Source organism: Collinsella aerofaciens, from assembly GCF_039752775.1.
In the GTDB taxonomy this organism is placed as follows: domain Bacteria; phylum Actinomycetota; class Coriobacteriia; order Coriobacteriales; family Coriobacteriaceae; genus Collinsella; species Collinsella aerofaciens_R.
This window is the reverse complement of sequence record NZ_JBDMGT010000003.1, coordinates 57672-104532: the sequence shown is the minus strand read 5'-3', so window position 1 is coordinate 104532 and position 46861 is coordinate 57672. Positions and strand designations below refer to the sequence as shown.

Sequence of the window (46861 nt, the reverse complement as noted above, 5' to 3'; positions counted from 1 at the left end):
TGCTCTCCTGTTCGTGCGGAACTCGCGACAACCTTAATATGTCTCAGGCCCGCCCCCTCCGCCGCACACTGGGAACGCCACGTTGATGTCTGCTAAACCTTGCTCGCTCAGGCTAATGACTTTGTTGGGGGTCCACTATTTGCTGGAGGGTGAACTTGCATTGGGACGGTTCGCCTTCTGCTTGTGGCTTTGCCTCATCGAAATCGAAGATCATGATGGCGCAGTTGGGGAGTTTTGCTGGGAGCTCGAAGCCCTCTGGGGCTGCAGCCTTGATGAATTGGCGGCTGGCGCTGCCGTGGCTTACTGCTAGGAGGGTTTCGATGCCCTCGGAGCCCATGAGATTGGTGAGGGTGCCTAACATGCGTTCTTGCAGCGCTTGGCTTCCTTCTCCTCCGAAGGGGACCAGGTCCTCGCCCGGATCCCAGACGTCGGTGGGTAGCGCGTCGTGCGGGCCTTCTTCGAAGGTGCCGTAGCAGCGCTCGATGATGCCTTCGCAGGGCTCGACTGCTGCGTCCGGACCGAGGAGTTCGCATGCGACAAGACTTGCCGTGTCCATGGCTCGGCCTAAGGGTGATGAGACCACTTTGTCGGGGACGACGCTGTGGGCTTTGAGCCATGCGGCCGCTGCCCGTGCCTGCTGACGGCCCAGATCGGTGAGCGGTGAATCACAGCGACCCTGGACCAGCTTTTTGACGTTGAACTCCGTCTGACCGTGGCGGAGTAGATACAGCTTCTTCATGCTCTCCCCTTCTGCATAACCTGCTTTGCCGGCACAGCCTTACTCGTGGGTATGTCCTACGTAGTCTTCGTCGATCGTAATCTTGGCAATCGACCTGGGGTATTCCGATTCGACCCGTTGTGCCAGCGCGTGCTTTAAGTCTTCGGCACTCATCTGCAGATCCGAGGGACGCACGCAGTCGAAGATCACGTTGGTGTGCGTAGGGCCCGGCACGCAACGCAAATCGTGAATCGAAAGGCGGCTATCGATTTGTTGAGCCATGGCGTTAATGCGCAAACGCATGCTTGCCACCTTGGGATCGTCGGTCACGATGGGGTCGTAGTGAAGTGTGACAATCATGCCGTCTTCGTTCCTAAACGACTGCTCGATGTTATCGAGCGTGTCGTGACTTTCCAGCGGGCTGGCCTCGGCCGCCATCTCGGCATGCGCACTTGCAAACTTCCTGCCCGGACCGTAGTCGTGAACCATCAAATCGTGAACGCCCAAAACGCCGGGATAGCTCATGATCTTGTCTCGAATGTGCTTGACCAGCTTAGGATCGGGCGACTGACCCAAAAGCGGGCTCACCGTATCTTGAATAAGTTCAAGGCCGCTCCAGCCAATATAGGCGCCAACGGCAAGGCCAACCCATGCGTCAAGATTGATGTGCGTCACCTGCGAAACAATCGCACATGCCAGCACGGCGCCTGTGGCAAGGACATCGTTCTTGGAATCCTGCGCGGTCGCATGCAGCGTCTCGGACTCAATGCGATCGCCGAGCTTTTGGTTGAGGGCCGCCATCCAGAGCTTTACGACCATCGAAAGCACTAGAACTGCCACCAGGGCAAGCGAGAACTCGACAGGTTCGGGGTGGATGATGCGCTCAACCGAGGACTTCACCAGCTCAACGCCGATCAGCAGCACGAGCGCCGCCACGACCAGACCCGAGAGATACTCGTAGCGGCCATGTCCGTAAGGATGCTCGGGGTCCGCCGGCTTGCTCGCCAGCTTAAAGCCCAGCACGCTCACGATATTCGAGCTGGCATCGGACAGGTTGTTCATGGCATCCGCCACAATCGAAACCGATCCCGACAGCACACCAATTGCGCCCTTCGCAGCACAAAGCGCAACATTAGCGAGAATACACACCATGCCCGTCAACGTGCCCACGCGCGCACGGTCGCCCTGCGCACGACGAACGATCCACTCGACCATCTTCATCAGCCCCCACGGTACTGCCTATATATATCTATTGCTCAAACGGATTGTAGTGTAGCCACTTTGTCCTTCAGATACAAAAAGGCCGCGACCCACACGGGCCACGGCCTTGGAGCATGGCAAAGGAATCGTCCTTGTGTCGCACAGGTTTACGCGCTTACTTCGGCCACGCTCTTCGAGGTTTCGGGTGAATCGGCTCCGTCCCCCATCGTCTGTCCCTTCGCCGGCACCACGCCAAAGCAGTAGCTCAGCGCCGCAGACACCGCAAATGCCACACCGCCGGCAGCGCAGCACCACAGCAGGTTCGAGATGCCGCCCGTGGCAAAGCCAATGACCATGAGGACATTCGTCATGCCGATGGTATAGGCCGTAACGTGGCCCACGGCTGCAACAAGGCCTCCGACGGCGCCGCCAATGGCCATGCACGTCAGGCACCTGCCATATTTAAAGCCGCAACCGTACAGCGCCGGCTCGCTTACGCCGCCAAGAACACCCGAGATTGAGTAGCCCAGCATGAGCGCCTTCTCGTCCTTATCCGCAACGCGGAGCGACGCGCCAAAAGGCATGCCCCAAACGGCGAACGTCGCCATCGTCGCGGCAATCAGGATGCACGAATCCGTTCCCACACTCATAAACTGCGCGTACGCAAGCGATAGAACGACGTTGCTGACGCCCGCTATCTTTAGGAACTCCCAGCCCGCGGCAAGCCCCATGAGCGTGAGCAGCGACACGATGCCACCGGAATTGCCAAGCATAAACATAAGCTGGCCCAACAGCATGCCCAGATAGCTGCCCGCCGGCGCCGTAATACACAGCGAAACCGGAACCATGACAAGCATGGTCGCAAACGGAACGAACGAAAACGCCACGGCCTTAGGGATAACGCGCTGAAAGAAACACTCCACCCGCCATAGCACGGGTACCGAGATAAGAACCGGAATAACAGTCGTCGTGTAATCGTTGACCGGCGCGGGAAGCAGACCATATACGGAAGTCATCGATGCCCCCGTCGTCGATGCGGCATCGACAAGCTTGAGTAGATCGGGCGCAATCAATACGCCGCCCAGCATCATGCCCAGCTGCTCCGAGCAACCGAGCTGGCGGGCGGCCGCCCAACCAAGATAGATGGGCAAAAAGTAGTAGCCGGCGTTATAGAGCCAACTGTAGAACAGGCGATAGATTTCAGAATCGGCAGACCACAGGCCAAGCATGCCCTCGCCCATAATGACGGCGACGGTGCGGAACAACGCCGCGCAGACAATAAAGGGCAGTGCCGACATCATGCTTTTGGACAGATAGTCCACCACGGCCATGGCGTTTGATGAAACCGTCGTTGTAAACGAGGTGTTAGAAACTTGTGGCATGGAACGCCTTTCCCAATGCGACATGCGGGCTGTCCCTTTGTCACATCGTGCGGTACTGACCGATTGCGCGGTACTTTTCGTAGCGAAGGTTTGTGAGGGTCGCGTCGTCGAGCCGCCCAAGCGCATCGAAGGCATCGAATGCCGAGGACATGACGGCACCGGCGATCTCCTCATGCGACAGGCCCCTATCGTCAACAATGCCGTCGATGATGCCGAGTGTCAGCAGATCGGGGGACGTGAGCTTAAGCGCCTCGGCGGCCTCATTCGCGCGCTCGGTATCCTTCCACAGGATCGACGCACAGGCCTCGGGGCTCACGACCGAATAGGCGGAGCTCAAGAGCATCAGGATGCGGTCGGCCACGGACAGCGCCAGCGCGCCACCAGAGCCGCCCTCGCCTGTCACCACCGAGACAATCGGTGTCTTAAGGCCGCTCATCTCCATGAGATTCTGGGCAATCGCCTCGCCCTGGCCGCGCTCCTCGGCACCGATGCCGCAAAACGCGCCCGAAGTATCGACCAGGCACAGAACCGGTCGACCAAACTTTTCGGCCTGGCGCATAAGGCGACGCGCTTTGCGGTAGCCCTCGGGATGTGCCATACCAAAGTTGCGACGCATGCGCTCTTTGGTCGTGGTGCCGCGCTCGATGGCGATGACCGTTACGGGGCGTCCGTCTTTCCAGCCAATGCCAGCCACCACAGCAGCGTCGTCGCCAAAGTAGCGGTCGCCGTGCAGCTCCACAAATCCATCCAGGCCCAGCGAGATCATCTCGCCCGCCGTGGCGCGATCTGCCGAGCGGGTCTGCTTGACAATCTCGAGCGCGGTTTTTGGTGCGGCCGAGCGCTTAAACAAGTGCCCCAGCTTTTTGCCGCGGCGACCCGTATGCACAATCTCGTGCGGTGCCCCCAGGCCGGGCGCGTGCCCTTCGTGCAGCGCCAGCAACTCGCCTACCGTGAGCGCAATCTCGCCACGCGGAACAACGGCATCGCAAAAGCCGTGCTCCAGCAAAAACTCGGAGCGCTGGAATCCCTTGGGCAGGCGCTTGTGCATGTTCTGCTCGATCACGCGCGGGCCGGCAAACGCCGTCAGGGCATCGGGCTCGGCCAGGATAATGTCGCCCTCCATGGCAAAGCTCGCGGTTACGCCTCCGGTCGTGGGGTCGGTGAGCACCGTGATATACAGGCCGCCCGCCTCGCTGTGGCGCCTAACCGCCGCAGAAATCTTGGCCATCTGCATAAGCGATGTCACGCCCTCTTGCATGCGCGCGCCGCCCGAAACGGTAAAGCCGACAACCGGCAATCCCAGCTCGGTCGCACGCTCAAATGCGCGACAGATCTTCTCGCCCACCACGGAGCCCATCGAGCCCATCATAAAGTTGGCATCCATAAAGAAGAGTGCCGTATCGCAACCGCAGATTTTGCCCCTGCCGCACACAACGGCATCGCGCTCGCCCGAACGCTCACTCACGCTCTTGAGCTTGTCGGCATAGCCGGGAAACGAGAGGAAGTCCTCCGGCGCCAGATTGGCATCCCATTCCTCAAACGTGCCCTCGTCAACCGTCATGCGCATGCGCGCGCGACCGCTCACGCGAAAGTGTTTGCCGCAACGAGGGCAGACCTCGAGGTTGTCGTGCAGGCGCGCCTCATCGATCACACGGCGGCACTCCGGGCACTTGATAAACACGTGGCGCGCGGGAAACTCGGCGCACGACTCGGTCATCGGCCCCTCGAGGACGTTGACCGTCTTCGCTTTTCTATTCATCAGCATAGAGATGCCCCATCAGATCGGTGTGGTACATGCCCGACAAGAACTCATCGTTTGCCAGCACGTCGAGTTGAAGCTCGCTGTTTTCGCTCACGCCCTCAATCACGAGCTCGCCCAGGGCCGAGCGCATCTTGCGAATGGCGCCGTCACGCGTGGGCGCGCACACGATGAGCTTGCCGAGCATGGAGTCGTAGTACGGCGGAACTTTCGCACCGGTAAACATGGCGGAATCCCAGCGCACGCGCGGACCACCCGGCACACGCAACGCGGTAACCGTTCCGCATGACGGCAGAAAGTCCGGCGTTTCGGCATTGATGCGGCACTCCATGGCGTGATTGCGGATCGGCATGTCTTCCTGCTCAAAAGGCAGAGGCTGGCCGGCCGCCACACGCAGCTGCCACTTGACCAAGTCGGTATCGGTCACAAACTCCGTAACCGGATGCTCCACCTGCAAGCGCGTGTTCATTTCCATAAAGTAGAAATTGCCGTCGTCCGAATACAGGAACTCGATGGTACCGGCTCCTTCGTAGCCGACGGCACGAGCCAGGTCACGCGCTGCCTTGTGCATGCGAGCACGAATGTCGTCGTGTCCGTCGAGGCACGGTGCGGGGCTCTCCTCGATTAGCTTTTGGTTGCGACGCTGCACCGAGCACTCGCGCTCGCCGAGCGAAAACACATGGCCCTGCTTATCGGCCATAATCTGCACCTCGACATGGTGCGCCGGCGCGACGAACTTCTCCATGTAGCACTCGCCGTCGCCAAAAACGGCCTCGCCCTCGGCACGCGCCTCGATGAACGCCTTTGCCGCATCTTCCACGCGCTCGACCTTACGAATGCCGCGACCACCACCGCCTGCACGCGCCTTAATAAGCACGGGGCAGCCAATGCGCTCGGCCTCGGCCGTTGCCTCCTCGGGGCTTTTGAGCAAATCGCAGCCCGGCACGATGGGCACGCCCGCCGCGGCAGCCGTTCGACGCGCGGCGTCCTTGTCGCCCATGCTATCGATCACCTCGGCCGAAGGACCGACAAACGCCAGGCCATACTTGTCGCAGTCGCGCACGAAGCTCGCCTTCTCGGAGAAAAAGCCATAGCCGGGATGAATTGCCTTGGCGCCCGACTTTACGGCACAGGTGAGCACGGCATCGTCGTTGAGGTAGCTCTCGGCAAGGCGCGGACCGCCGATGCAATACGCCTCGTCGGCAAGCTGCACGTGCAGCGCGTCCGCATCGGCCGTGGAATAGACGGCGACGGTTTTGATGCCCATATCGCGGCACGCGCGGATAACACGGACCGCGACCTCGCCGCGGTTGGCGATGAGCACTTTGTCGAACATGAAGCCTTCCTTAACTTTCGTGCATGAGTGCAAAAGACATATCGGCGCGGCAGCAAACCTCACCGTTGACGCTCGCAGTACCCGTCGCAAAGCGGAACGGCCCGCGCGCACGCGTGATGGAGCACACTAGATCCACCGTGTCGCCCGGGCGCACCGGACGCTTAAAGCGCACTTTATCGAGGCTCGTATAGAACGGCGTCGCGCCGCGCGCCTCCTCATCGCCCATCAGCAGCACGCAGCAGTTCTGGGCGAGCATCTCGCATTGGATCACGCCGGGGACCACCGGGTTTCCCGGAAAATGCCCCTGCAAAAAGTACTCGTCGCCCGTAATCGTGATCTTGCCGTGGGCCTCGTCGCCCACCAGCTCGGCTTCGTCGAGCAAAAGCATCGGCTCTCGATGCGGTAACAGTTCTTTAAGCTCTTCTTTGTTCATGGATATCACCTATCCGATCCTCATGAGGCAGCTGCCAAACTCCACGAGGTCGCCGTCGGCCACGCAGATCTCGAGAACCTCGCCATCCGCCTCTGCCGTCACCTCGTTGAGAACCTTCATGGCCTCGATGATGCAGAGGGTCTCGCCGGCCTTGACCTTAGAGCCCACGTGCACAAACGGCTCGTCGCCCGGCGCCGGGACAGCATAGAAAACGCCGACCATGGGAGCGGTCACCTCGGTGCCCTTGGGCTCCGGTGCGGCGGCAGGTGTCTGCGCGGCGGGCTCCGGTGCGGCAGGCGCGACTGTGGGAGCTGCAACTGGAGCGGCCATAGCGCTCGGCATGGGCATGGGTACGGCAACCGGCTGTGCGGCGCTCGCGCGCTCGAGTTCGACCGCGGTGCCATCGGGCTCCTCAACGCGTACGCGCGTGAGGCCGCGGTCCTCCATAACATCGGCTATCTCGGCAAGTCTTTTGGAATCCATGCTCTAGCTCCTCGTATATCTACGCAGCGCGATGGCGGCGTTGTGTCCGCCAAAGCCCAGGTTGGTCGAAAGCGCCCAGGTAAGGTCAGCGCGAACCGCGCGATTGGGCGTGTAGTCAAGATCGCAGGCGGGATCGGGCGTGTGGTAGTTAATGGTCGGCGGCACCACGCCCTGCTCGAGCGCCATGGCGCAGGCCATGACCTCGATGGCGCCCGTGGCACCGATCATGTGGCCGGTCATCGACTTAGTCGACGAGACGTGCGCGGCGCGCGCCGCGTCCTCGCCGAGCGCACGCTTAATGCCCGCCGTCTCGGACGAATCGTTGAGCTTGGTCGATGTGCCGTGGGCATTGATGTAGAGGCCCTCGGAAGGCCTGACGTCGCCCTCGGTCACCGCCAGCGATATCGCGCGGGCAATGCCGGCAGCCTCGGGATCAGGGCTCGTGATGTGATAGGCATCATCGGTGTTGCCGTAGCCCACGACCTCGGTATAAATGTGCGCACCGCGGGCCTGCGCATGCTCCATGCTCTCGAGCACGAGCACGCAGGCACCCTCGCCCATCACAAAGCCGTCGCGGTCTGCATCGAACGGGCGGCAAGACGTCGCGGGATCGGGGTTGGTGGTCAATGCGCGGCAGGACGTAAAGCCCGCAACGGCATCGGGGATAATGGCCGCCTCGGCGCCGCCCGCGAGGATCGCGTCGGCATAGCCGTGCTTGATGGCGCGGAACGCCTCGCCCACCGCATGGGCCGAGGTTGCGCACGCGGTCACCACGGGCAGGGTCGGGCCCTTTGCCTTGTGGCGGATTGCGATATTGCCCGATGCCATGTTGGGGATCATCATCGCGATCATATAGGGCGATGCGCGGCGGGGCCCACGTTCGGCAATCGTATGGACGTTGTCGACGAGCGTCGTCATGCCGCCCACGCCCGAGCCCACGTAGACGCCCAGGCGCTCGCGATCGATGGCGCCTTCGACATCAAAGCCCGCATCGTGCATGGCTTCGTCCGAAGCCGCCATCGCAAACTGAACGCAAGGGTCCAGATGCTTGGCGTTACGCTTGCCAAAGTACTCGTTGCCGTCAAAGCCCTTGACCTCGGCCGCCACCTTGACGGTAAACGCATCGGTATCGAAGTGCGTGATCGGTCCGATGCCGCACGTACCGGCGCACATGGCCGCCCAGGTGGCAAGCGCGGTGTTGCCGAGCGGCGATACGGCACCGATGCCGGTGATTGCAACTCTCTGTTCCATCATGGTCTCCTCATCCAAGCCGTTCTTCGGCCCTGGTTTCTACATCGCCATTCCGCCGTCGACGCGTACGACCTCGCCCGTAATGTAGGCAGCCGCATCGCTCGCCAAAAAGCGCACCACGCCGGCCACTTCCTCGGGGCGCGCCATGCGCTTTAGGGGAATCTGCTCCTCGGTTGCCGCGCGAACCTTCTCCGAGAGCTTTGCCGTCATATCCGTCTCGACAAACCCGGGGGCGACCGCGTTCACTCGTACGCCGCGGGGCGCAAGCTCGCGCGCCACCGCCTTAGTCAGGCCGATCACGCCCGCCTTGGAGGCAGCGTAGTTGGCTTGCCCGGCATTGCCCATCAGGCCCACGACCGAGCTCATGTTGACGACGCAACCGCCGCGCTGGCGCATAAAGGTCTTGGTGAGCGCGCGCGTCATATTGAATGTTCCCTTGAGATTGACATCGAGCACGCGGTCGAAGGCATCGTCGCCCATACGCATGAGCAGGCCATCGTGCGTGATGCCGGCGTTGTTGACGAGCGCCCAAATGGAGCCAAAGTTGTTGAGGACCGCTTCCACGCACGCGTTGACGGCAGCGGGGTCGGCCACGTCGCATTGATATGCGCGTGCCGCGGCGCCAACCGCCTTGCAGGCTTCGCACGTCTCGCGCGCCGCATCGACGCCACCGGCATAGACGACGGCGATATCAAAGCCGTCCTCCGCCAGACCGACAGCGCAGGCGCGGCCGATACCGCGCGAGCCACCCGTGACCAGTGCCACGCGACGCGAGTCGTTGAGCTCGAGCGTGCCGTTGTTCAAGTTGCCCATGTCATTCCTTTCGGGTTACAGCACTGTGGACTATGCGAGCTCGTCGGCAATAGCTGCGACCTGCTCGGCCGTTTCGCACGAATACACGCGAACGTCGCTCAGCGTGCGCTTGACCAGGCCCGACAGCGTTTTGCCGGGGCCGACCTCAATAAACGTGTCGATGCCCTGATCCTGCAGAGCATGCAGCGTGTCGACCCAGCGAACGGCATGGCTCACCTGGTTGCCGAGGACATCCGATGCCGCTCGCGGGTCCGCCGGATAGGGTGCCGCCGTCATGTTTGCCATGACCGGAATCAGCAGCGGAGACGGCGCGTGGCCGTCTTGGATATACGTCGCCAGCCCCTCAGTCGCCTCGGCCATATAGGGGCTATGAAATGCACCCGACACCGCGACTTTCATAGCGCGGCCACCTGCCTCTTTTACTAGGACGTCGAGCTCCTGCAGCGCCTCGGGCGCTCCGGCAACAACCGTCTGCTGCGGGCTGTTGTAGTTGACCGGCCAGCAGTCCTCGCCGGCCTGTTTTGCCAAGCCCTCGACTTGCTCCGCATCGAGCTTGATGACGGCGCGCATGCCGCCCGGATGGCGCTCGGCAGCCGCGGCCATCAGCACCGCGCGCTCGCACACGAGCTCAAAGCCTGCTCGCGTATCGAATGCCCCCGCAAAGGTGAGCGCGGCGACCTCGCCCAGCGAAAAACCTGCACAGGCGGTAGGTACCACGCCGCGCTCACGCAGGGCGGCAGCCGCTGCCAGGTCGTGAACGAACACGCACGGCTGCGTGTTCTCGGTCTGCGAGAGCTCCTCCTTCGAGGCGCTCCGGCACTGCTCGCTGGTCCCCGGGCGCACCTCGTCGGCAATGGCGAACACCTCGGCGGCCGCCGGCGATGCCTCAATCAGGTCGACGCCCATCGTGGGGTGCTGGGCGCCCTGGCCGGCAAACAGAAACGCTACGCTACCCATGCGCACGCACCTTTCAGGACGTGCTCGGCACCATCGACCAGGTCGTCGACGATTTCACGTGCGCTCTGGCACTCGTTGACCATGCCGGCAATCTGTCCACACAAAAACGAACCCTCTTCGTAATTGCCGTCCTTGGCGGCCTTGCGAAGGGCGCCCGTACCCATGGCCCCGAGCTCCTCGATGCTTACGCCCGCCGCCTCGCTCTTGGCGTAGGCGTTGGTGAAGGGGCTCTTGAGGGCACGCACCGGGTGTCCCGTCGAGCGGCCGGTCGCACGCGTCGAGGTGTCGTTGGCCTTCAGGACCATCTCTTTGTACTGCTCCGAGACGGTGCACTCGTCTGCGACCAGAAAGCGCGTACCCACTTGCACGCCTTCGGCGCCCAGCATAAAGGCGGCCGCCACGCCGCGGCCGTCGGCAATACCGCCGGCGGCCACGACGGGAATGTCAACCGCATCGACGACCTGCGGCACCAGTGCCATCGTCGAGGTCTCGCCAATATGGCCGCCCGATTCGGTACCCTCGGCAACAACCGCCGTGGCTCCACGACGTGCCACGAGGCGCGCCAGCGCCACCGAGGCAACGACCGGGATGACCTTGATGCCCGCCTCGTTCCACGCCTTCATGTACTTGGCGGGATTGCCGGCGCCCGTCACGACAACCGGCACTCGCTCGTCAATCACGACCTGCGCGACCTCGTCGGCAAACGGGCTCATGAGCATGACGTTGACGCCAAAGGGCTTATCCGTCTTGGCGCGCAGCTCATGAATCTGGTCGCGAAGCCAGTTGGCGTCGGCGTTCATGGCCGCGATGATGCCTAAGCCACCCGCCTCGGACACTGCGGACGCCAGCGAGGCATCGGCAATCCAGGCCATACCGCCCTGGAACACGGGCTTTTCGATGCCGAGCAGATCGCAGAGAGGAGTCTTGAGCATCTCTACTTCTCCAATGCCGCCTCGACCGTATCGGCGAACTCGCCGACCGTCTTGGGGTTCTCCTCGGTATCGAGCTCAATGCCAAACTCGTCCTCGACGGCAACGAGGATCTCGACGGTGCCCAGGCTGTCGAGACCAATCTCCTCGAGCGTGGACTCGGGCTTCATCTCGACATCGTCAAGACCGGCGGTCTCGCGGATAACGTCGCAAACGCGCTCGAAGGTCTTCTGATCTGCCATGGTAGTTCTCCTTTGTTTGTGCCCTAGGGGCGTTTTTATTTCCTATGTGCGACTACTTCCAACGAAGCAGATAGCCACCTATATCCAGACCGGCGCCAAATCCAACCAAGGCGATGGTGTCGCCTGTGTGAAGTGCACCGGCGTTTGCCAGCCGGTCGAGGGCAAGCGGAATGCATGCGCTCGAAATGTTGCCGGTCTCGCGCAACGTGCGAACCACGCGCTCGTCCGGCACGCCCAGGCGCTTGACCGCCTGGCTCAGGATTCGTTCGTTAGCCTGATGGAATACAAAATGATCGATGTCTTCGACCAAAATGCCCGCATCGATCGCAAGCTTATGGACCGTGTCGCAGATGGCGTTGACGCCGAACTTGAACACGCGGCGGCCGTTCATGGACAGCACGCTCGCGCTATCTGCGGAAGCCCTAAACGGCGAGGTACCGACCAGACCGGGAACGCGCAACGTCTCGACGTCGGGCGCCGTCGAAAGCTCAACGGCAAGGGGGTTGTCTCCCCCAGCTTCAATCACTGCGGCGCCTGCCCCATCGCCAAAAAGCACGCAGGTGGCACGGTCGGTCCAGTCGAGCGCGCGCGTCATCTGCTCGGCAGCAACAACAAGCACGCGCTCGGCACGGCTGCGGGCGATATAGCCCTCGGCGACATCGAGCGCAAATACGAAGCCGGCACAAGCCGCCGAGACATCGAAGGCAGGGCACGTCGCGCCAAGTCGCTCAGCAACGGCACACGCCTCGGCGGGAACAAGGTGGTCACCCGTCGTCGTCGAGCAGACGATCAGATCCAGCTGGCTCGCGTCGATTCCGGACACCTGGAGTGCCCGCTCGCTCGCCGCTACGGCAAGGTCGTCAAGTGACTCGGTGGTGCAGACGTGGCGGCTCTTGATGCCTGTACGGGTAAAAATCCACTCATCCGAGGTATCGAGGAACTCAGACAGCTCGTCATTGGAAACGCTGCGCTCAGGAAGCGCCGAGCCTGTTCCAAGAATCGTGAAACCCATCACTAACCTCCTTTGAGTTGTTGACGTGTTTACATCGACCAAGAGAGGATAACGCATTTCAGTCTTTGTTGACGTGTTAACATTAAATTGTCCAAATGCGACAAAGGCTTCACATTGTGTCTATCTCTCGACACCATTGCGCGATTGCCTTATTTACTTAGGAGGTAGCAGCTGTTATGGATTCTCGTTTAACGATAGTCGACGTAACCGGATCGACCAACGATGACCTGCTCGAAGCAGGAAAACAGGGGGCGCCGCACGGCACAGGACTTGCCGCCCGGGCTCAAACAGCAGGGCGCGGCCGGCGCGGGCACAAGTGGGACTCAACCGTCGGCAACTTATTGCTTTCGCTTGTCCTGCGCCCATGCGTTAATCCTGCAAAGTTCTCTGGTCTTGCCGCCGTCAGCGGCCTAGCGGTGCTCGAAGCACTCGAAAAGCAGGGTCTTGCAAACGAGATTCGCCTTAAATGGCCCAACGACCTTGTCGCGCGAGGACGCAAGCTCGGCGGCATTCTGGTCGAGGCCGCACGCGATAACGAAGGCAAACCTTTCGCCGTCTGCGGCATTGGCGTCAATGTGAACTATGCGCCCCAAGAGGTGCCCGATGGCGGCCTGCCGGCAATCGGTCTCTCGGATCTCAACGAGAGCGTACCTGCCGTCGACATGCTCCTCGATGAGGTCTATCACGCAGTTATAGACGCTGCAGATGCCTGGGCAGAGCGCCTCAACGCCAAGGAAGAAGATGCCGGTCCGCTCGCGCCCGTCCACGACGAATATATCGCCCACCTTAATTGGATCGGGAAGCACGTTATCGCCCGCTCCCCCGCTGGAGACGAGCTGGCACGAGGCATATTTAGAACGGTCGACGATTGCGGCCGAGCATGCATTGAGACCGAGAGCGGCTTGTGCGTCTTCCACTTCGAAGAAGCATCCTTGCGCCCCCTGAGCGAATAGGGCGCCGCAGCCGTCGGCTCGGCAGACGAATTCGCTATCCCAAAATCTAAACTCAAAACAAAAGGGCCCCGCTGCCATAACGGCAGCGGGGCCCTTTAAGCTATGGGCGATATCGCTTAGAGCTTGATGTCGATGTCGACGCCAGCGGGGAGGTCGAGACGCATGAGCGAATCAACAGTGCCCGAGGTGGGATCGAGGATGTCGATGAGGCGCTTGTGGGTGCGCATCTCGAACTGCTCACGGGAGTCCTTGTTCACGTGCGGCGAGCGGATAACCGTGTACAGGTTGCGCTCGGTGGGCAGGGGGACAGGACCGGAAACGCGAGCGCCGGTCTTCTGAGCGGTCTCGACGATGAGCTTCGCGGACTGATCGACGACCTCGTGATCATAGCCCTTGAGGCGAATGCGGATCTTCTGGGTAGCCAACTTAAACCTCCAAAGAGTGCGAGAGACGTTCTCGCGGATTACGTAACAGGGAGCTCGAACTTAGGCGTTCTTGCTCATGACCTCGTCCACGATGGACTTGGGCGCGGGCTCATAAGAGTCGAACTGCATCGTGTAAGATGCACGGCCCTGGGTCTGGGAGCGAAGGTCGGTAGCGTAACCGAACATCTCGCCCAGCGGCACCTTGGCACGGATGAGCTTGCTGTTCTTGCGATCCTCCATGCCCTCGATCTTGCCGCGGCGACCGGAGAGGTTGCCCATAACGTCGCCCATGTACTGCTCGGGGGTCTCGACCTCGACAGCCATGATCGGCTCGAGCAGCTGCGGATCGGACTTCTTGAGGGCGTCCTTGATAGCCATGGAACCGGCGATCTTGAAGGCGGCCTCGGAGGAGTCGACCTCGTGGTAAGAACCGTCGAACAGGGTGACCTTAACGTCGAGGACCGGGAAGCCGGCGATAACACCGGTGTTCAGGGCCTCCTGGATGCCCTTGTCGATGGACGGGATGTACTCCTTGGGCACGACGCCGCCGACGATAGCGTTGACGAACTCGTAGCCGAAGCCCTCCTCCATCTTCTCGAGCTTGATGACGGCGTGGCCGTACTGACCGCGACCGCCGGACTGGCGGACGAACTTGCCCTCAGCCTTCTCGACGTCGTGACCAGCGGTCTCGCGGTAGGCGACCTGGGGCTTACCGACGTTAGCGTCAACCTTGAACTCGCGGAGCAGACGGTCGACGATGATCTCGAGGTGCAGCTCGCCCATGCCGGCGATGATGGTCTGGCCGGTCTCGTGGTTGGTGGACACCTGGAAGGTCGGGTCCTCCTCGGCGAGCTTGGTCAGAGCCAGGGACATCTTGTCCTGCTCGGCCTTGGTCTTGGGCTCGATGGCAACGTCGATAACGGGCTTAGCGAACTCGATCTTCTCGAGGACGATCTCCTTGCCCTCGGCGCACAGAGTGTCGCCGGTGGTGGAGTTCTTGAAGCCGACGCAAGCGACGATGTCGCCGGCGGCAGCGTCGTCACGGTCGATACGCTCGGCGGCGTTCATCTCGAGGATGCGGCCGAGGCGCTCGCGCTGACCGTTGGAAGCGTTGACCACGTAGGAGCCGGACTCGGCGCGGCCGGAGTAAACGCGGACGTAGGTGAGCTTACCGACGAACGGGTCGGTCATGATCTTGAAGACCAGGCCGGAGAAGGGCTCGTCGAAGGAAGGATGACGCTGGATCTCCTCACCGGTGTCCGGATCGGTACCGGTGACGGCCTCAACGTCGAGCGGGCTGGGCAGGTAGTCGACGACAGCGTCGAGCAGCTCCTGGACGCCCTTGTTCTTGTAGGCAGAACCCACGAAGACGAGGTTGAGCTCGTTGGCCAGAACGCCCTTGCGCAGAGCAGCCTTGAGCTCCTCGACGGTGAAGTCCTCCTCCATGAGGATCTTCTCCATGAGCTCGTCGTCAAAGCTGGCAGCAGCGTCAAGGAGCTCCTCGCGCTTGGTGGCAGCGATGTCGGCAAACTCAGCCGGGATCTCGTCCATCGGCTCGGGGTAGGTCATACCCTTCTCGTCGGCCTTGAAGTCCCATGCAGTCATGGTGACCAGGTCGATGACGCCCCAGAAGTTGTCCTCGGCGCCCATCGGGACCTGAGCGGCCACGGCGTTAGCATCGAGACGATCCTTCATGGTCTCGATAGCATTGAAGAAGTCAGCGCCCACGCGGTCATACTTGTTGATGAAGGCGATGCGGGGGACGTTGAAGGTAGAAGCCTGACGCCAAACGGTCTCAGACTGGGGCTGAACGCCGGCAACGGCGTCGAAGACGGCGACAGCGCCATCGAGGACGCGCAGGCAGCGCTCGACCTCGGCGGTGAAGTCAACGTGGCCCGGGGTGTCGATGATCTGGATGCGGTAGTCCTTACCGTCCTTGTTCCAGAAGCACGTGGTAGCAGCGGAGGTAATGGTTACGCCGCGCTCCTGCTCCTGAACCATCCAGTCCATGGTGGCAGCGCCCTCATGGACCTCACCGATCTTGTGGGTCTTACCGGTGTAGTAAAGAATACGCTCGGTCGTGGTGGTCTTACCGGCATCGATGTGGGCCATGATGCCGATGTTACGGGTATCGGAAAGCTTGTACTTAGGCTTAGCCATGTTAGTTCCTTACCTTAACTTACCAACGATAGTGAGAGAACGCGCGATTGGCCTCGGCCATCTTGAAGACGTCCTCACGCTTCTTGACGGAAGCGCCCAGGCCGTTGGAAGCGTCGAGGATCTCGTTGGCGAGACGCTCGGCCATGGTCTTCTCCTTGCGAGCGCGGGAGAAGTTGACGATCCAGCGGATACCCAGAGCGGTGGAACGACGGGAGTTGACCTCCATCGGGACCTGATAGGTAGCGCCACCGACACGCTTGGGCTTAACCTCGAGCGTGGGCTTGACGTTGTCCATAGCCTTCTTGAAGGTAGCGAGAGCGTCGCCACCCTCGGACTTCTCGGCAACGATCTCGAAAGCGGTGTAAACGATGCGCTCAGCGGTGGCCTTCTTGCCGTCAAGAAGGACCTTGTTGATGAGCTGAGTCACCAGGCGGTTGTTGTAAACGGCGTCAGGCTGAACCTCACGACGATTAGCTGCTGCACGACGCGGCATGTGAAATCTCCTTAAGTGTCTACCGTGCGGCGCTTAGGCGGCACACGGCGAAAGTATCAAAACGTTATCTGGCTTATTTAGCCTTGGGGCGCTTAGCACCGTACTTGGAACGGGCCTGCATACGGTTCTGGACCGGAGCAGCGTCGTAGGCGCCACGGATGACGTGATAACGGACACCAGGGAGGTCACGGACACGACCGCCGCGGACGAGCACGATGGAGTGCTCCTGCAGGTTGTGGCCCTCACCCGGGATGTAAGCAGTAACTTCGATGCCGTTGACAAGGCGAACACGGGCAACCTTACGAAGAGCCGAGTTCGGCTTCTTGGGGCTCGTGGTGAAGACGCGGGTGCACACGCCGCGCTTCTGGGAGTTGTGCTGCAGAGCAGCGTTCTTGGACTTCTTGGGCACGGAACGACGGCCCTGGCGAACCAGCTGGTTAATAGTAGGCAAAGCGTACTCCTTCTCGAATGATTCCAGCTTTCTGTAAAGTGCAACGGCTTGAATCGAGGGGTCAGCATCCCCCTACGAAACACGCAGTTCGATAGGATACGTGGCGTTAGCTGTGCCGTCAACAGACCACGCCGCCGGGCGTATCCCAAAATAGCCATATTTCCGCAAAGCCTACACAAAAGGAATCCCCTCCTGTGCGCGGGGGCGGATTCCCGGCCCGGGCGGCCCGCTGTTTAAGTTTGCTGCTCTACAGTCCTGCGCAAGACGGAAAGCACATTAAGTGCTTTCCTTTGCGTGCGGAACTCGCGACAAACTTAAACAGCGGGCCGCCCGGGCCGGGAATCCGACGTGCTTGTCGGGGCAACGTTCCCTTCCAAATAGGGACAGGTTTATTTTGGTCGGTTTTATCTGGGGAAACGTCGCGCTCCAGCGGTGATCTGCTCTCATCTGTCGCATGGAAATCGGCGGCGTTTCCATTTAACGCAAAAGAGGCCGCTTCCCCTAGTAGGAAGCGACCCCAAATCTTACGAATAGACGATGGTAAAGGGCTCTTTCGTTTCGGTCTCCCCTGTTGATGTATACCTCACAATTTCAAGGGTTACCGAGACAACTTGATCGACATCAATCAACTTCGTTGGCACCCAGATGTTCTCTCCGCTATTGCGCCCATAAGAAAAATATAAGTTGAACACCCCTGCGTCGTCATCTTCGATAATCTGCTCCGATCCATCCTTGTAGCTGACGGTCAGCTTATTATCAACTGCTTCATAGCCCAAATCATCGATGTGCGTCTGGATGGAAAACGGGCTAATCTCAAGAGGCGAGTCACCGGAGCGGAGTTCCTTTGTATCGACGTACGCTCCAATATTGAACTCGGGTGTCGACGCCTCAAACCGCCTCGCACTCTCACCTTCACCCTCGGTCCAATGGATATTCCAGGTGACAGCATGTTGCAAATCTCGCTCGCGATCCATAGCGGCAAAGTACATCGTGCCATTAATGACAGTATCGCTTGATGTGTCCTTATCAATTGTGCTGCGTGTGTCAGGCCATTCCTCGCCGAACTTCATATCGGGCGTGCCGATGCCCTGCTCTTCTTCACCATAGAGAACAAGTTCGCCAATCTCTGCTGCTGGCTTGTAGTAGTTAACTCCATTTGGATTGGACAACGTAAACGTCACGGCTCCGCAGCCGTTTTGGTCGATTGCCATCTCATGGATATCAAGCGTATAGCCGTTGCCCTCGACGGACAGATTAACCTCCTGGACTGCGCCTTCCAGGCTTTGGGGCGCGATGCCATCGCCAAACTCTCTGGTGTAGGTATATTTAGTTCCCGATGAGCCGCCGTTGGTCCAGGTAATGGAATCCCCGTTGCCGTGGTTTCCCCAGGCAGAGGCAAAATAGCTGGAATTGACGACGGCGTAGGCGACCCCTCCGGTCGCCAGCACTCCGGCAAGGCATCCGATCACGGCAACATACAGAGGCTTCGCGTGACCCTTTCGGCGAAGCGGCTCACCAGCAGCGGCATAAAGAACACGGTCAGCAAGATCGCTATCGGCTTGGACGGACTCGAAGGCCTGCTTGATTTGATTGGATTTCACGGTCGCCCTCCTCTAGGATGAACTTGAGCTTCGATCTGCCGCGAGCCAAACGCGTTCGAACAGTCGCGGCTGGCACATGCAATAACTCGGCAATCTCTGAGGTCGAAAAGCCCAGATAGTAATAGAGCATGATGGGAACACGGAATCGTTCCGGAAGTCGCATAACGTCTGACAGGACCGCCTTGGTCTCCTCCTGCGCCGTCGAAAGCGAATCGGCCAGGTTCTCAATATCCTCCACACGCCTCCATGGCTTTCGAAAGAGAGATTTGCATTCATTGATCGTGACCCGAATAAGCCATCGACGAAGATGTTCCCAGCTTTCAAATTGGGCATCGCTTTTGAGTAACTTCAGAAAGACGTCTTGAGCGACATCGTCGGCATCGGCACGATCGCGCAGATACGTCAATGCGATTCGAAACACGACATCACGGTGATCCTCGACCGCCTGTCTAAATGCTTGTTCTTCCATAATCACCTCCCGGTGATGCTGATGTTTCTTGCTGAGGCCCTCACCATAGATACGCTTTGACCGAACGAAATGTTTCAAATTCAAGCAGGAATAACCTACCAAAAAAACCCTGCCCCTTATTGGCAAGGGATCGACGGAACGCAACAGGTTGAGCATACGCAAGCGAGCGGCCCCCAGAGCGTACAAGGTGGCATGAAAAAGGCAGGGCATTGACCTTTTGGTCATGCCCTGCCTTTTGAATGACAGATTGTAGCTCTGGGGGCCGCGCAGCGACGGAGATCGCCGCCGTTCGCTAGAACGGCGGAACTAGTTACTCCTCGTCGTTGTCCTTGGCCTCTTCGGCGTCGTCGGTGTCCACGAGCTGGTTGAGCAGCTCGTCGAGGGAAGCCATGTCCTCGTTGATAGCACCGTTGGCGGGAGCCTTCTTGTCGTCGATCGGGGCGCCCAGGAGCTCCTCGTCGGCGTCGGCGTGATGCGTCGGCGCGGCGGAGGTGCCCAGCAGGATGTCGTCCGGACCGTCGGGGCTAAAGACCATCTGCAGCAACTGCGAGAGGTCTTCCTCATCGGCAACGTCGTCGTTGTTCTCGAGGATGTAGAGCAGATCGTGGGCCTCGAGGCCGTCACGGAGCTCCTCGATTGCCTTGGCACCGATACCATCGATGCGCAGCAGATCTTCCTCGGACTTGCCGACCAGGTCGCCGACCGTCTCGATGCCGACCTCGCTGAACTTGTTGGTCCAGCGCTGCGACACGCCCAGGTCGTCGAACAGGTACAGGCGAGCCTTCTCGGCGGAGATGGTGTGGCCGTTGCGGGTGAACGAACCGTCAGCACCACCGAACTCGTCGTAGCCGGCCCAGTCGAGCTGCTGCGGGAGCTGCTCGTCCAGGTCCTTGAGCTCCACAGGAGCCCACTCGGGCAGCGACTTGGCGTTGGGCGAAGCCGGGCCGTCGATGTCCACGTAGCCGTCGGCCGTGCGATACGTCAGCTTGGCGTTGGCGTACGGCTTGAGGCCAGTACCAGCCGGGATCTTTTTACCGACAATGACGTTGGACTTAAGGTCGAGCAGGTGGTCGACCTTGCCCTCGATGGCAGCCTCGGTAAGGACGCCGGCGGTACGGATGAACGAAGCGCTCGACAGCCAGGAGTCGATGTTGGACGCGACCTTGAGCGTACCCAGGATGACGGGCTCGGCCACAGGAGCCTGACCGCCCAGACGGGCAACGCGCTCGACCTCGTCGGCGAACTCGTAGCGGTCGACGTACTGACCAAGCAGGTACTTGGAGTCGCCGGGGTTGGTAATCTGAACGCGACGCAGCATCTGACGTGCGAGCACCTCGATGTGCTTGTCGTTCAGGTCGACGCCCTGGCTGGTGTATACGTCCTTAACGCTCTCGACGAAGGTGTGCATCGTCGACTCGATGTCGGTCAGCTTGCGCAGGTTACGGAAGTTGACGAAGCCCTTGGTGATCTGATCGCCGGCGCGAACCTCGCAGCCGTCCTCGATCTCGGGCATAAAGCGCACCGAAGCGGGGACGCGGCGCTCGTCGAGGACACGGGTGTGATCCTCGGAGTCGGTGAGCGTCAGCACGTACTCGGACTTCTCGGGCTTAATCGAGAGGTGGCCGGAGTACGGAGCCAGCTCGGCCTCGCGACCCAGGATCTTCTCGTTGACGTTGCCGACGATATCGAACATACGGCTGACCGTAGGCAGACCCTGCGTAATATCGTCGACGCCAGCGACGCCGCCGGAGTGAATGGTACGCATCGTAAGCTGCGTACCGGGCTCGCCGATGGACTGGGCGGCAATAATGCCGACCGCAGTACCGATGGCGACCGGACGACGGGTGGAAAGATCCCAGCCGTAGCACTTCTGGCACACGCCGTACTTGGAGCGGCAGGTGAGCAGCGCGCGAAGCTTGACCTTCTTAAGGCCGGCATCGACCATCTTCTGGATGTCGGCGACCTTCTCGATGTAGCCGTCCTGCTCAAAGAGCACGGTGCCATCGGGAGCCACGACGTCCTCAATGAAGCAACGGCCGACGAGGTCGGTGTTGAGGTCGGTGGTGCCGGGGATGATGAGGTTGTAGGTGACGCCCTCGTGCGTACCGCAGTCCTCCTCGCGGACGATGACGTCCTGGGCCACGTCGACAAGACGACGGGTCAGGTAACCAGAGTCCGAGGTGTGGGATGCGGTATCGACCAGGCCCTTACGGGCGCCGTAGGTCGAAATGAAGTACTCGAGCGGCAGCAGACCCTCGCGGAAGTTCGCCTTAATGGGAAGGTCGATCGTCTCGCCGGACATGTCTGCCATCAGGCCACGCATGCCGCCGAGCTGACGCAGCTGGGTCTTAGAACCACGGGCGCCGGAGTCGGCCATCATGTACAGCGGGTTCTCCTCGTCGAACATGTCGAGCATGAGCGCTGCAACCTTATCGGTACAAGCGGTCCACTCGTTAACGACTTCGATGTGGCGCTCCGTCTCGTTGATGAAGCCCTCCTCGAAGTACTCGTTGATCTGGTCGACGTTGGCCTGGGCGCGGTCGAGCAGCTCCTGCTTCTCGGCAGGGATGAGAGCGTCCCACACCGAGATGGTGAGGCCGGCGCGGGTAGCGTAGTGGAAGCCGGAGTACTTGATGGCGTCAAGGATCGGGCCGACCTTGGCCTCGGGGTAACGATCGCAGCAGTCGGCAACCAGCTTGGCCACGTCGCCCTTGACCATCTTGTAGTTCATGAACTCGTAGTCTTCGGGCAGGCACTGGCGGTTGAAGATGATGCGGCCGATAGAGGTCTCGAAGCGAGCGGTCTTATTGCCGGTGACATCGTAGTCGACGAACTCGTTCTTGCCGTTCTTGACGCGGAAGATACGGGTGCCGTCCTCGTTGATGACGTTGGCATCGGCAGCGGACACGCGGACCTGGATCTTGGCCTGCATGTCGACCTCGGAGCGGCAGTCATAGGCGTGCAGTGCGTCGTCGAAGCTCGAGAACACGTGGTTCTCGCCCGGCAGACCCTCGCGGACCTGGGTGAGGTAGTACACACCGATGATCATGTCCTGCGAGGGGATGTTAACCGGCTTGCCGGATGCCGGCGAGCGCAGGTTGTTCGCAGAGAGCATGAGCACGCGAGCCTCGGCCTGAGCCTGGCTGGACAGCGGCACGTGGACAGACATCTGGTCGCCGTCGAAGTCGGCGTTGAAGGGCGAGCAGACCAGCGGGTGCAGGTGGATAGCCTTGCCCTCGACCAGCACCGGCTCAAAGGCCTGGATGGACAGACGGTGCAGGGTCGGTGCACGGTTGAGCAGCACGACGCGGCCGTCGATGACCTCTTCGAGGATATCCCACACAAAGGTGGCACCGCGGTCGATAGCGCGCTTGGCGCCCTTGATGTTCTCGACCTTGCCAAGCTCGACCAGGCGCTTCATGACGAAGGGCTTGAAGAGCTCCAGCGCCATGGTCTTGGGCAGACCGCACTGGTGCAGCAGCAGCTTGGGGTCGGTAACGATAACCGAACGGCCGGAGTAGTCGACACGCTTACCCAGCAGGTTCTGACGGAAACGACCCTGCTTGCCCTTGAGGGCCTCGGCGAGCGACTTGAGCGGGCGACCGCCACGACCAGAGACCGGGCGACCACGACGGCCGTTGTCGAACAGGGCGTCCACGGACTCCTGGAGCATGCGCTTCTCGTTGTTCACGATAATCGCAGGGGCGTCCAGGTCGAGCAGGCGCTTGAGTCGGTTGTTACGGTTGATCACGCGACGATACAGGTCGTTGAGGTCGGACGCAGCGAAGCGGCCGCCGTCAAGCTGGACCATCGGGCGCAGATCGGGCGGAATGACCGGGATGACGTCCAGAATCATGTTCGCGGGGCTGTTGCCGCCCTTCAGGAAGGCGTCAACGACCTCGAGGCGCTTGACGGCCTTCTCGCGCTTCTGCTTCTGGGAGTCCTCGTCGGCGATGATGGCCTTGAGCTTCTCGGCCTCGGAGGGGAGGTCGATGGCAGCGAGCAGGTCGCGGACGGCCTCGGCACCCATGCCACCCTTGAAGTACATGGAGTAGTAACGGGTCATCTCGCGGAACAGCGGCTCATCAGAGATGAGGTCGCGCTCGGTGAGCTTCATGAAGGCGTTGAAGGCGTCCGTGCGGAGCTGCTTCTCGTCCTTGCACTCTTCCTCGATGTCGACGATGCCAGAGGCAATCTCCTCGGGGGTCAGCGGCTCCTCGTCGGAGAACTCGTCAAAGTTCTCGGGGTTGCCCTGCTCCTTGAGGGACTCAATCTGGCGGGCGCACTCGGCATCGATCTCTTCCAGATCGGCGGCGAGCTCCTCGCGCAGGTCGTCGGCGTCGGCCTCGCGAGCCTCGTAGTCGACCTCGGTGATGATGTAGCTGGCAAAGTACAGAACCTTCTCGAGGTCCTTGGACTTGATGTCGAGCATACGGCTCATCGGGAAGCTCGTGGGGCTCTTGAAATACCAGATGTGGGACACGGGAGCGGCGAGCTCGATGTGGCCCATGCGGTCGCGACGCACCTTGGCCGAGGTGACCTCGACGCCGCAGCGCTCGCAGACGATGCCCTTAAAGCGGATGCCCTTGTACTTGCCGCAGGAGCACTCCCAGTCCTTGGCGGGACCGAAGATCTTCTCGCAGAACAGGCCGTCCTTCTCGGGCTTGAGGGTACGGTAATTGATGGTCTCCGGCTTCTTAACCTCACCGTGCGACCAGGAACGGATCTGGTCGGCGGAGGCAAGGGAGATCTTTACCGAGTCAAAATCAGTAGCTTCGAAATCTGCCACAGTCAACTACTCCTTATCAGTGGTCGTGGCGGCGACAGCCTCGGGCGCCTCGTCGGTCTCGGCATCCTGGGCCTCGACGTCGGCGTCAACGCCGGCGAGCGCAGCCAGGTCGTCGAGAGCAGAGGTCTCCTCGGCGGTCACAGGGGCGGAGGCGTCCTCGTCGGCATCGTGCATGGGCTCGATGTCCAGTGCGAGCGAACGAATCTCCTTGACGAGAACCTTGAAGGACTCGGGGATACCCGGGACAGGAACGTTCTCGCCCTTGACGATGGACTCGTAGGTCTTGACGCGGCCCACGGTATCGTCGGACTTGACGGTCAGGATCTCCTGCAGGACGTTGGACGCACCGTACGCGTACAGTGCCCAAACTTCCATCTCGCCGAAGCGCTGGCCGCCGAACTGAGCCTTGCCGCCCAGAGGCTGCTGGGTAACCAGGCTGTAAGGGCCGGTCGAACGGGCGTGGATCTTGTCGTCGACCATGTGGCCGAGCTTGAGGATGTAGGACGTACCCACGGTAATGGGCTCGCGGAACTCCTCGCCGGTGCGGCCGTCGAACAGGCGGGTCTTGCCGCGCTCGTCAAGCTGGGTGACGAACTCGGGGCGCATGTGATCGCCAAAGGCAGCGGTGGCCTTGTTGAGCATGTTCTTGTTGGCACGACGGATGACCTCGGCGATTTCGTCCTCCTTGGCGCCGTCGAAGACGGGCGTCGCGGTGAAGAACGGACCGGGGACGTACTTGTCGGAGTCGGCCTGCTCGGTATCCCAACCGCACGCAGCAGCCCAGCCAAGGTGGCACTCGAGCAGCTGGCCGACGTTCATACGCGAAGGAACGCCCAGCGGGTTGAGGATAACGTCGATCGGGGTACCGTCAGCCATGTAGGGCATGTCCTCGACCGGCAGAACGTTGCAGATAACACCCTTGTTGCCGTGGCGACCGGCAATCTTATCGCCCTGCTGGATCTTACGACGCTGGGCGACGTAAACGCGCACCTGCTCGTTGACGCCGGGGGCCAGGTCGTCGCCGTTCTCGCGGCTAAAGCGGACGACATCGATGACGCGGCCGTAAGCGCCGTGAGGCATCTTAAGGGAGGTGTCGCGGACGTCGTGGGCCTTGGCACCGAAGATGGCACGCAGCAGGCGCTCCTCGGCGGTCAGAGCGCTCTCGCCCTTAGGCGTGACCTTGCCGACCAGGATGTCGCCAGGGCCGACCTCGGCGCCGATGCGGATGATGCCGTCCTCGTCGAGGTTGGCAAGCATGTCCTCGGAGAGGTTCGGGATCTCGCGGGTGATCTCCTCGGGGCCGAGCTTGGTGTCGCGAGCATCGATCTCGTGACGGGTGATGTTGATGGTCGTCAGCAGGTCCTCGGCCACCAGGCGCTCGGACACGACGATACCGTCCTCGTAGTTGAAGCCTTCCCACGGCATGTATGCCACGGTGAGGTTCTGGCCCAGTGCGAGCTCGCCATGATCGGTCGAAGGACCGTCAGCCAGGGGCTCGCCCTGCTCAACGGTGTCACCGACGCGCACGAGCGGACGGTGGTTGATGCAGGTGGACTGGTTGGAGCGCTGGTACTTGGCCAGGTGATACTCGTCCATGCCGCCGGCATGCTTGACGATGATCTTGGCAGCGTCGGCAAAGATGACCTCGCCGGCGTTCTTGGCCAGGGTGACCTCGCCGGAGTCCAGAGCGGCGCGACGCTCCATGCCGGTACCGACATAGGGAGCGGCAGGGTGAACCAGCGGCACGGCCTGACGCTGCATGTTGGCGCCCATCAGCGTACGCTTGGCGTCGTCGTGCTCCAGGAACGGGATCAGCGTGGCTGCGACGGAGAGCATCTGACGCGGCGAGACGTCCATGTAGTCGACGTCCTCGACAGGCACGTCGGCGGGAGCGCCGAAGGAGCCGTCGAAGTCGCGGGTACGGGCGATCACGGTGTGCGGGCGGACAAGCTTGCCCTCGGCATCGGTCGTGATGAACTCGTTGGTCTTGGGATCGAGCGGCGTGTTGGCCGGCGCGATGACGTGTTTCTCTTCCTCGTCAGCGGTCATCCAGTCGATCTGGTCGGTGGCAACGCCGTTCTCGACGCGGCGGAACGGAGCCTCGATGAAACCGTACTCGTTGACGCGGGCGTAGAGGGCGAGCGAGCCGATCAGGCCGATGTTGGGGCCTTCGGGAGTCTCGATCGGGCACATGCGGCTGTAGTGCGAGTTGTGAACGTCGCGGACGGCCGTCGGCACGTTGGTGCGGCGGCTGGAGCCGGACTTGTGGCCGGCAAGACCGCCAGGGCCGAGTGCGGACAGACGGCGCTTGTGGGTCAGACCGGTCAGGGGGTTCGCCTGGTCCATGAACTGCGAGAGCTGCGAGGAACCGAAGAACTCCTTGATGGAGGCCACGATCGGGCGGATGTTGATGAGCGACTGCGGGGTGATCTCGTCGATGTCCTGGGAGCTCATGCGCTCACGGACAACGCGCTCCATACGGCTCATGCCGATACGGAACTGGTTGGCGACGAGCTCGCCGACGGTGCGGATGCGGCGGTTGCCAAAGTGGTCGATGTCGTCGACCTTGAAGCCCTGCTCGCCGGCGGCGAGGGACAGCAGGTAGCGCAGCGTAGCGACGATATCCTCGTCGGTGAGCACCGTGACCTCTTCCTCGGTGGTGAGGTTGAGCTTCTTGTTGACCTTGTAACGACCGACGCGGGCCAGATCGTAGCGCTGCGGGTTAAAGAGCAGGCCCTCGAGCAGGCTGCGGGAAGCGTCCACGGTGGGAGGCTCGCCCGGGCGCAGACGACGGTAGATCTCGATAAGGGCATCCTCGCGGGTGAGGGCGGTATCACGCTCGAGGGTGCGCTTGATCACATCGGAGTTGCCGAGCAGCTCGATGATGTCGTCGTTGGTGACGGCGATGCCAAGGGCGCGCAGGAACATCGTGGCGCTCTGCTTGCGCTTACGGTCGATGGAGACCATGAGCTGGTCGCGCTTGTCGACCTCAAACTCAAGCCAGGCACCGCGGGACGGGATGATCTGGGCCTTGTAGATCTGCTTGCCCGAATCCATCTCGGAGCTGTAGTACACGCCCGGGGAGCGGACGAGCTGCGAGACGACGATACGCTCGGTACCGTTGATGATGAAGGTGCCCTGATCGGTCATCATGGGGAAGTCGCCCATAAAGACGAGCTGCTCCTTGATCTCGCCGGTCTCCTTGTTGGTGAGACGGACGTCGGTCAGAAGCGGGGCCTGATAGGTCATGTCCTTCTCGCGGCACTCCTCGACGGTGTGCGCGGGGTCGCCGAACTGATGCTCGCCGAAGGTAACCTCGAGAACATGGTTCTGGCTCTGGATGGGGCTGGATTCCTTGAACGCCTCACGAAGGCCCTCGTCCTTAAAACGCTCAAAGGATTCCCTTTGAACAGAGATAAGGTTGGGGAGCTCCATGGCCTCCGGGATTTTCCCGAAGCTGACGCGCTTGCGCTCAGTGGCAGTGTATGCGTAGGTCACCAGGTTTTTCCTCCTTCACGGAAATGCTCGGTGGGTTGGCGAGGCATAGCTTCGCCAGTTATCGCAACCTAATAGTTTATCAGGTACCGATCGTTGGGCAAGAAAAGCCTTGACGCAATTGAGTTTTTGGAGTAGCAAAGTTTTTCGACAGAAAATGCGCAGGTAGATGCATGTATATCGAACACCTGTTCATATATTTTCTGTGAACAGAGGGCCAGCAATCGCAGCTCTTATAAAAAACGGGCGCGAACCGAAGTCCGCGCCCGTAAATGTCGATGCCCGAAGGCTTACTTGCGCATCAATCCGCCGCGCTCGTCAATGGCGTCCCAGAAGGCGCTGGCAAAGCGGGGGTCGCTTGCAGCCATGAGGGCGTTGGTGGCCATCCAGCCAGAGGGAGTGCCGGTGTCGTAGCCCGAGAGCGGGTCGATGACGACAGCGTACATGGCCTCGCGGTCGAGCGAACGGGCCATGGCGTCGGTGAGCTGGATCTCGCCGCCCTTGCCGGCCTGCTGATCTGCCAGCAGGTCCATGACCAGCGGGCTCAGCAAGTAGCGACCGACAATGTACAGGTTGGACGGAGCAGCCTCGGGAGCGGGCTTCTCAACCAGACCGCCGATACGCCAGACAGCGCCCGGCTCGGCATCGGCAACGTCCTCGGCGCCTTCGAGCGAACCGACGCGCTCACCGGCGATAACGCCGTAGCGGCTGACTTCCTCGGGCGAGCAAGCAGCGACGGCGATAACCGAAGCTCCACCGTGCTCCTTGGAAACGGCGAGCATCTTGTCGCAGATGTCGCGATTAGGCACAACGTAGTCGCCCAGAAGAACCAGGAAGTTCTCCCCTGCCACGGCGTCGGCAGCAGAGCGGATAGCATGGCCGAGGCCCTTGGGCTCGTACTGATAACGGAAGTCGACCGGCATACCGCCAGCGTGGGCGACGGCATCGGCATAGGCGTTCTTGCCGCGCTCGCGCAGCAGGTTCTCGAGCGAGCGATCGGGCTGGAAGTAGTTCAGTAGCTCGGGCTTACCGGGAGAAGTAACGATGATGGCGTCGTCGACCTCCTCGGGGTCGAGCGCCTCCTCAACGACGTACTGAATGACGGGCTTGTCGAGCACCGGCAGCATCTCTTTGGGCGTGCACTTGGTGCCAGGCAGAAAACGCGTGCCAAGACCGGCGGCGGGGATGATTGCCTTCATGTTATTCAAAGATCCTTTCGCAGGCGCAAAAGCGCCCCATGCGTGCGGCACACAGCCGCAGACCAAATTGCGATACCCAAGCATCTTACCGCTGGAACTATATGTCGCTACAAGGCAGAGACAATTCTTCAGCAGGTCAACGCAAATTATTGCTCGAATGGTGCAATTTTATTGCCCAACGGCAGGGTGCCCGATACGACGCAAATCACAGAACATGGCAGTTTGAGCTACCGATGTCGAGGGACCGAAAAACAAAAAAGACGGGGCTCGCAATGCGAACCCCGTCTGCAAAGAAATCTGGCGAGAAAGCCTGATTACTTGAGGGTGACAGCAGCGCCAGCAGCCTCAAGCTTCTCCTTGGCAGCCTCGGCGTCCTCCTTCTTGGCACCCTCGAGAACAGCCTTGGGAGCGCCCTCGACGACCTCCTTGGCCTCCTTCAGGCCAAGGTTGGTGAGCTCACGGACGGCCTTGATGACCTGGATCTTGTTGTCGCCGAAGCCCTCGAGCACGACGTCAAACTCGGTCTTCTCCTCGGCCTCAGCAGCGCCAGCAGCGGGAGCGGTGACAACAGCGGCAGGAGCAGCGGCGGAAACGCCGAAGGTGTCCTCGATAGCCTTGACGAGCTCGGAAGCCTCGAGAAGGGTCATTTCCTTAAGAGCATCGATGATCTCATCGGTGGTAAGCTTAGCCATTTCTAAGTCCTTTCGGTTTCCGTGTCTGTGCACGGAGATCAGTTAAAACACGGCGCGAATGCGCCAGGGGTGCGGCGTTGCCGCCGCGGGCGAAAACAGCGACTAGGCTGCCTTCTGCTCGGAGACCTGCTGAATCGAACGAGCGAGACCAGAGGAAACGCCGTTGACGCAGACAGCGATGTCGCGAGCGAAACCGGAGATGAGACCGGCGATCTGGCCAAGAAGCTGATCCTTGGTGGGCAGCTCGGCGATAGCCTTAACATCATCAGCGGAAACGGCCTTGCCGTCGGAGATACCGCCCTTGATCTCAAGGACGCCCTTGGACTTAGCGGAGAAGTCCTTAAGGGCCTTAGCGGCCTCGACCGGCTCGGTCTCGTAGAACACATAAGCGACGGGGCCGGCGAGAATCTCGTCGATCTCGGGCTGCTCCTGGTTCTTGAGGGCGATCTTGACCAGGTTGTTCTTGTAGACCTTCATCTCGGCGCCGCACTCGCGAAGCTGATGACGCAGCTCCTGAGCCTGCTTAACCGTCAGACCGTTGTAGTTGACAACGAACAGACCGGCGTTCTCGGCGATACGGGACTCGATCTCTGCAACCTTGTCGATTTTGTACTGCTGGGGCATGAATTACACCTCCTCGAATTCTTTCCGGGCACGGTCCGCCACAAGGACGTGACGGGGGCATGTCCAAAAAGAAAGCCCCCGCGCTGCATGAGCGACGGGGGCGAGAAGACATATCTACTCGACCACCTCGGCTGGCGGGAAGTCCCATTAAGCTCGCGGGTAAGACCCGTTTGCGCCGGCTGTCTCTGGCAGCGGATTCGTGCGTGAACCGAAAGTATTATGGCGGGGACCCCGGCGTCGGTCAACGGCAACCCTGACTGCACACAATTCCACCATCTCGGCCGCGCCGCCAAAGGCCAGGCGCAAGCTTTTCGCTCGGTCAGGTCCTGGGCTCGCACGAAGAGCACATTTAGTGCTCTTCGGCTCGTGCGGAATCTACGAAAAGCTTGCGCCTGGCCTTTGGCGGCGCGGCCTGTGTTGACTTTGGGGCAGCCAGGGTTGCCGTTGGCCGGCGCGCCCCACGCATAACCCTTATGTCGGTGGGCTGATGTGTTGCATCCCTGAGGGCTACAAGGTTGAAATGAAGGTGGACAGGCGGCGGAGGCCTTCGTCCAGGTCTTTGTCGGAAACGCAGTAGCTGAGGCGGATGTGGCCTTCGGTTCCGAAGCAGTTTCCGGGAACTAGGGCTACGTTTGCCTCTTTGATGGCTTTGATGCAGAAGTCTTCGCTGGTTAGGCCGAACTTTTTGATGCTCGGGAAAGTGTAGAAGGCTCCTGCGGGCTCTACTACGTCGAGGCCCATGGCGTTTAAGGCTTCGAGTACGCGCTCGCGGCGGGCTCGGTAGACTTCGAGCATGGGAGCGGGGTCGACGGTCAGAGCTCGAGCTGCGGCGTCCATCTCAAATGAAACGGCGCTCGATACTAAGTATTGGTGGGCCTTTGCGATCTCGGCGATGACGGGTGCCGCTGCCGCGAGCCAGCCCAGGCGCCAGCCGGTCATGGCCCAGGGCTTGGAGAAGCTCTCGATGACTACCGTCTGCTCACGCAGCTCCGGGTGGCGCTGGGCAAAGCGCTCGTAGTCGTCCACGTAGACCAGGCGGTTGTATACGTCGTCGCAGATCACGTAGATGCCCGCCTGCTCTGCCACGTGTGCCACGGCGTCGAGCGATGCCGCGTTGAGGATGCAGCCTGTAGGATTGTTGGGCGTGCAGATGACGATGGCCTTAGTCGCCGGCGTCACGCAAGCACGAAGTGCGTCCTCGTCGATCTGAAATTGCGCAGGCTCCGTATCCAAAAAGACCGCCTTGGCGTGATTGGCCACGACGATGCTCTCGTACAGGCCAAAGGCCGGCGTGGGGATGATGACCTCGTCGCCTGGATTGAGCATAGCCATAAACGTAGCCGACAGGGCCTCAGTCGCACCATCGGTCAGGATGACCTCGTCAGCAGAAAACGAAAGGTCCGCGTCGCCCATATATGCGGACAGCGCCTCGCGCAGGGCAGGGCGACCGTTGTTGGGCGGATAATGCGTGTCACCGCGGTCCAGCGCGGCGGTCACCTCGGCGCTAATCACGTCGGGCGTGGGAAAATCGGGCTCGCCGAGCGCAAGCACGATGCACCCTGGGTGCTGGGCAGCGAGCGCGTTAATCCGACGGATGCCGGAGGGCTTGAGCGTGGCAAGCGAAGTATTCATGGGCAGGCGCATGGCGTTCCTTTCGTAAGGGTTGCACTAGGATAGCGCGGCGAGGCGCCGCCAGACGGTGTAACCTAAACGGAAACCAACCGGAAAGGAGGCGGCATGGAGACGATCGCGCGCGGCGATGTACCAAAAACGTTGCAGACCATTGCGTATATCAGCATTCCCGATAGCGCCGATCTTGAGTTTTTGCTTTGGGACCTCCAGGATGCCATCGCGGCCTATGCACAGCTTTCTGGCACCACGCTCCCCCGCCCGATCGATTTGGAAGCGGATGATGCCGGTGCAGTCGATGGCATCGTGCTAGCCATTGAAGATGTGGCTGACGATGAGACGTTGACAGCTATCGAGCAGGCGCTTGAGCGCTTTGGCGGTACGGGAACGCGCGTCTATGCCGCGATTCGAGCCGCACAAGAGGGCGCTAAGCAGGCGCGCGGGACCGCCGTTCGTCTGCACGAGGCATGTGAGCGCCTTGACCAATTGTGGTGTGGCGGCGTTGTCGTCTGTGCCGGCAGCGGTATTGCGGCGCTTCGCCACTCCCCGCGTATGGGTCTCTTGCGTCGACCACTTTCAGAAGCGATGGATAAGCTTGTGGGCGCTGTGCGCATGGGCTGCTCCATTGAGCATGCGCAGCTGCTTGGCGGTGGCAATGCCGGTAGCGTCGATGCCGACGGCATGGTGCGCGCTAGGCCCGCTGTGCCCGCACTAATCTGGCGCGCCATCATCAAACGCCTCGGCGCCCGTGCCCAATCAGATATCTAAATTAGCGAGCGCCCCAGTCAACGGCCTCGCGCCAGCGCCCAACAAGACGCTCTAGGCGCCACGCCGCGTTAGCGGGACTAGTTGACGGCAATACGACAGCGGGCAGGCCTGTCCGCTCCTGTAGATAGCGCTTATAGAGGCGCCCCGCCGTACCTCCGTTGCATACCACCTGCTCAATAGGCGCATTGCCCGCAATGCGCTCGATATGTGCCGGCACAACGTTGCGAATGCTCGCGTCACTCGAGCCCTTGATGTCGCAGCTCCCGATCACGTCCCACAGGGCCACGCCGCCGTTAAGCAGCATGGAGCGCTTGGCGGCAATCGAGGCATCGAGCGTCGCAGGCTCACTGCCTGCCAAAAGGTCGCCCTCGTTGGGCGGCACGGACACACCGAGGCATGCGGCTATCACGCGCCAAAAGCGGTTCTGCGGATTGCCATAGTAGAAGGCATTGGCGCGCGAGAGCACCGAGGGAAACGACCCCAGCACCAAAACGCGCGAGCGCTCGTCAAACACGGGCTCAAACCCATGCTCAATATGTTGATAGCCCTCGTCAGACACGGCCATGGGCTAGGCTCTCAACAGATAGCGCACCTCGTAGGGTGCAAGCTCAAGGGTACCCGTCAGCTCGACCGTGGGCGCATCGTCGGCAAGCAGGTCGACGAAGGAGCCGTTGAGTTCGCCGGCGCCAAAGGTGTAAGGCTCACCCACGGCATTCACCGCCACGAGCACCGCCGCGTCGTCGCAGGCGCGCTCGAACAGCAGCTGCTTGTTCTGGATCACCACGTTGCGATAGGCACCGTAGTTGAGAGCACGGGCAGCCGCGTCGTCGGCCGAGCGAAGGTGCGCAAGCTGCGTGATGAACGCCGTCAGCTCGTTGGGCGCAGGCTCATTGAGCGCAGGTCGCAGCGCCCAGTCGCCATCGGGGCCGCCCTTTTCGCCAGCAATTCCCCACTCGCTGCCATAGTAGACGCACGGGATGCCCGGCATGCCAAAGAGCATGCCATAGGCGGGACGCAGGCAGGATTTGTCGGTGAGGATACTTGCCAGGCGCGGCACATCGTGGTTGTCGACAAACGAAAGCAGATGTTTGCCGCGGTAGATGCACCAAGGGTCGCCGCCAAACTGACGGTGCAGCGAATGGGCGATCTCGAACATGTTGACCGAGTTAAAGCTGGAATACAGGCCCTTGTAGCACTCGTAATTAGTGCACGAGTCGAGCATCTCGTCGTTGACGATCTGATTGTAGTCGCCGTGGAGCGTCTCGCCGATGAGCACAAAGCCGGGCTTGAGCTCACGGGTAAAGGAGTGTAGGCGGCGCATAAAGTCGCGGTCGAGCATGTAGGCGACGTCCAGGCGCAGGCCGTCGACGCCAAAGACGTCGGCCCAACGGCGCACAGACTCGAGCAGGTAATCGACCACAGCGGGATTTTGCAGGTTGAGCTTCACAAGCTCAAAATGACCCTCCCAGCCCTCGTACCAAAAGCCGTCGCCATAGCAGGAGTCGCCGTCAAAACTGATGTGAAACCAATCCTTGTACGGCGAATCCCACTTGCGCTCCTGCACATCGCGGAAGGCCCAAAAGCCGCGACCGACGTGGTTGAAGACGGCATCGAGCACCACGCGGATGCCATGGGCGTGCAGCGTGTCGCATACGGCGGCAAAGTCGGCATCCCCGCCCAGGCGACGGTCTATATGGCGCAGGCTGCGCGTGTCGTAGCCGTGACTATCGGACTCGAGCGGCGGGTTGATGAGCACAGCGCCAACGCCGAGTTTTTGCAGGCAGTCGGCCCATTGGGCAATCTTCATGATAGGAGCATCGGGGTTGGGTTCGACATCGGCGGCCTGGGCGAGCTCATCCTCGGCAACGGGGGCGGCGTTTTCGCGCGGAGCTCCGCAAAAGCCCAGCGGATAGATCTGATAGAACGTCGTCTCGTATGCCCACATAGCAACCTCCCGGTAAGCTCAACACAACGACATCCATTGTATGCCCAGCTTGTATCCCCTCCCCCAAAATAAGTTGCGGTGGAATAGTTCCTGCTTGGGCCTTCAAAGGCCTTAAACAGGAACTATTCCACCGCAACTGATGAGGGGACGTGGCTAGGCGACGGGCTTGGCGCGGCGGATGGCTGGGAACATCACCGTGATGGCGAGGATAACGCCCACGACGGCAATCGCCCCGCCCACAAAGCCGATCCAAGCGATACCGGGACCCGAAACCACGGCGCCGCCGATTGCGGTGCCCGTGCCGATACCGAGGTTAAACAGGCCCGAGAAGATCGACATGGCGACGGCCGACGAATCTGCCGACGTGCACTTGATGAGCTCGGCCTGAAACGCCACGTTAAAGGCCGTGGCGCAGCAACCCCACAGTGCGCAGACGGCAAGCACTGTCACGAGCGAAGATGCGGCCGGCCCCATGAGCAGCAGGGCCACCGGCACGCCGGAGAGCGTGATAGCCAAGAACGGGAAGCGATGCCCATCGAACAGGCGGCCAAACAGCCAGCTTCCGAGCAAACCAGAGCAGCCAAACGCCGTCAGCGTCATGGTAATGGCGCCCGCATCGACGTGCGCGACCTGCGCCAGGAAGGGCTCGATATAGCTGTAGCTTGCGTAATAGCCGGTCGCCATGAAGACCGTGACTGCGTAGAGCGCGATGAGGAGCGGGTTCTTGAGCAGCTCGGGCAGCTGTTTGACGGTAAAGCGCTCACCCGCCGGCATGGCCGGGAACACCGCTGCCTGGTAGACGACCGCGATGGCTGAGAGGCCCCCGACCACGGCAAACGTCATGCGCCAGCCCACGGCCAAGCCAATGGCGCGACCGAGAGGCAGGCCAAAGATCTGCGCGATGGACGAGCCCGTGGCGATCATGCTGATAGCGAGCGCCCCGTGGCGTGTGTCAACCAGGCGCGACGCCATGATCGAGGCGACCGACCAGAACACGGCGTGCGCGCAGGCAACCACCAGGCGCGCGCAGACTAAGATGGGATAGGTCGGCGCCAAGGCGGACAGGAACTGGCCCAGCGAGAACACGGCAAGCACGCCCAGCAGCATCCGCTTGAACTCGAAACGCGAAGCGAACACCATGAGTGGCAACGACAGCAGCATGACGCCCCAGGCATAGACCGAGATCATGATGCCCGCCTGGGCCTCGGTGAGCGAGAACGACGCGGCGATATCAGTCAAAAGGCCGATGGGCATAAACTCCGACGTGTTGAACACGAACGCACAGCAGGTGAGACCGACGAGTGGGAGCCACTGCCTGAGCGTGATGCCGTCTTGCCTTGTCTGAGTCATATATAACGTCTCCAATCGTTTTGAGCGGAGGCGATTATATAGCAACGGCCCCGCATCCGTCAGTACAGAAGCGGGGCCGAAAACAATTCGATACACAGAGGTTGCGCCGTCAATTCATAACTAAGCCAACCCCAGCAATATGCCCGCCGAATGCACGACAAACGCCACGATCCAGGCAACGGCGACCTGAAACGCGAATACGGCCACGGCATAGCGCGCGCCCAACTCGCTCTTGACAGCGCCGATTGCCGCCACACAAGGCGGGTACAGCAACGTAAAGACCAAGAACACGTAGGCGGTAAACGGCGAAAACATGGTCGACAGCGCCGCGGGCGACGTTGCGCCCAAAAGCACCGTGAGCGTCGAGATGACGCTCTCCTTGGCAATGAGCCCCGTGACGAGCGCCGTCGAGGCGCGCCAGTCGCCAAAGCCGAGCGGGGCCAACACCGGCGCGATGATGCTACCCAGACCGGCAAGCAGGCTTTGCGACTGGTCGGCGACCACGTTAAAGCGGATGTCGAACGTCTGAAGGAACCAGATGACCACCGTAGCGGCAAAGATAATGGTAAAGGCCTTGGTGATGAAGTCCTTGGCCTTATCCCATGCCAGCATCACCGTCGTCTTGACGCTCGGCAGGCGGTAATTGGGAAGCTCCATGATAAACGGCACCGGGTCGCCCTTAAATGCCGTGCGGTTGAGCACCAAAGCCGCGATGCAGCCGACCACGATACCGATCAGATAGAGCGAGACCATGGCGGGAACCGTCGCCTGCGGGAAGAATGCTCCGCACAGCAAGCCGTAAACCGGCAACTTGGCTGAACAGCTCATAAACGGTGTGAGCATGACCGTCATCTTGCGGTCGTGCTCGGATGGGAGCGTACGGGTCGACATGATAGCCGGCACGGTACAGCCAAAACCGACGAGCATGGGCACGAAGCTGCGGCCCGACAAGCCAAAGCGACGCAACACCTTATCCATGACAAAGGCCACGCGCGCCATGTATCCGGAGTCTTCCAGAATGGAGAGGAACAAAAAGAGCACGACGATAATCGGCAGGAAGGTCAGCACGCTGCCCACACCCGTAAGCACGCCGTCGACAGCCAGCGAGCGCACCACGTCGTTAGTACCGAACGCCTTGAGGCCCGCATCGGCCGAGGCGATGATGGCAGCGATACCGTCCTCCATGAGTCCCTGCAACGCCGCGCCGATCACGCCAAACGTCAGCCAAAAGACGAGGCCCATGATCACCAGAAACGCCGGAATGGCTGTGTAACGACCTGTCAGGATGCGGTCAATCTTGACGGAGCGCACGTGCTCGCGGCTCTCGTGCGGCTTGACGACGCAGCGCCCGCACACGTCGCCGATAAAGCTAAAACGCATATCGGCCAGCGCAGATAGGCGGTCGGTGCCGGCCTCGCCTTCCATCTGGGTAATGATGTGCTCGATAGCGTCGAGCTCATTGCGATCCAGGTGAAGCGCCTCGGTTACCAGCTCATCGCCCTCGACCAGCTTGGTCGCCGCAAAGCGCACCGGGATGTGCGCCGTCACGGCATGGTCCTCGATCAGGTTAGCAATACCGTGGATGCAGCGATGCAGCGCACCGCCGTCCGGGCCGTCGGGCGCACAAAAGTCCAGGCGACCAGGGCGCTCGCGGAACCGCGCCACGTGCAGGGCGTGGTCCACCAACTCGCCGATACCCTCGTTGCGGGCAGCGCTAATGGGAACAACGGGCACGCCCAACAGGCTCTCGAGCAGGTTGACGTCCACGGCGCCGCCGTTGGCGGTCACCTCGTCCATCATGTTGAGCGCGATGACCATGGGGCGGTCGAGCTCCATAAGCTGTAGCGTCAGGTACAGGTTGCGTTCGATATTGGTGGCGTCGATGATGTCGATGATGGCGTCGGGGTTTTCGTCAAGGATGAATTGACGGCTCACGATCTCTTCGCCCGTGTACGGCGACAGCGAATAGATGCCAGGCAGGTCGGTAACGCTTGCCTCGGGGTGGTTGCGGATGGTGCCATCTTTGCGGTCGACCGTCACGCCGGGAAAGTTACCGACGTGCTGGTTGGAGCCCGTCAGCTGGTTGAATAACGTGGTCTTGCCGCAGTTTTGGTTGCCGGCGAGGGCAAAGTGCAGCGGCGCGCCCTCGGGCACGGCCGTCTTTGCCGCACGGGGCGAATACGTCCCCTCGCCCAGGGCCGGATGCTCCGTCGTGCCGATTGCGGCGTTAGCGCGCGGACCCGTATCGGTGTCGTGAATACCCACGAGCTCGATGCGAGCGGCATCGTCCTTGCGCAGTGTCAACTCGTAGCCACGCAGGCGGATCTCGAGCGGATCGCCCATGGGGGCGTACTTCATCATGGTGACTTCGGTGCCCGGCGTTAGACCCATGTCCAAAATATGCTGTCGGAGTGCCTGATCGTCCGATGCCACCGATGCGACAACGGCGTCCTTTCCAATCTCGAGTGTATCGAGCTTCACGTCCGTGTTCCTCCCCCGGCGCCCACAGGGCGTTGTATTTATGTTCACCATGGCTAACCGTTTGCCATGGCTAACCAATTGTAACCATGCATGATAGCGCGAACACACAACGACGTTCAATCGACAGATCGGTGCGATGGGGACAGGCAGGAGAGTTCAGGGCCATAGTTTCCCGATGAGCCTCTCGGGGAAACTACATCCCAGAATTCTGGCTCGAAACGGGATATGGTTTCCCTAACAGGCCTCTTACGGAAAATGCATCCCAGAATCCCCGCTCGAAACGGGACGCGCTTTCCCAGTCGAGGCCCTATGGGAAACTGCGTCCCACCTTGAAAGGCAAAACTGGGATGCAGTTTCCAGACGGGACATCAAAAACAAAGTTGCGGTGGAATAGTTCCTGGATGGGCTGGTTGATGCCCCAGATCGGAGCTATTTCACCGCAAGTTATTGAAGGGCTGGGATGCCCGTCCTCTTACAGATGGCGCTCCAGAAAGCGGAAGGCCAGGCGGATCCAGGGACGGACTGCCACCTGCTTGTCCTCGTTGTCGACCGCGGTGTTGGCGTTGCCGAGCGAAAGGCCGTGACCACCCTGGTCGAAGACGTGCATCTCGCATGCAACGCCCTCCTCGGCCATGCGCTGCGCAAACGGGTAGACCTGCGCGATCGGCGCCGTCTTGTCGTCGGACACGCCCCACACAAAGGTCGGTGGCATCTGACGCGAAACATGCGTGGTGGGGCAGATGTCGGCCAGATGCTCGTCAGTTGCCTCGCCGCCCGTCACCATCGACAGGTAGTCGTTGAGCAAATCGCGTCCCGTCTTGCCGCCCGTCTTGGGCACGCGCAAGTCAATGCGCGGATCGCGCGTCTGCATGTCGCGCACATAGGCAAAGTCGAGCAATGGATAGCCCAGCACCACGGCATCGGGACGAATGTCGTCCGGACGCGCCCCGGCAAGTGCCGCAAAGGGGCCGGTCTTCCACTGTGTTGCCAGCGAGGCGCAAATCATGCCGCCAGCAGAAAAGCCCACGACGCACACGCGCTTAGGATCGACATGCCACTCGTCGGCGTTGGCGCGCACCGTGGCGACCATCTTGGCAAGATCTGCCTGGGGGTGCGGAAAGCTCACGTCACCCGTAGAACTCGTGACATAGTTGAGCACAAAGGCCTGGTAGCCGCGGTCCAAAAATGCAAACGCCACCGGGTCCTGCTCGTGCGGAGCGATATGCGTGAACCCGCCTCCGCCGCAGATGATCACCGCGGGGCGGCGGCCATTGGGCTTGTCGGGCAGCGGCTCGGCACCCAGATACGTAAAGGTCGCCGGATAATCCTCGGTCGGCTCCTCGCCCCACAGCGCATGGTTCTCGACAATCATATGTGCTCCCTTCGCGCAAATTAAGCGCCCTTGTTTTTCGCCTTCAAGCGTACCCCACTTGAACCCGTGGCGCAGAAACTCTCCGGCAATAAGTTTCCCTTCAACTGATATATCACATAATCCCAGTTCAGAGGTATCGTTGAGCAGCGTAGAATAGGGGCGTTGACCAAGCCGCGAAACACATGTGAAACGTTTCCGGCAAACCAAACGCGCGATATGCGCCTATTTAAGTTGGAGGCAACTATGGGTCTGCTCGATTCGCTTAAGTCCACCTTCACCTCGACCGGCGAGGCGTCCGTTCCGCCCGCAGCAAGCTTCGCTACCCGCGAAGGCGTCATCTATGCCCCCGTCAACGGCGTGCTCGTCAACCTGGACGAGGTTCCCGACGAGACGATCGCCTCGGGCATGCTTGGCCAGGGCTATGGCATCGAGCCCATTACCGGCACCATCTATGCGCCCGCCAACGGCCGCATCGGTGCCACCACTGTCACCAACCACTCCATCGGCATGATTACCGAGGACGGCCTGCGCGTGTTCATCCATGTCGGCCTGGGCACCGTGGAAATGAACGGCAAGGGTTTTGCCCGCTTTGTCGAGATGGGCGATGTGGTCAAGGCAGGCCAGCCGCTCATCAGCTTCGACCGCGAGGCCATTAAGGCCGCTGGTCACGAGGACATCGTGACCGTCATCGTCTCCGAGCTCGATCGTCTTAAGAGCATCGACCATGTCGGCGAGTCTGGAACGCTTATCGGCGGCAACCCGCTCGTCAAGCTTGGCGACCCGCTGCTGGTAGCCAAGACCAAGTAGCCAGGCCCCGCGCCACACAGCCAAAAGGCACCTCGTCAAGCGCCCGCGACCATTTGGCCGCGGGCGCTTTTCGTTTGAAAAACCATCCCGCCAATGCCTTATCTGTATAGCCCAAATGAGACGAGCTGCTAGAATAACGAACTGTATGGATAACTATCATTCAACCGTTATGGGAGGATACGTGAACCGCACCAAAATCGCGCAGCTCTATGCCGATGCCGAGTCGCTCGGCGGCCAAACCGTCACCGTCGCCGGCTGGGTCAAGTCCGTCCGCGACATGAAGAACTTTGGCTTTGTTACGCTCAACGACGGCAGCTGCTTCCGCGACCTGCAGGTCGTCATGAACCGCGAGGCACTCGACAACTACGACGAGATCGCCCATCAAAACGTCTCGGCCGCACTCATTTGCACCGGCACCGTCAAGCTGACCCCCGATGCGCCCCAGCCTTTCGAGCTTTCTGCCACCTCCATCGAGGTCGAGGGCACGAGCGCCCCGGATTACCCGCTGCAGAAGAAGCGCGCAACCGTCGAGTTCCTGCGCACCCAGCAGCACCTGCGCCCGCGCACCAACCTGTTCCGCGCCGTGTTCCGCATCCGCTCTGTCGCGGCTGCCGCCATCCACCGCTTCTTCCAGGAGCAGGGCTTTGTCTACGTCAACACCCCCATCATCACCACGAGTGACTGCGAGGGCGCCGGCGAGATGTTCCGCGTGACCACGCTCGACCCCAAAAATCCGCCCCTCACCGAGTCCGGCGAGGTCGACTGGAGCCAGGACTTCTTTGGCAAGCATGCAAGCCTCACCGTGTCCGGCCAGCTCAATGCCGAGAACTTTGCCATGGCCTTTGGCGACGTGTACACCTTTGGCCCCACCTTCCGCGCCGAAAACTCCAACACCACGCGCCACGCCGCCGAGTTTTGGATGATCGAGCCCGAGATGGCCTTTGCCGACCTTAACGACTACATGGATAACGCTGAGGCCATGCTCAAGTATGTCCTCAAGGACGTCATGGCCACCTGCCCCGACGAGCTCAATATGCTCAACAAGTTTGTGGACAAGGGTCTGCTCGAACGCCTAGACCATGTCGCCAACTCCGACTTCGCCCGCGTTACCTACACCGAGGCCGTCGAGATCCTGGAGCAGGCCGTCGCCGCCGGTCACAAGTTTGACTACCCCGTGAGCTGGGGCATCGACCTGCAGACCGAGCACGAGCGCTTCCTGACCGAGGAGCACTTTAAGCGCCCGACCTTCGTAACCGACTACCCGGCCGAGATCAAGGCCTTCTACATGCGCATGAACGAGGACGGCAAGACCGTCGCCGCCGCCGACTGCCTGGTTCCCGGTATCGGCGAGATCATCGGTGGCTCCCAGCGCGAGGAGCGCCTGGATCTGCTCGAGGCCCGCATCAAGGACCTGGGCATGAATCCCGAGCAGTACAAGTACTACCTTGACCTGCGCCGCTACGGTTCCTGCAAGCACGCCGGCTACGGTCTGGGCTTCGAGCGCTTGGTCATGTATCTGACCGGCGTGGGCAACATCCGCGACGTCCTGCCGCACCCGCGCACCGTGGGCAACGCCGACTTCTAATCGTCGGACGCTAGCTCGCGTCGCCACACGCCAACGCTCATCGCACAAGCGCCTCTCGACATCGGTCGAGAGGCGCTTTTTTTCAACAGCATCCGTCAAGCTTTTGGCAAGTTTTTGGTCAGTTGAGCAGGGCTGTTGAAAACTCGACCCGCCGTTTGCCGACGACTACCGACCGCCCAGAGCGCCCTGCGCCCCTGGGAAAGCCCCACGTCCTAGGCTCCATACCGTCGTCACCCAAAACGGAAAGGACGTGGGCACCATGACCGAAGCCGCTGTTGAAACCTACGACACCACGACTAGAGGCGCCGCCTCGATGGCAGCCTATCGCGCCGTTCGCATCCTGCAACTATTAAGCGAAAACACCGGCGAGGACAAGGCCATGCTTTCCGATGAGTTGATCCGGCGCCTCTCCCATCCCGACGACCCCGCCCGCATGCCCATCTCGGCGGCGCGGCGCAGCATCTACACCGCCATCTCCGCGCTTCGCCATGCCGGATACGAAATTGAGTACAAACGCGGCGTGGGCTACAAACTTCTTACCCGCCCGCTCACCGATGAAGAGATCATCCGGCTCCACGGTATGGTCATGCGCAACCGCTCCACGCCTATCGCTATCCGCAAGAGCATGGCGCAGCACTTAGTTGCCATGGCGAGTGCCGACGTTCGCGGCTACCTCGATACACCCGAACCCGTTCCGAGCGCAGGCAGCAAGGCTACCAAGGCAACACGCACGCCCATCAAGCGCATCGACACGTGCGAGCTCGTCGAGCAGGCCATCGACCATGGAACCACGGTGAGTTTTGATATTTCGAGCGTCACGGCACGTGGCGAAACCGAAGTAGCACGGATGACACTCCGCCCCTTTGCCATCAGGCAGCGCGATGGCATCTCGTATTTGCTGGGAACGGTCTATGACGCCCGAGGTGCCGATGACACGCTGCGCACCGTAGAGATTGGCCGCATGAGAAACGTCACCACACGTCTCCTCGACGGCAAGAAGCTCTTCGCCGCCCTCGACGAGGAGGACGACGCCTCCTCCGCCGCATAAGACCCTCCGCCGCCCATTCGACTACCCGTACCGCCCATCCGATTCTGTATTAAAAAACCCGCCAGGCTGTTGTAAAAATGGACATCAGCGCTACTATAGTTCCACTTGCACTTTGTCCCAGTGCAGTGTTTCCAGCCATTTTTATACTGGGGGTAATGATATGAAGGACATCACCATCAGTCGCAGGAGCCTTCTGGTCTCCGCCGGCCTGCTCGCGCTCGCCCCGCTCGCCGGATGCGGCGGCAACTCTGGTTCCGGCTCTGCTGCCGCCGGTTCCGACTACACCATCGGCGTTCTGCAACTCACCGAGCATTCCGCACTCGATGCCGCCAACGACGGCTTTGTCAAGGCCATCAAGGAGAGCGGCCTTAAGGTCAAGATCGACCAGAAGAACGCCCAGAACGACCAGTCCACGTGTAAGTCCATTGCCGACAAGTTTGTGGGCGACAACGTCAACCTGATTTATGCCATCGCCACGCCCGCCGCGCAGGCTGCCGCCGGCGCCACGGCCGATATCCCCATCGTGGGCTGCGCCATCACCGACTACGCCGCCTCCGGCCTGGTCCAGGACAACGACAAGCCCGGCACCAACGTCACGGGCGCTTCCGACCTCACCCCGGTCGCCGAGCAGCTCGAGATGATGCAGAAGGTCCTGCCCGACGTTAAAAAGGTCGGCCTGCTCTACTGCACCGCCGAGTCCAACTCCGACGTCCAGATCAAGGCCGCCAAGAAGGAGCTCGACAAGCTGGGCCTCGAGTACACTGACTTCACCGTCTCGAGCTCCAACGAGATTCAGTCCGTCGTCGAGTCTGCCGTGGGCAAGGTCGACGCGCTGTACTCCCCCACCGACAACACCATCGCCGCGGGTGCCTCGCAGGTCGGCCAGATCTGCAAGGAAAACAAGCTTCCCTTCGTGACTGGCGAGGAGGGTATGTGCATGGCCGGCGGCCTGTTCACCCTCTCCATCAACTATGAGGACCTGGGCTACGCCGCGGGCGAGATGGCCGTTAAGATCCTGAAGGGCGAGGCCAAGCCCGAGGATATGCCGATCAAGCACCTCTCGAGCAAGGACCTGGTCGTCGTCAAGAACGACGAAATGGCCGAGGCCCTGGGCATCGACCTTTCCGCCCTGGACGCGTAATGCCATACGCGGCATGCGTCTAGAGCCCGTGCTCGCGCTTTAGCCGCGTTATTCAATATCTGAGCCACAGGGGCGGGCGCTGTAGACCGGCGTCCGCCCTGCTTGTTTCAGGTAAAACAAAACGTCTGTCCGTAACTCTTCTATGCATTGTTACCGCTATTATGGTGAATCACGTGTCCACCCTATCCTAGGAGGTATGAAGCATGCTCATTGCATTGCAGGGCGCCGTTTCGCAGGGCGTCCTCTGGGGCATTATGGTGCTTGGCGTGTTTATCACGTTCCGCCTGCTCGACATTCCCGATATGACCTGCGACGGCAGCTTTGCCCTCGGCGGCTGCGTCTGCGCTGTGCTCATCGTCAATAACAACGTCGACCCGCTGTTCGCCGTGCTGGCCGGTATGTGCGCCGGCGCCATCGCGGGCGCCGTCACGGGCATTTTGACCACCGTCTTTGAGATTCCTGCGATCCTCGCCGGAATCCTCACCCAGATCAGCCTGTGGTCCATCAACCTGCGCATCATGGGCAAGTCCAATACGCCCATTCTTGCCAAGGGCACCGTGTTCTCCGCCGTCAGCAATATGACCGGTCTGCCGCAGTCCACCGTTGCCATCATCTTGGGCATCCTGCTCGCCGTGGCTATCGTTGCCATCCTGTATTGGTTCTTTGGCACCGAGATCGGCTCGGCGCTGCGAGCCACCGGCAACAACGAGTACATGATCCGCGCTCTGGGCGTCAACACCAACTCCACCAAGATGATCGCCCTCGTGCTCTCCAACGCCCTCATCGGCCTTTCGGGCGCGCTCATCTGCCAGAGCCAAAAGTATGCCGACATTGGTATGGGCACCGGTGCCATCGTTATCGGTCTTGCCGCCATTGTTATCGGCGAGGTGCTCGGCCGTCTGCTGCCCGGCGGCCTCACGCAGTTTAGCGTCCGTCTTGCCTCCGCCGTCTTTGGCTCCGTGGTGTACTTCCTTATCCGCGCCATCGTGCTGCAGTTGGGCATGGACGCCAACGACATGAAGCTGCTCTCCGCCGTAATTGTCGCTGTGGCCCTGTGCGTGCCCGTGGTTTGGGAGCGCTATAAGCTCCGCAGCTCCTACACGAAGGGAGATGAGGCAGATGCTTAAGCTCTCGCATGTCAAGAAGACCTTTAACAAGGGCACCGTCACCGAGAAGCGCGCGCTCACCGGCGTCGACCTCACCCTGAATGACGGCGACTTTGTAACCGTGATCGGCGGCAACGGCGCCGGCAAGTCCACGCTGCTCAACATGATCGCCGGCGTGTACCCGCTCGATTCGGGCGTTATCGAGCTCGACGGCACCGACATCTCGCGCCTGAGCGAGTCGCAGCGCGCCAAGTACCTGGGCCGCGTGTTTCAGGACCCCATGCGCGGCACCGCTGCCGACATGCAGATTGCCGAGAACTTGGCCCTCGCCAAGCGTCGCGGCCAGCGTCGCGGCCTTTCGTGGGGCGTCACCAAGGCCGAGAAAGATGAGTACGTTGAGCTGCTCAAGCGCCTGGACCTTGGTCTGGACACGCGTCTCAACGCCAAGGTCGGCCTGCTCTCGGGTGGCCAGCGCCAGGCACTCACCCTGCTGATGGCCACGCTCACCAGGCCGCGCCTGCTGCTGCTCGACGAGCACACCGCGGCCCTCGACCCCAAGACGGCCTCTAAGGTGCTTAACCTGACCGAGGAGATCGTCGACGAGAACCACCTGACCACGCTCATGGTCACGCACAACATGAACGACGCCATCCGTCTGGGCAACCGTCTGATCATGATGCACGAAGGCCACGTGATCTACGACGTGGCGGGCGATGAGAAGAAGTCGCTCACCGTAGCCGACCTGCTGCAGAAGTTCGAGGAGGTCTCGGGAGGCGAGCTCGCCAACGACCGCATGCTGCTGAGCTAAAACCTGCCAAAAAGGGACAGGTTTATTTTGGTAGGTTTTATCTGCGCAAACGTCAAAACCGCCGCAAAGGGACAGACGCCCTTGCGGCGGTTTTCGCATATTATGTCGATAATCCAGCGTCAGCAGGGACCACTGGTTAAGAACTAAGGAAACTGCCATGAGAAGACCTCTTCCCCGTCTTGCTTGACCGCCGCACTCCTTACCGGCGTGCTCGCCGGCGCCCCAGCTTACGCCACCGCGACCGCCCCATCTCAAGTTATCGGCCCGTCCGATGTGATCGGACGGGCTTTTTGGTGGGTATCATGGTTGAATGATCATTAGGAGGTTTTCCCTACATGGAATTGTTTGAGCCGATTCTTCATTTTTTTGAGCAACGGTGGGTCCACAACATCATCTGGGCCGTCATCTTGGCGATAGGCACCGCCGTCGCCGCCAAGGTTGCATCCAAGACCCTGCACCATCTGCTTAACCGAGACGATAACCCGCTTCCGGCATCGAGTATCTTCATCAACATCGCGCGCGCCGTCATCTGGATGATCGGCGGCAGCTTTATCCTCGACAACTGTTTTGGCATTAACGCAAACGCGCTCGTCGCCGCTCTTGGCGTCGGCGGCATCGCCATCTCGCTGGGCTTTCAGGATACGCTGTCAAACCTTATCGGCGGCATGCAGGTGACCTTTATGGGCATTATCAAGCCCGGCGACAATATCGAGGTCGGCGGCGTGTCGGGCGTGGTCCAGGACATCACTTGGCGCCACACGACCATCGAAGATGCCTGCGGACAGACCATCATCGTCCCCAACTCCAACATCTCCAAAAACACGCTCGTGCATCTGATGCCCTTTGGGCGCGTGGCCGTCCCCGTCGCGGTGAAAGACCCCTCCAAATGGGCGTCGCTCGATGCACTAGCAGACGAGCTGACCAGCGCCACCAAGGCCGCCGTGCTTCCCATCTC

Annotated in this window: 39 protein-coding genes (1 of these 39 running past the window's edge); 9 read left to right on the top strand and 30 right to left on the bottom strand. The window is 61.0% G+C overall.

The features are described from left to right. Positions 1 to 112 precede the first annotated feature (112 nt). The 13 genes from ABHR63_RS01870 to ABHR63_RS01810 all read right to left on the bottom strand — a co-directional run bounded on the left by ABHR63_RS01870 (position 113) and on the right by ABHR63_RS01810 (position 12515). Positions 113 to 739: a histidine phosphatase family protein gene (locus ABHR63_RS01870; protein WP_320677879.1), complete on the bottom strand. Its 627-nt coding sequence runs from the start codon at positions 737 to 739 to the stop codon at positions 113 to 115. A 39-nt stretch (positions 740 to 778) separates the two neighbouring features. Beyond that, positions 779 to 1939, bottom strand: a complete 1161-nt coding sequence (locus tag ABHR63_RS01865) for a cation diffusion facilitator family transporter (RefSeq protein ID WP_488192554.1) — start codon at positions 1937 to 1939, stop codon at positions 779 to 781. 146 nt (positions 1940 to 2085) lie between these two features. Further along, positions 2086 to 3300: a PTS sugar transporter subunit IIC gene (locus ABHR63_RS01860; RefSeq protein WP_238057608.1), complete on the bottom strand. Its 1215-nt coding sequence runs from the start codon at positions 3298 to 3300 to the stop codon at positions 2086 to 2088. Positions 3301 to 3340: 40 nt separating this feature from the next. Continuing rightward, positions 3341 to 5065 (bottom strand): acetyl-CoA carboxylase, carboxyltransferase subunit beta, encoded by a 1725-nt coding sequence (gene accD / locus ABHR63_RS01855; RefSeq protein ID WP_195569157.1) that lies wholly within the window; start codon positions 5063 to 5065, stop codon positions 3341 to 3343. Next, entirely contained in the window at positions 5052 to 6395 is a 1344-nt protein-coding gene (locus ABHR63_RS01850) for an acetyl-CoA carboxylase biotin carboxylase subunit (RefSeq protein ID WP_195569156.1), read from the bottom strand. The genes accD and ABHR63_RS01850 overlap by 14 nt, the downstream gene beginning before the upstream one ends. A gap of 10 nt (positions 6396 to 6405) precedes the next feature. Next, positions 6406 to 6828 (bottom strand): 3-hydroxyacyl-ACP dehydratase FabZ, encoded by a 423-nt coding sequence (gene fabZ, locus ABHR63_RS01845; protein WP_006235025.1) that lies wholly within the window; start codon positions 6826 to 6828, stop codon positions 6406 to 6408. 9 nt (positions 6829 to 6837) lie between these two features. Continuing rightward, positions 6838 to 7311 (bottom strand): acetyl-CoA carboxylase biotin carboxyl carrier protein, encoded by a 474-nt coding sequence (gene accB, locus ABHR63_RS01840; RefSeq protein WP_195569155.1) that lies wholly within the window; start codon positions 7309 to 7311, stop codon positions 6838 to 6840. A gap of 3 nt (positions 7312 to 7314) precedes the next feature. After that, the gene (fabF, locus tag ABHR63_RS01835; protein WP_346964755.1) at positions 7315 to 8562 is read right to left on the bottom strand and encodes a beta-ketoacyl-ACP synthase II; all 1248 of its coding nucleotides are present in this window, start codon (positions 8560 to 8562) and stop codon (positions 7315 to 7317) included. Between the two features lie 39 nt (positions 8563 to 8601). Further along, positions 8602 to 9375 (bottom strand): 3-oxoacyl-[acyl-carrier-protein] reductase, encoded by a 774-nt coding sequence (fabG, locus tag ABHR63_RS01830; protein ID WP_195569153.1) that lies wholly within the window; start codon positions 9373 to 9375, stop codon positions 8602 to 8604. A 30-nt stretch (positions 9376 to 9405) separates the two neighbouring features. After that, the gene (locus ABHR63_RS01825) at positions 9406 to 10332 is read right to left on the bottom strand and encodes an ACP S-malonyltransferase (protein ID WP_238057606.1); all 927 of its coding nucleotides are present in this window, start codon (positions 10330 to 10332) and stop codon (positions 9406 to 9408) included. Continuing rightward, entirely contained in the window at positions 10320 to 11264 is a 945-nt protein-coding gene (gene fabK, locus ABHR63_RS01820) for an enoyl-[acyl-carrier-protein] reductase FabK (protein ID WP_195569151.1), read from the bottom strand. The genes ABHR63_RS01825 and fabK overlap by 13 nt, the downstream gene beginning before the upstream one ends. Before the next feature lie 2 nt (positions 11265 to 11266). Then, positions 11267 to 11503 carry an acyl carrier protein gene (locus tag ABHR63_RS01815; RefSeq protein ID WP_117639573.1) on the bottom strand — a complete coding sequence of 79 codons (237 nt, stop codon included), beginning with the start codon at positions 11501 to 11503 and terminating at the stop codon, positions 11267 to 11269. Between the two features lie 52 nt (positions 11504 to 11555). Next, on the bottom strand, positions 11556 to 12515 hold the full coding sequence (locus tag ABHR63_RS01810; RefSeq protein ID WP_117745814.1) for a 3-oxoacyl-ACP synthase III family protein: 960 nt from the start codon (positions 12513 to 12515) through the stop codon (positions 11556 to 11558). A 176-nt stretch (positions 12516 to 12691) separates the two neighbouring features. On the opposite strand from ABHR63_RS01810, the gene ABHR63_RS01805 reads away from it, so the two are divergent. Next, the gene (locus ABHR63_RS01805) at positions 12692 to 13468 is read left to right on the top strand and encodes a biotin--[acetyl-CoA-carboxylase] ligase (RefSeq protein WP_195569149.1); all 777 of its coding nucleotides are present in this window, start codon (positions 12692 to 12694) and stop codon (positions 13466 to 13468) included. Between the two features lie 116 nt (positions 13469 to 13584). On the opposite strand, the gene rpsJ is transcribed toward ABHR63_RS01805, so the two are convergent. From rpsJ to ABHR63_RS01745, 12 genes are all read right to left on the bottom strand, one after another. After that, positions 13585 to 13893 carry a 30S ribosomal protein S10 gene (gene rpsJ, locus ABHR63_RS01800; protein ID WP_022094184.1) on the bottom strand — a complete coding sequence of 103 codons (309 nt, stop codon included), beginning with the start codon at positions 13891 to 13893 and terminating at the stop codon, positions 13585 to 13587. 60 nt (positions 13894 to 13953) lie between these two features. Then, positions 13954 to 16053 carry an elongation factor G gene (gene fusA / locus ABHR63_RS01795; RefSeq protein WP_022094183.1) on the bottom strand — a complete coding sequence of 700 codons (2100 nt, stop codon included), beginning with the start codon at positions 16051 to 16053 and terminating at the stop codon, positions 13954 to 13956. Between the two features lie 19 nt (positions 16054 to 16072). Beyond that, on the bottom strand, positions 16073 to 16546 hold the full coding sequence (gene rpsG / locus ABHR63_RS01790) for a 30S ribosomal protein S7 (RefSeq protein WP_006235013.1): 474 nt from the start codon (positions 16544 to 16546) through the stop codon (positions 16073 to 16075). 73 nt (positions 16547 to 16619) lie between these two features. Then, positions 16620 to 16997 (bottom strand): 30S ribosomal protein S12, encoded by a 378-nt coding sequence (gene rpsL / locus ABHR63_RS01785; protein ID WP_006235012.1) that lies wholly within the window; start codon positions 16995 to 16997, stop codon positions 16620 to 16622. 524 nt (positions 16998 to 17521) lie between these two features. After that, on the bottom strand, positions 17522 to 18598 hold the full coding sequence (locus ABHR63_RS01780; protein WP_195569127.1) for a DUF4179 domain-containing protein: 1077 nt from the start codon (positions 18596 to 18598) through the stop codon (positions 17522 to 17524). Continuing rightward, a complete protein-coding gene (locus ABHR63_RS01775) occupies positions 18549 to 19067 on the bottom strand; it encodes an RNA polymerase sigma factor (protein WP_195364297.1) in 519 nt (172 codons plus the stop codon). Before ABHR63_RS01775 ends, ABHR63_RS01780 begins: the two co-directional genes overlap by 50 nt. 310 nt (positions 19068 to 19377) lie before the next feature. After that, positions 19378 to 23856, bottom strand: coding sequence for a DNA-directed RNA polymerase subunit beta' (locus tag ABHR63_RS01770; RefSeq protein WP_195503394.1), 4479 nt, complete (start codon positions 23854 to 23856; stop codon positions 19378 to 19380). Positions 23857 to 23862: 6 nt separating this feature from the next. Further along, a complete protein-coding gene (rpoB, locus tag ABHR63_RS01765; protein ID WP_271803438.1) occupies positions 23863 to 27354 on the bottom strand; it encodes a DNA-directed RNA polymerase subunit beta in 3492 nt (1163 codons plus the stop codon). Positions 27355 to 27641: 287 nt separating this feature from the next. Continuing rightward, entirely contained in the window at positions 27642 to 28550 is a 909-nt protein-coding gene (locus ABHR63_RS01760; RefSeq protein ID WP_117745808.1) for a UTP--glucose-1-phosphate uridylyltransferase, read from the bottom strand. A 314-nt stretch (positions 28551 to 28864) separates the two neighbouring features. After that, positions 28865 to 29242: a 50S ribosomal protein L7/L12 gene (rplL, locus tag ABHR63_RS01755; protein ID WP_346965859.1), complete on the bottom strand. Its 378-nt coding sequence runs from the start codon at positions 29240 to 29242 to the stop codon at positions 28865 to 28867. Positions 29243 to 29344: 102 nt separating this feature from the next. After that, positions 29345 to 29866: a 50S ribosomal protein L10 gene (gene rplJ / locus ABHR63_RS01750; protein WP_055250258.1), complete on the bottom strand. Its 522-nt coding sequence runs from the start codon at positions 29864 to 29866 to the stop codon at positions 29345 to 29347. Between the two features lie 507 nt (positions 29867 to 30373). Continuing rightward, positions 30374 to 31510, bottom strand: coding sequence for a pyridoxal phosphate-dependent aminotransferase (locus ABHR63_RS01745; protein WP_346965858.1), 1137 nt, complete (start codon positions 31508 to 31510; stop codon positions 30374 to 30376). 93 nt (positions 31511 to 31603) lie between these two features. Here ABHR63_RS01745 and ABHR63_RS01740 point away from each other — a divergent pair, with 93 nt between their 5' ends. Next, a complete protein-coding gene (locus ABHR63_RS01740; RefSeq protein ID WP_195568930.1) occupies positions 31604 to 32263 on the top strand; it encodes a hypothetical protein in 660 nt (219 codons plus the stop codon). A gap of 1 nt (position 32264) precedes the next feature. On the opposite strand, the gene ABHR63_RS01735 is transcribed toward ABHR63_RS01740, so the two are convergent. The 5 genes from ABHR63_RS01735 to ABHR63_RS01715 form a co-directional block, all read right to left on the bottom strand. Then, the gene (locus tag ABHR63_RS01735; protein WP_346964759.1) at positions 32265 to 32828 is read right to left on the bottom strand and encodes a DNA-deoxyinosine glycosylase; all 564 of its coding nucleotides are present in this window, start codon (positions 32826 to 32828) and stop codon (positions 32265 to 32267) included. Between the two features lie 3 nt (positions 32829 to 32831). After that, entirely contained in the window at positions 32832 to 34208 is a 1377-nt protein-coding gene (locus ABHR63_RS01730; protein ID WP_225093838.1) for an alpha-amylase family glycosyl hydrolase, read from the bottom strand. 153 nt (positions 34209 to 34361) lie between these two features. Continuing rightward, positions 34362 to 35558, bottom strand: coding sequence for an MFS transporter (locus tag ABHR63_RS01725; protein ID WP_055250267.1), 1197 nt, complete (start codon positions 35556 to 35558; stop codon positions 34362 to 34364). 120 nt (positions 35559 to 35678) lie between these two features. Further along, positions 35679 to 38090, bottom strand: coding sequence for a ferrous iron transport protein B (feoB, locus tag ABHR63_RS01720; protein WP_346964760.1), 2412 nt, complete (start codon positions 38088 to 38090; stop codon positions 35679 to 35681). Positions 38091 to 38511: 421 nt separating this feature from the next. After that, positions 38512 to 39411 carry an alpha/beta hydrolase gene (locus ABHR63_RS01715; protein WP_195363880.1) on the bottom strand — a complete coding sequence of 300 codons (900 nt, stop codon included), beginning with the start codon at positions 39409 to 39411 and terminating at the stop codon, positions 38512 to 38514. 243 nt (positions 39412 to 39654) lie between these two features. On the opposite strand from ABHR63_RS01715, the gene ABHR63_RS01710 reads away from it, so the two are divergent. The 7 genes from ABHR63_RS01710 to ABHR63_RS01680 form a co-directional block, all read left to right on the top strand. Further along, entirely contained in the window at positions 39655 to 40218 is a 564-nt protein-coding gene (locus ABHR63_RS01710; protein ID WP_022093882.1) for a PTS sugar transporter subunit IIA, read from the top strand. 181 nt (positions 40219 to 40399) lie between these two features. Continuing rightward, on the top strand, positions 40400 to 41803 hold the full coding sequence (gene asnS, locus ABHR63_RS01705) for an asparagine--tRNA ligase (protein WP_055285210.1): 1404 nt from the start codon (positions 40400 to 40402) through the stop codon (positions 41801 to 41803). Between the two features lie 259 nt (positions 41804 to 42062). Next, the gene (locus tag ABHR63_RS01700; RefSeq protein WP_161144884.1) at positions 42063 to 42851 is read left to right on the top strand and encodes a hypothetical protein; all 789 of its coding nucleotides are present in this window, start codon (positions 42063 to 42065) and stop codon (positions 42849 to 42851) included. Positions 42852 to 43011: 160 nt separating this feature from the next. Beyond that, positions 43012 to 43992, top strand: a complete 981-nt coding sequence (locus ABHR63_RS01695) for an ABC transporter substrate-binding protein (protein WP_022093885.1) — start codon at positions 43012 to 43014, stop codon at positions 43990 to 43992. Between the two features lie 203 nt (positions 43993 to 44195). Then, positions 44196 to 45119 (top strand): ABC transporter permease, encoded by a 924-nt coding sequence (locus ABHR63_RS01690; RefSeq protein ID WP_055309412.1) that lies wholly within the window; start codon positions 44196 to 44198, stop codon positions 45117 to 45119. Further along, positions 45112 to 45906: an ABC transporter ATP-binding protein gene (locus ABHR63_RS01685; protein ID WP_055250279.1), complete on the top strand. Its 795-nt coding sequence runs from the start codon at positions 45112 to 45114 to the stop codon at positions 45904 to 45906. Before ABHR63_RS01690 ends, ABHR63_RS01685 begins: the two co-directional genes overlap by 8 nt. Positions 45907 to 46241: 335 nt before the next feature. Then, on the top strand, positions 46242 to 46861 hold the 5' portion of the coding sequence (locus ABHR63_RS01680; protein WP_346964761.1) for a mechanosensitive ion channel family protein. It continues 148 nt past the right edge of the window; 620 of the gene's 768 nt are visible here — the first part of the coding sequence; its start codon is at positions 46242 to 46244; its stop codon lies beyond the right edge, outside the window.

Excerpts from the sequence above, each read along its gene's own strand:
- ABHR63_RS01870 (WP_320677879.1), bottom strand. The coding sequence starts at position 739 with ATGAAGAAGCTGTATCTACTCCGCCACGGTCAGACGGAGTTCAACGTC.
- ABHR63_RS01865 (WP_488192554.1), bottom strand. The coding sequence starts at position 1,939 with ATGAAGATGGTCGAGTGGATCGTTCGTCGTGCGCAGGGCGACCGTGCG.
- ABHR63_RS01860 (WP_238057608.1), bottom strand. The coding sequence starts at position 3,300 with ATGCCACAAGTTTCTAACACCTCGTTTACAACGACGGTTTCATCAAAC.
- accD (WP_195569157.1), bottom strand. The coding sequence starts at position 5,065 with ATGCTGATGAATAGAAAAGCGAAGACGGTCAACGTCCTCGAGGGGCCG.
- ABHR63_RS01850 (WP_195569156.1), bottom strand. The coding sequence starts at position 6,395 with ATGTTCGACAAAGTGCTCATCGCCAACCGCGGCGAGGTCGCGGTCCGT.
- fabZ (WP_006235025.1), bottom strand. The coding sequence starts at position 6,828 with ATGAACAAAGAAGAGCTTAAAGAACTGTTACCGCATCGAGAGCCGATG.
- accB (WP_195569155.1), bottom strand. The coding sequence starts at position 7,311 with ATGGATTCCAAAAGACTTGCCGAGATAGCCGATGTTATGGAGGACCGC.
- fabF (WP_346964755.1), bottom strand. The coding sequence starts at position 8,562 with ATGGAACAGAGAGTTGCAATCACCGGCATCGGTGCCGTATCGCCGCTC.
- fabG (WP_195569153.1), bottom strand. The coding sequence starts at position 9,375 with ATGGGCAACTTGAACAACGGCACGCTCGAGCTCAACGACTCGCGTCGC.
- ABHR63_RS01825 (WP_238057606.1), bottom strand. The coding sequence starts at position 10,332 with ATGGGTAGCGTAGCGTTTCTGTTTGCCGGCCAGGGCGCCCAGCACCCC.
- fabK (WP_195569151.1), bottom strand. The coding sequence starts at position 11,264 with ATGCTCAAGACTCCTCTCTGCGATCTGCTCGGCATCGAAAAGCCCGTG.
- ABHR63_RS01815 (WP_117639573.1), bottom strand. The coding sequence starts at position 11,503 with ATGGCAGATCAGAAGACCTTCGAGCGCGTTTGCGACGTTATCCGCGAG.
- ABHR63_RS01810 (WP_117745814.1), bottom strand. The coding sequence starts at position 12,515 with ATGGGTTTCACGATTCTTGGAACAGGCTCGGCGCTTCCTGAGCGCAGC.
- ABHR63_RS01805 (WP_195569149.1), top strand. The coding sequence starts at position 12,692 with ATGGATTCTCGTTTAACGATAGTCGACGTAACCGGATCGACCAACGAT.
- fusA (WP_022094183.1), bottom strand. The coding sequence starts at position 16,053 with ATGGCTAAGCCTAAGTACAAGCTTTCCGATACCCGTAACATCGGCATC.
- rpsG (WP_006235013.1), bottom strand. The coding sequence starts at position 16,546 with ATGCCGCGTCGTGCAGCAGCTAATCGTCGTGAGGTTCAGCCTGACGCC.
- ABHR63_RS01775 (WP_195364297.1), bottom strand. The coding sequence starts at position 19,067 with ATGGAAGAACAAGCATTTAGACAGGCGGTCGAGGATCACCGTGATGTC.
- ABHR63_RS01760 (WP_117745808.1), bottom strand. The coding sequence starts at position 28,550 with ATGAAGGCAATCATCCCCGCCGCCGGTCTTGGCACGCGTTTTCTGCCT.
- rplL (WP_346965859.1), bottom strand. The coding sequence starts at position 29,242 with ATGGCTAAGCTTACCACCGATGAGATCATCGATGCTCTTAAGGAAATG.
- rplJ (WP_055250258.1), bottom strand. The coding sequence starts at position 29,866 with ATGCCCCAGCAGTACAAAATCGACAAGGTTGCAGAGATCGAGTCCCGT.
- ABHR63_RS01745 (WP_346965858.1), bottom strand. The coding sequence starts at position 31,510 with ATGCGCCTGCCCATGAATACTTCGCTTGCCACGCTCAAGCCCTCCGGC.
- ABHR63_RS01740 (WP_195568930.1), top strand. The coding sequence starts at position 31,604 with ATGGAGACGATCGCGCGCGGCGATGTACCAAAAACGTTGCAGACCATT.
- ABHR63_RS01735 (WP_346964759.1), bottom strand. The coding sequence starts at position 32,828 with ATGGCCGTGTCTGACGAGGGCTATCAACATATTGAGCATGGGTTTGAG.
- ABHR63_RS01730 (WP_225093838.1), bottom strand. The coding sequence starts at position 34,208 with ATGTGGGCATACGAGACGACGTTCTATCAGATCTATCCGCTGGGCTTT.
- ABHR63_RS01725 (WP_055250267.1), bottom strand. The coding sequence starts at position 35,558 with ATGACTCAGACAAGGCAAGACGGCATCACGCTCAGGCAGTGGCTCCCA.
- feoB (WP_346964760.1), bottom strand. The coding sequence starts at position 38,090 with ATGGTGAACATAAATACAACGCCCTGTGGGCGCCGGGGGAGGAACACG.
- ABHR63_RS01715 (WP_195363880.1), bottom strand. The coding sequence starts at position 39,411 with ATGATTGTCGAGAACCATGCGCTGTGGGGCGAGGAGCCGACCGAGGAT.
- ABHR63_RS01710 (WP_022093882.1), top strand. The coding sequence starts at position 39,655 with ATGGGTCTGCTCGATTCGCTTAAGTCCACCTTCACCTCGACCGGCGAG.
- ABHR63_RS01700 (WP_161144884.1), top strand. The coding sequence starts at position 42,063 with ATGACCGAAGCCGCTGTTGAAACCTACGACACCACGACTAGAGGCGCC.
- ABHR63_RS01695 (WP_022093885.1), top strand. The coding sequence starts at position 43,012 with ATGAAGGACATCACCATCAGTCGCAGGAGCCTTCTGGTCTCCGCCGGC.
- ABHR63_RS01690 (WP_055309412.1), top strand. The coding sequence starts at position 44,196 with ATGCTCATTGCATTGCAGGGCGCCGTTTCGCAGGGCGTCCTCTGGGGC.
- ABHR63_RS01685 (WP_055250279.1), top strand. The coding sequence starts at position 45,112 with ATGCTTAAGCTCTCGCATGTCAAGAAGACCTTTAACAAGGGCACCGTC.